General features: G+C 43.0%; 31 protein-coding genes (1 of these 31 running past the window's edge). 20 read left to right on the top strand and 11 right to left on the bottom strand.

The features are described from left to right. The 6 genes from VIM89_RS02905 to VIM89_RS02880 all read right to left on the bottom strand — a co-directional run. Window positions 1-522: the 5' portion of a K(+)-transporting ATPase subunit C gene (locus VIM89_RS02905; RefSeq protein ID WP_488154628.1), read on the bottom strand. The gene continues 42 nt to the left of window position 1, outside the view; the window shows 522 of its 564 coding nt (coding positions 1-522); the start codon lies at window positions 520-522; its stop codon lies beyond the left edge, outside the window. A gap of 6 nt (window positions 523-528) precedes the next feature. Further along, window positions 529-2,562, bottom strand: a complete 2,034-nt coding sequence (gene kdpB, locus VIM89_RS02900; RefSeq protein WP_488154627.1) for a potassium-transporting ATPase subunit KdpB — start codon at window positions 2,560-2,562, stop codon at window positions 529-531. A gap of 6 nt (window positions 2,563-2,568) precedes the next feature. Next, on the bottom strand, window positions 2,569-4,290 hold the full coding sequence (kdpA, locus tag VIM89_RS02895) for a potassium-transporting ATPase subunit KdpA (protein ID WP_488154626.1): 1,722 nt from the start codon (window positions 4,288-4,290) through the stop codon (window positions 2,569-2,571). Window positions 4,291-4,299: 9 nt separating this feature from the next. Continuing rightward, the gene (gene kdpF / locus VIM89_RS02890; protein WP_377145610.1) at window positions 4,300-4,377 is read right to left on the bottom strand and encodes a K(+)-transporting ATPase subunit F; all 78 of its coding nucleotides are present in this window, start codon (window positions 4,375-4,377) and stop codon (window positions 4,300-4,302) included. A 626-nt stretch (window positions 4,378-5,003) separates the two neighbouring features. Next, window positions 5,004-6,335: a Gfo/Idh/MocA family protein gene (locus tag VIM89_RS02885; RefSeq protein WP_488154625.1), complete on the bottom strand. Its 1,332-nt coding sequence runs from the start codon at window positions 6,333-6,335 to the stop codon at window positions 5,004-5,006. Between the two features lie 109 nt (window positions 6,336-6,444). After that, window positions 6,445-7,794, bottom strand: a complete 1,350-nt coding sequence (locus tag VIM89_RS02880; RefSeq protein ID WP_488154624.1) for a sigma-54-dependent transcriptional regulator — start codon at window positions 7,792-7,794, stop codon at window positions 6,445-6,447. Between the two features lie 418 nt (window positions 7,795-8,212). On the opposite strand from VIM89_RS02880, the gene VIM89_RS02875 reads away from it, so the two are divergent. Next, complete coding sequence (locus VIM89_RS02875) at window positions 8,213-8,629, top strand: DUF1003 domain-containing protein (RefSeq protein WP_488154623.1); 417 nt, start codon at window positions 8,213-8,215, stop codon at window positions 8,627-8,629. Here VIM89_RS02875 and VIM89_RS02870 read toward each other — a convergent pair whose 3' ends face one another. Further along, window positions 8,630-9,583, bottom strand: a complete 954-nt coding sequence (locus VIM89_RS02870; protein ID WP_488154622.1) for a glycosyl hydrolase family 18 protein — start codon at window positions 9,581-9,583, stop codon at window positions 8,630-8,632. Between the two features lie 104 nt (window positions 9,584-9,687). On the opposite strand from VIM89_RS02870, the gene VIM89_RS02865 reads away from it, so the two are divergent. From VIM89_RS02865 to VIM89_RS02780, 18 genes are all read left to right on the top strand, one after another. Continuing rightward, window positions 9,688-12,756, top strand: coding sequence for a ligand-binding sensor domain-containing protein (locus VIM89_RS02865; protein WP_488154621.1), 3,069 nt, complete (start codon window positions 9,688-9,690; stop codon window positions 12,754-12,756). A gap of 43 nt (window positions 12,757-12,799) precedes the next feature. Further along, complete coding sequence (locus tag VIM89_RS02860) at window positions 12,800-13,429, top strand: response regulator transcription factor (protein WP_488154620.1); 630 nt, start codon at window positions 12,800-12,802, stop codon at window positions 13,427-13,429. Between the two features lie 157 nt (window positions 13,430-13,586). Next, the gene (locus VIM89_RS02855; RefSeq protein WP_488154619.1) at window positions 13,587-14,840 is read left to right on the top strand and encodes an OmpA family protein; all 1,254 of its coding nucleotides are present in this window, start codon (window positions 13,587-13,589) and stop codon (window positions 14,838-14,840) included. An 11-nt stretch (window positions 14,841-14,851) separates the two neighbouring features. After that, a complete protein-coding gene (locus VIM89_RS02850; RefSeq protein ID WP_488154618.1) occupies window positions 14,852-15,790 on the top strand; it encodes a hypothetical protein in 939 nt (312 codons plus the stop codon). A gap of 334 nt (window positions 15,791-16,124) precedes the next feature. After that, the gene (locus tag VIM89_RS02845; RefSeq protein ID WP_488154617.1) at window positions 16,125-18,569 is read left to right on the top strand and encodes an ABC transporter permease; all 2,445 of its coding nucleotides are present in this window, start codon (window positions 16,125-16,127) and stop codon (window positions 18,567-18,569) included. A gap of 61 nt (window positions 18,570-18,630) precedes the next feature. Further along, window positions 18,631-21,012, top strand: coding sequence for an ABC transporter permease (locus VIM89_RS02840; protein WP_488154616.1), 2,382 nt, complete (start codon window positions 18,631-18,633; stop codon window positions 21,010-21,012). Window positions 21,013-21,077: 65 nt separating this feature from the next. Beyond that, window positions 21,078-23,444 carry an ABC transporter permease gene (locus VIM89_RS02835; RefSeq protein WP_488154615.1) on the top strand — a complete coding sequence of 789 codons (2,367 nt, stop codon included), beginning with the start codon at window positions 21,078-21,080 and terminating at the stop codon, window positions 23,442-23,444. Between the two features lie 68 nt (window positions 23,445-23,512). Further along, window positions 23,513-25,888: an ABC transporter permease gene (locus VIM89_RS02830; RefSeq protein ID WP_488154614.1), complete on the top strand. Its 2,376-nt coding sequence runs from the start codon at window positions 23,513-23,515 to the stop codon at window positions 25,886-25,888. Between the two features lie 67 nt (window positions 25,889-25,955). After that, entirely contained in the window at window positions 25,956-28,361 is a 2,406-nt protein-coding gene (locus VIM89_RS02825) for an ABC transporter permease (protein ID WP_488154613.1), read from the top strand. A 61-nt stretch (window positions 28,362-28,422) separates the two neighbouring features. Continuing rightward, window positions 28,423-30,822, top strand: coding sequence for an ABC transporter permease (locus VIM89_RS02820; protein ID WP_488154612.1), 2,400 nt, complete (start codon window positions 28,423-28,425; stop codon window positions 30,820-30,822). A gap of 62 nt (window positions 30,823-30,884) precedes the next feature. Then, a complete protein-coding gene (locus VIM89_RS02815; protein ID WP_488154611.1) occupies window positions 30,885-33,341 on the top strand; it encodes an ABC transporter permease in 2,457 nt (818 codons plus the stop codon). 84 nt (window positions 33,342-33,425) lie between these two features. Then, complete coding sequence (locus VIM89_RS02810) at window positions 33,426-35,873, top strand: ABC transporter permease (RefSeq protein ID WP_488154610.1); 2,448 nt, start codon at window positions 33,426-33,428, stop codon at window positions 35,871-35,873. Window positions 35,874-35,927: 54 nt separating this feature from the next. Next, window positions 35,928-38,348, top strand: coding sequence for an ABC transporter permease (locus tag VIM89_RS02805; protein ID WP_488154609.1), 2,421 nt, complete (start codon window positions 35,928-35,930; stop codon window positions 38,346-38,348). Window positions 38,349-38,405: 57 nt separating this feature from the next. Next, window positions 38,406-40,778, top strand: a complete 2,373-nt coding sequence (locus tag VIM89_RS02800; protein ID WP_488154608.1) for an ABC transporter permease — start codon at window positions 38,406-38,408, stop codon at window positions 40,776-40,778. 56 nt (window positions 40,779-40,834) lie between these two features. Continuing rightward, a complete protein-coding gene (locus VIM89_RS02795; RefSeq protein ID WP_488154607.1) occupies window positions 40,835-43,234 on the top strand; it encodes an ABC transporter permease in 2,400 nt (799 codons plus the stop codon). A gap of 69 nt (window positions 43,235-43,303) precedes the next feature. Further along, window positions 43,304-45,664, top strand: a complete 2,361-nt coding sequence (locus tag VIM89_RS02790) for an ABC transporter permease (protein ID WP_488154606.1) — start codon at window positions 43,304-43,306, stop codon at window positions 45,662-45,664. A 69-nt stretch (window positions 45,665-45,733) separates the two neighbouring features. Beyond that, the gene (locus tag VIM89_RS02785; protein WP_488154605.1) at window positions 45,734-48,115 is read left to right on the top strand and encodes an ABC transporter permease; all 2,382 of its coding nucleotides are present in this window, start codon (window positions 45,734-45,736) and stop codon (window positions 48,113-48,115) included. 241 nt (window positions 48,116-48,356) lie between these two features. Continuing rightward, window positions 48,357-50,747: an ABC transporter permease gene (locus VIM89_RS02780; protein ID WP_488154604.1), complete on the top strand. Its 2,391-nt coding sequence runs from the start codon at window positions 48,357-48,359 to the stop codon at window positions 50,745-50,747. A gap of 81 nt (window positions 50,748-50,828) precedes the next feature. Here the strand turns inward: VIM89_RS02780 and VIM89_RS02775 are convergent, their stop codons facing one another. From VIM89_RS02775 to VIM89_RS02765, 3 genes are all read right to left on the bottom strand, one after another. Next, window positions 50,829-52,283, bottom strand: coding sequence for a glycoside hydrolase family 30 protein (locus tag VIM89_RS02775; protein ID WP_488154603.1), 1,455 nt, complete (start codon window positions 52,281-52,283; stop codon window positions 50,829-50,831). A 282-nt stretch (window positions 52,284-52,565) separates the two neighbouring features. Beyond that, window positions 52,566-53,261: a c-type cytochrome gene (locus VIM89_RS02770; RefSeq protein WP_488154602.1), complete on the bottom strand. Its 696-nt coding sequence runs from the start codon at window positions 53,259-53,261 to the stop codon at window positions 52,566-52,568. Between the two features lie 23 nt (window positions 53,262-53,284). Beyond that, window positions 53,285-54,748 (bottom strand): flavin monoamine oxidase family protein, encoded by a 1,464-nt coding sequence (locus VIM89_RS02765; protein WP_488154601.1) that lies wholly within the window; start codon window positions 54,746-54,748, stop codon window positions 53,285-53,287. Window positions 54,749-54,820: 72 nt separating this feature from the next. Between VIM89_RS02765 and VIM89_RS02760 the strand changes: the two genes are divergently transcribed. Then, window positions 54,821-56,038 (top strand): ThuA domain-containing protein, encoded by a 1,218-nt coding sequence (locus VIM89_RS02760; RefSeq protein WP_488154600.1) that lies wholly within the window; start codon window positions 54,821-54,823, stop codon window positions 56,036-56,038. A 4-nt stretch (window positions 56,039-56,042) separates the two neighbouring features. Here VIM89_RS02760 and VIM89_RS02755 read toward each other — a convergent pair whose 3' ends face one another. Next, window positions 56,043-57,401, bottom strand: coding sequence for an MFS transporter (locus VIM89_RS02755; RefSeq protein ID WP_488154599.1), 1,359 nt, complete (start codon window positions 57,399-57,401; stop codon window positions 56,043-56,045). Between the last annotated feature and the right edge of the window lie 270 nt (window positions 57,402-57,671).

The following is a 57,671-nucleotide window of genomic DNA, read 5'->3' as shown; positions in this document are numbered from 1 at the left end:
TACTTTTTCAGGGCCAAGCAAACCCAGCAACGGGTGCTCGATGTGATTATTTACCAGGTCGGTTACTTTTTGCTCGTCAAGTTTGCGGAATTGGGCCACACGTTTGATCTGCATTTTGGCCGCCTGCACCGAAATGTCCGGATCGAGGCCGCTGCCCGATGCAGTTACCATATCTGCAGGGATATCACTACGTTTCAGGTATGGGTGATACTTTAACAGGGTATCAATGCGCTTTTGAACATCCTTCAGATAGTCAGGATTGGTTGGACCTTTGTTTGATCCCGCTGAGCCATTGGCAGCATAAGCTACGGCAGACGGACGTCCCCAAAAATATTGGGGTTTGGAAAAATTCTGTCCCACATTGGCATAACCAACCACTTTGCCATTTACTACGATGGTCTCGCCATCGCCTTTGCCTTTAGCCAGTTTACCGACAGCAGCGATAAACAGCGGATATATGACACACAGTACTACAATGAGCACCAGGGTTATTCTTATTGATGGAATAATGTACTTCTTCATGATTTTTTAAACTACTAATGAAACAACCAGATCGATCAGTTTTATGCCTATGAATGGCGCGATAACACCGCCGAAACCATAGATCAACAGATTTCTGCGCAGCAATGCACTTGCGCCAATCGGCTTATACTCAACACCTCTTAAAGCCAAAGGAATAAGCATCGGAATAATGATCGCATTGAAGATTACCGCCGATAATATGGCCGACTGAGGGCTATGCAAAGCCATAATGTTCAGGCTCTGCAATGCTGGTATAGACGTGATGAACAATGCCGGTACTATGGCGAAATATTTAGCCACGTCGTTTGCGATAGAGAAAGTGGTCAGTGTACCGCGGGTGATCAGCAACTGTTTCCCGATCTCAACGATCTCGATCAGTTTGGTCGGATCGTTATCCAGGTCGACCATGTTGCCGGCTTCTTTGGCGGCTTGTGTACCGCTGTTCATGGCTACACCAACGTCTGCCTGAGCCAGTGCCGGGGCATCGTTTGTACCGTCGCCCATCATGGCTACAAGTTTACCACCGTTTTGCTCGTGTTTGATATAGTTCATTTTATCCTCGGGCTTTGCCTCAGCGATAAAATCATCCACACCAGCCTTTTCAGCAATAAACTTGGCAGTTAATGGATTATCACCGGTTACCATCACTGTTTTTACCCCCATCTTGCGTAGACGGTCGAAACGTTCTGAGATACCTGTTTTGATGATATCCTGCAATTCGATCACACCTAAAACCTTCTCATTTTGAGATACTACTAATGGTGTACCGCCATTTGAAGCGATGGTTTTCACTCTGTCCTCAACACCATTAGGCAATGGATTGCCTGCTTTTGTTACCATATTCCTGATGGCGTCAAAAGCCCCTTTGCGTACGCGCAAACCATCAGGGGTATCTAAACCACTTGAGCGAGTTTCAGCGGTAAATTTTATAAATGTTGCACCGTCAGGCACTTTTACAGTAAGGTATCCTGTGCCCTGTTCAGCCAGTTCTACTATTGATTTACCTTCAGGGGTTTCATCTGCCAGTGAGCTCAACACGCAAGCTTTTACAAATTCCCCTTCGGTAACACCGTCAACCGGCCAAAAGTGGGTGGCTTTACGGTTACCTATTGTTATTGTCCCGGTTTTGTCTAACAATAGGGTGTCGATGTCGCCTGCAGTTTCAACCGCCTTACCCGATTTGGTGATCACGTTGGCACGCAATGCACGATCCATACCCGCGATACCGATGGCAGATAATAGTCCACCAATGGTAGTTGGGATAAGACATACAAACAATGAGATCAATGCGGCAATAGTGATAGGGGTATTAGCATATTTTGCAAATGGTTGCAGCGTAACGCATACGATGATAAATATTAGCGTAAAGCTTGCCAGCAAAATAGTCAGTGCAATTTCGTTTGGTGTTTTCTGACGTGATGCGCCTTCTACCAATGCGATCATCTTATCCAGGAAGCTCTCGCCCGGCTGAGTGGTTACCAGTACTTTAATATTATCTGATAATACTTTTGTACCACCGGTAACAGACGACTTATCACCGCCTGCTTCACGGATTACCGGGGCTGATTCACCGGTAATGGCCGATTCGTCGATAGTAGCAATACCTTCTATGATCTCGCCATCTGTTGGAATGGTATCGCCTGTTGTGCAAACGAATGTATCGCCTTTACGTAATTCATTGGATGATTTGGTAATGATTGTGCCATTATCCAGCAATACTTTGGCAGGTGTTTCTTCACGTGTTTTACGGAGGCTGTCAGCCTGTGCCTTGCCACGTGCCTCGGCAATTGCTTCAGCAAAGTTGGCGAACAATACAGTTAACAACAGGATTACGAATATTCCTAAGTTGTAGCCGAATGAGCCCTGATCTGTATGCGAAAAGGAGTAATAATTCACAACCAGCATTACCAGTGTACCGATCTCTACAGTAAACATCACCGGGTTGTGTATCATTACCCGGGGATCGAGTTTTATGAATGATTCTTTGAGGGCTGTCCGTACAAGGGCAGGCTCAAATAATTTATTAGATTGATTTTTCATTTCAAATTAGTGCTTAAGCATTGAAAAATATTCTGCCAGCGGGCCCAATGCCAGTGCAGGGAAGTATGACAAGGCGTTCAATATGAGGATCACAGCGAAAGTCATTACACCGAAAGTCACCGTATCGATGCGTAATGTACCGGCAGATTCAGGTATGAATTTCTTTTGCGCCAGCAGACCAGAGATTGCCACCGGACCAATGATCGGCAGAAACCTCCCAAAGAAGATCACTACACCTGCGCTGACATTCCAGAAGATATTATTGTCTGCCAAACCTTCAAATCCGGACCCGTTGTTCGCATTGGATGATACAAACTGGTACAGCATTTCCGAAAAGCCGTGATAACCCGGGTTATTGAGCCATGCAGATGGCTTTACTGCCCAATCTGCATTAGGGTGTGTGTAGAATATATAACAAGCCAATGCGGTACCGCCTTTGATCAACAATGGACTGAGTAGGGTGATAATTGCGGCGATCTTTATTTCTCTCGCCTCTACTTTATGGCCCAAAAATTCGGGTGTTCGACCAACCATCAATCCTGAAATGAATACAGCGATGATCAGATAAATATAATAATTCAGGAAGCCGACGCCATCACCACCAAAGAAACCATTGATCATCATTGCCAGCAACTCCCAGCAACCGGTTAAAGGCATCATACTATCGTGCATGCCGTTTACCGAACCGGTAGAGGTTACGGTGGTAAGTGTGCTCCAGTAAGCCGTTGCAGCCGGACCAAACCGAACATCCTTGCCTTCCATCGAACCGGTAGCTTGGGTTATACCCATTTTAGCTATTTCGGGGTTACCACCTACCTCGCTTACTATCGATGGGATCATGAGCATCAACGTACCCACCAGCATCACCCCAAATATTATCCAGCTTAATTTTCTTCTGCGGATGAAAAAGCCCAGTGCAATAATCATCCCGACAGGAATAATAAATTGTGAAGTGACCTCCACCATGTTGGTGAAATAATTCGGGTTTTCGAACGGATGAGCTGAGTTTGCGCCAAAGTATCCACCACCATTTGTACCGAGGTGTTTTATGGCGATCATTTGCGCAGCAGGCCCGCGTGATAAGGTAACTGTATCTCCCTGCAGTGAGATAAATTTATCTTTAGCTGCATAGCTGCTTGGTGTACCGTTGAAAGTCAATATCAGGGCGATCACTACTGAAATAGGTAACAATACACGGGTTATTGATTTTACAAAAAAGTCCCAAAAGTTACCCAGGTCAGTTGTGGTTTTGTCCCTGAATGCTTTGAAAACCGCAACGGCAGCAGCCATACCCGTTGCAGCACTGGTAAATTGCAGGAACATGAATATAAAATGCTGGGTAAGATAGGTTGCGCCTGTCTCTCCCGAATAGTCCTGCAGGTTACAGTTTGCCAAAAAACTGATAATGGTATTGAATGACAAGTCAGGCGTCATACCGGGGTTACCATCAGGGTTCAGGGGCAGTTTGTCCTGGTATATCAGCACAAAAAAGCCATATAATACCCATAAGATATTGATGATAAGCATAGCTTTCAGGAACTGCTTCCAGTTCATGTGTTCTTTAGGATTGATACCTCCCAGTTTGAACATCCATTTTTCGAGCGGTTTCAGAAAGTCGGTCCATACCTTCTCGCCGGCATACATTTTTGCCATGTACTTACCAAGCATGATTGCTATGGTGAGCGTGATGATGAATGTTACTATTATTCCAGTTAATTCCGTGTTCATAGTTTCAGATTAAAATTTTTCGGGTTTCAGCAGTACATATACCATGTAGATGAAAACCGCAATTGAGATAATGAATAATGCGATCATGATTTTTAGATTTTTTCGAACCAGTCGATTGATTTGTAGGAAAGCCAGCACATTACGATGATGGCGACGAAGAGATAAAGGGTGTTCATAGTTTTAATTTTTAGTGGGGTTTTGTTGCATAGCGTTTAGTTAATTATTGCAGAAGTTTGATTTTGAGATAGACGATATAACCCAGCGCCAGAGCAAAAAGGCAGTAGAAGATCATTATCAGAAGTTCTTTAGGGGAGTATTTTGCTTGTTCTCTTTTCATTGCTGACTGTGTTACGCTTTGGGTTGATTTTCTTCCCTATTCGCGAAGAGGATGCCAGCAATAGCCGCAAACCATTCAACAAACTATGAATCAGGTGCTTAAAAACAAATCAAGGTAGATTATAGGAGAGAATAAACAGAAAAGCTCTATCAAAATGATAGAGCTTTATTAAAATGAGAGTATAGTTAGAAGTCATGCCGAATTTATTTCGGCACCCCATCATAAAGGTGTGCGATATACATGTCTGCTACCTGCAAATCGCTGACCAAGCAAGCGTGAATGTCCTGTGGGGCGCTGAAATAAATTCAGCATGACGTTTTTTTATATTCTTAAAGAAGATAAATCTAAAATCGTAAGTCTAAAATCTTAAATGAAATCACACTTTCGGCAGTTTATACCCGTTGTGATATTCCTTCATCATGTATTGCTTGTTAATGGCGTTATCAGTAAAGCCACCTTCGCCGTTGTTCCATTCTAACTTCTTGCCACTGCGATAGGCTATATTTCCCATTTGTGCTACGGTAGCTACGTGGGCTCCTGCCTGGATAGGGCAATGCAGGTCTTCCAGCTTACGCGATTTGACCACGCTGACGAAGTTTTCCCAGTGTTTATCCAAACCGTCGTCTGATTTGGCAACATAGGGTTTAGCGACTTTGCTTTTACTCTGGCGCTCTTCTATTACTTCCCAACCGTTCCTGTCCAGTATTAGTGTGCCGTTGTTACCTATGTACGCAATACCATGATCACGGTTATAAGAGCCGTTATCAATACCCATTGCCGAATCCCACACCATGTTAAAGCCGTCGAACTCGTATAGCGTAGTTAAAGTATCTGGCGTTTCTTCGGATAGTTCGGGATAAGCAAATCTTCCGCCCAAAGCTGAAACGGATTTTGGTATAGGGGATTTCATTCCCAGTAAACCATAATCCAAAAGGTGCACGCCCCAATCGGTCATCAAACCACCTGCATAATCCCAAAACCAACGGAAATTGAAATGGAAACGGCTGGCATTGAAAGGTACCGTTTTAGCCGGGCCGAGCCATGATGCATAATTCACTCCTGCAGGCGGCGCACTATCCTGAACTACCGGAGCAGGGCGCATCCACCCCTGGTAGCACCATACTTTTACTGTACGAATATTTCCTAATTGACCGCCCTGCACAAAATCAACCGCATCTTTAAAATGTTGTTGACTGCGTTGCCATTGCCCCGCCTGCACTACCTTGTTATACTTTTGCTGTGCTGCCACCATCGCCCTGCATTCTCCGATGGAGTTGCCCACAGGTTTTTCTACATACACATCCTTTCCGGCTTCGCAGGCATGCATCATGATCATGGCGTGCCAATGGTCGGGCGTACCGATGACCACAGCATCAATATCCTTCTGATCTAACAATGCCTTGTAATCATCATATCGACGAACTTTTGACGCATCATGACCCATTTTTGTGTAATCAGCCATTCGCTTATCCATCACGTTTTTATCTACGTCGCACATAGCAATTAGATTTACACCTGGCACCTTTAATGCCGCAGTAACATCAGCCCAACCCATACCGTTGATGCCAATAGCACCGATATTCAGTTGATCGGATGGTGCAATGCGATTTTTAAAAATGGCGAATGCCTGGTTGTTTAAAGCCGAAGCCATTATGGTGCCGCCTGCCAGCAAAGCAGACTTCTGCAGAAAATCTCTACGGGAATTCATAAGTCAGTAATTGGTTTTGCTAAATATAGGACACGATTGAAGGATTTTAACGATTCATACGATAAAAACTTTCAGAATAAATCGTAATTCGTACATCTAAAATCGTAAATTATTCCAGGCCGTACTCTTTCAGCTTACGGTAGAGGGTCGCTATACCAATATTCAGAAGCCGGGCAGCTTCGGCACGGTTGCCGTGGGTATGATTGAGTACACGCTGAATATGCAATTTTTCGACCGATGACAGGTCGAAGGCCGATAAGGTTTGATTAGATTTTAAAGGCTGTAGATTTTGAATATCGTAAGGCAACAAGGTTTCATCCAGCTCATTACCGTCACAAAGGATCACAGCGCGTTCTATCACATTCTTTAGTTCACGAATATTTCCCGGCCAGTTGTAAGCCTCCAGTTTTTCGACGAAAGTCTTGGATAAACCGGTGATCTGCTTAACAACCTTCGCCGCAAAATACGACATGAAGTATTCCGCTAATAAACTGATATCCTTTTTGCGCTCACGCAAAGCAGGTAAGGTGATCTGAAAAACGGATAAGCGATAGTAAAGATCAGATCTGAAATGACTCTCTTCACTTTCTTTAAACAGATCACGATTAGTTGCCGCCAATATGCGCACATTTACAGTGGTCGGTTTGGTGTCTCCTATTTTGATAAACTGCTGCGATTCCAGAACTCTTAGCAACTTAGCCTGCAGCTCATGATCGAGCTCGCCGATCTCATCTAAAAATATCGTACCGCCATTAGCCTCTTCAAATAGTCCTTTTTTATCTTTTGTAGCCCCAGTAAATGAACCTGCTTTATGGCCAAACAATTCACTTTCTAATAGCTCCTTCGTAAAAGCACTGCAATTAACGGCGACAAATGATTTCGCCCTACGATTGCTTGCCTGATGTATTGATTCGGCAAAAACTTCTTTGCCAGTACCAGTCTCACCTAATAATAAAACGGTTGTATCTGATAAAGCGACTTTTTGGGCAAGCTTAATGACATCAGTTATGGCTGAGGATTTACCAATAATGCGGTCGAACCCAAATTTGTTATTCAGTTTGCTTTCCAGTTCTTCTACACGTTGCTGCAAAAAGGCTTTATCCATCGCCTTACTCACCAGCGGAATGATCTTCTCGTTATCATCACCTTTAGTGATATAATCAAAAGCACCTGATTTGATAGCCTTTACACCGTCATTGATAGTTCCAAAAGCCGTAAGAACGATCACCTCGGTAGCGGGCCAACTTGTTTTGATCTTTTCGGTAAGTTCGATGCCGTTACTATCTGGAAGCTTTACATCACTTAATACTACATGAAATGATTCCTGTTGTAATTTGCGCAAGCCTTCTTTGCCGTTGGCTGCTGTGGTTACTTCATATCCTTCCAACTGAAGAATACGGGCCAGCAGGTTTCGCAACCGCTCTTCATCATCAATGATCAATAACCTGCCTTTTTGCATATCGGGATGCAAAGTTGATAAAAAATTAGCTTAATCAAACGTTATTATATGCCCGCATTAAAAATCCATTAGAATATTGTAACAATAAAGTAGCAATTAATCCTTTTAGAAACTCTTACATCTAAACTATAACGATCTGCAAAAGAGAAGCAGGTCAGTAAAAATTTAAATCGAAATATCATGAAAAGGAAATTTGCAGGATTAGCACTTATCGCCATATTGATCGTATCAGTAACTTCAGGATGTGTTGTTCGTGAAGGTGGTTACCATCATTATCATCACTATTACCGTCCTTACTAAAGATTATTTAATAGGTTAGCAAGTGTGAAAAAGAGTTTGGGCCGATCGCTCAAACTCTTTTTTTATGACTGATACATTCTTTATATTTAAAGACTTAATTCAAACCCCCTTACCCCTTATGTCAACAAGAAAAACCTGGCACGACATCCACCTCGATTCACGCAAATTCGGACAACGCTTAGCAGACTCAGTAGCTAATGGAATGGGCTCCTGGAAATTTATTATATGGCAAACCATTATCGTTGTAGCCTGGATGGCACTGAATGTTGTTCTGATAGCTACTCATCGCTGGGATCCGTATCCTTATATTTTATTAAACCTTGTCTTCTCTACACAAGCTGCTTATGCTGCTCCTATTATCATGATGGCTCAAAACAGGCAGAGCGACCGCGACAGGGCACAGGCCGACGCAGATTATAAAACCAATTGCGAGGCAAAAGAGGAAATCGAGGAATTACAAAAGCGCCTGAATGCCATTGAAGTAGACAAACTTGATCGCATTTTGCACTTACTAAATGAAATGAAAGTAAAATAGTTACTTGGTTGAAGAAGCAATCGTTTCGTTAACAACATTAAGCAGGGAATTGCTGCCGGTGGTATCCTGCATTAATTGCCAGATCATAATGCCGCCTGTTTTTTGCAGAGCCAGCTTAGTTTTATTTTTTATGGTGGGGATACCGTTATAATAAATGGTGCCCCCATCTTTTACGGTTACAGAGTCCGTTTTTTCCGCACCATCGTATGTATTAATGATTTTTCGGTAAGACATATCAGCGGGCACCTTAGCACCAAATCCATAACCGTAAAAAGGTATGCCTAAATTCAGTTTTTCTTTAGTAATTGCTTTTTCTCCGGCCCAGTAATCCACATCCTCAACAGCCATTTCATAAGGCGCATGAGGGCCTGGTTTTTCCGGCCTCCACGGACCAGTTTTATCGTACGACATGATATTGATAAAATCAAACAAGGTAAAAACCTTATCAGTATACCTGGTTTTGTAAACAGTGGCCACTGCCGCCGTAAGCATTTTTCCTTTTGCCTTCAGTGCGGGTAATAATCCATTTATAAATTGTTCATAGTTTGCATCTATACGCTCGCCTTCAAGGTCGACATCTATGCCGTCAAAATTATAATGCTCTGTTAGTTGAACCAGCTTTTTTATCAGGGCAGCACGGTTAACATCATTTAATAAATTTGAATAATAAGCCGGAGCAAGTCCGCCGCCAATGGATGCCAGCACTTTTACATGATAACGGTGCATCTTGTCTGTAAATGCTTTCAGTTTTGGCAACTCCTGGAAATTTCCGGCTGAATCAGGATTAATAAATGCAATATTCACATGGGTGACCTTGCTGAAATCAATTTTATCGGCATCGCCGTTGATGATATTATCTAAACGGAGATAACCGATCACCCTGAATTTATTTGCCTGAGCGCTCACCAAGAGGCAGCACAACATTAACGCGAGTAATAAAAAGTATCTTTTCATTACTACTAATATCAATTTATTGATTGATTGTGGCAACAGGGGCTAATTAATTATATTTAGCTTTTATTGAGTTGTTTACCTTATCCCGATCCTCCAAATAGTCTATGATTGTTCATGCAAAAAAGTTTTTGTGCCTGCTTTTGTTTATTGCAACTGCCTTTGCAAATGCACAAACAACGCCTTTTGCATTCAGTCATTTTACGCTGGACAATAACCTGTATGCGCATGTGCTGATGCGCGATAGCAAAGGGTATTTGTGGATCGGTTCGGATGGCCTTTTTCGTTATGACGGCGTTAATCTGAAACATTTTATTCACGATCCAAAGAATAACAATTCACTCGTAAGTGATATTGTGAAAAGCATTGTCGAGGATAAAAAAGGCCGGATATGGGTGGGTGCAATAAAGGGCATTAGCTGTTATGATCCTGCAACAGATTCGTTTACCAATTACGAATATTCAGGCGATAATCCAGGAAACAGGAACAACCTGTTTGACAATGTACTATTTACTGATGCCGGGGGCACATTATGGTGCGGCAATCAATCGGGCATAAGTCGTTTTGATAATCAGAAAAATCAGTTTTTTCTTTATGATTTGGCAAAATATCAGTCACCAGGTCATAAGAAGGGAATTTTTATCACAGGGATTATTGATGATAAAAAGAATCTGGATTGGCTTTGGCTTTCCAGCTATGACGGGTTAATCCACTTTAATAAAAAGACTGGATTTGCCCGTTACTACTACCCTGATGGTCCGCCAACAACCATCAACAATCTGTTCCAGGATTCACATCACCGTATTTGGTTGGTAACATGGGGGCGCGGGTTGGGCTATTTTAATGAGACTGCGGGTCAATTCTCTTTTTCGCTTTTCGAACCGGATTATCATTTCGGAACGGATAATATTGTATTCAATATCCAGGAAGACATCAAAAGCAAGGACAGTAGTCTATTCTTTGTTAGTACCAATAAAGGGCTTTGTATACCGGACTTTCATAAACCTGAAAAAATCCATTTTAACTATTTCTATAATAATCAACCTAATGACCTCAAAAGCATTGGCGCCACCCCGTCTCAAACTTTGATAGATAAACAGGGCATTATCTGGGTGGCAACCGACAAGGATGTTAGTTATATATTGCCATCAACGCAGGTTTTTAAGGAAATAAACAGTACTAACCACCCTAGCGCATTAATTAATTCTATTACAGAAGAAAAACTCGAAAACAACCATTATCAATACTGGCTAAGTTGCTGGTATACTGACGGCCTCTTACGGTGTGATGAAAACTTTTTATCAAAGGGAAAAGTTCAGTTGCCTGCCGGATATGGAAAAACTGCAAACAGCAGGCAGATCAACCAGGTGGTCATCGATCCTGAAACAAAGGATATTTGGATAGCCACCATGGATGGCCTATATAAATGGAACCGGGCGAAAAATAGTATCAAGGCTTTTTATCCTGATAAATCAAACCCGCTGTCTTTGCCATCAGAGCATGTGATGAGTTTGCTATTAGATCATCAGAAAAAGCTTTGGATTGGTACCTACCAAAAAGGTTTTACTGCGATGAACACGACAAACGATGCGTTCATTAAAGTACCGGATCACGTACAAAATGCAGCAAAAGACAAACGTGTGTTTTGCATGTACGAAGACAGCAAACAGCGAATATGGCTGGGTTGCGCCGGTGCACTTTTCAGGACGAATGAAAAAACAGGACAATGGCAGGTATACGAACATCAAAAGAACAATAATAAAAGCAAAGCCTCTGGCGATGTGAACGGTATAGCCGAAGATAACAACGGCAATATATGGATAGGTAATGATGAGGGATTGAACCGCTATAATGAAAGAACTAATGATTTCGAGCTGTTTACTACCGCCGACGGACTTAGCAACGACCATATTTATAATATCGTTTGCGATAAAGCGGGTATGCTATGGGCAGGGACCACAAGTGGATTAAATTCCATTGATCCGGCTACCAATATTATCAAAAGTTTTTATGAGAAAGATGGCTTATCGCTTAATGACCAGTCGAATGCCATCATAATCAGGAGCGACAATGAGATCGTTGCTGCAGGTGCAAAAGGCACGGTAACTCTGTTTGATCCGGCTAAACTGTACCGGAATTCTACACCGCCGCCGGTTTACATCACTTCGTTAAAGCTTTTTAATAAACAGGATAAACGCCAATCATATTTCCCTTTGCCAAAAGAGATCAGCCTGAGCTATGACGAGAATTATTTTTCGATAGATTTTATCGCGCTTAACCTGATGAATGCGGGCAATAATAAATATGCCTATCAATTAACAGGATTGGATAAAAACTGGATACAAAACGGCAACGAACACAGTGTAACCTATAGCAACCTGAGCGCAGGTCAATATACTTTCAGAGTAAAGGCAGCTAATAATGACGGCATTTGGAATAACCAGGGTGCAAGTTTGACCATCACCATATCGCCGCCATTCTGGAAAACCTGGTGGTTTATTACCTTATGCGTGATAGCCATAATTATTATCGGCTATAGCTTATATAATTACCGTTTAGAGCAACTACTACAGGTAGAGCGCTTGCGTACCAAAATTTCAACAGACCTGCATGATGACATCGGGTCAACGTTAAGCTCTATCTCCATTTTGAGCGAGTTGGTTCTGCATAAAAAGGATAAAGAACAGGCCGATGAAATGCTGAACGAGATAAAGGATAATGCCATTAGTCTGATGGAAAAGATGGACGACATTGTCTGGAGCATTAATCCGAAGAATGATTCGCTGGAAGACTTGCTTTCACGCATTACCCGTTTCGCATCGCAATTATTTGAGGCGAAAAATATAGATCATACCATTACCATTCAGCCTGATATTAAAGACTTGAAATTATCTATGGAGTCGCGCCAGCATTTGTACCTGATGATTAAGGAATCCATCAATAATATTGTAAAACATGCTAACTGTACAAGAGCATCAATAACAGCAACATGTAAGGACCATCTACTTCATGTAGTGATTGATGATAACGGCAAAGGCTTTAAAACCGATAAGAATCATTCAGGAGACGGGTTAATCAATCTGAAAGAAAGAGCAGTTAAAATGAATGCAAATGTTCAGGTTGATTCCATTCCGAGAAAAGGCACAACGGTAGCTATCAGTATAAAAATCAAATGAATATCCTATTGTAAATAAGCCATTTAGCTAACAATTTTATGTTATGATAAAAGTAGGGATCGTAGAAGACAATAACACTTTGCGCAAGAGCCTCACCAGCCTGTTTAATGAGGCCGGTGACATGAAGTGTGTAATGTCGTTGAACAACCTGCTGCATATCGTTAAAGAGATCCAAAAGAATTCACCTGATGTGATACTGATGGATATCGGGCTCCCCAATATTTCAGGGATTGATGGTGTATTAACCGTCAAGTCTTTCTTCCCGGCAATACAGATCATGATGTTTACCGTTTTTGAGGATGCGGATAAGATATTTGACGCCATACGAAATGGCGCATCCGGTTACCTGTTAAAGAAAACACCACCACTGGAAATCGTCGATGCCGTGCGCGACCTGCACAACGGCGGTGCCCCGATGACGGCCAGTATTGCCCGTATGGTGATCCAATCATTTCATGTTCAGCAGGCATCAGCGGTTGAAGAATACAAGCTTACTCCGCGTGAGAAGGAAATACTCCGCTCACTGGTTGATGGTGCCAGCTATAAAAAAATTGCAGATCAGTATATGGTTAGCATCAGCACAATCCGTACACATATTTGCAACATCTACAATAAGCTGCATGTAAACTCTAAAGCTGAAGCTGTAGCTAAGGTATTGAAGCAGAGACCATAAAAATCAGATATTCATCCGATTGCACTCCCCCCGCCTACTGGGTAAATTTGATTGGTAACAAGAAAGTGACACCCCCTGACATTGGTTTACAGCCTCTGCATCACCTGCCGTTACTCATCTGCCTTGAATCTTGTAAAATCAAAAAAATATAAACCTCATGAAAAAGTTATTGATGTTTTTGTTCTGTCTTGTTGCCCTGGGTTCGGTGCATGCACAGGTGAGCAACCCTGGCGATGTGGCTAAAGATGGAGCCACTAATCACGCCAATGGCGATATTAACAGCACCGTTGATAATGGGCTGAATAAAACTGAAAACGCCATAAAAGGACTTTTTAAAAAGAAGAAAAAAACGGATAATAGTCAGCAGACCAACAACAATTCTTCAAAGAATAACAACCAGTCTGCACAAAATAATAATGGCGACAGCGGTCCTGCTGCAGGCATTGGCGTTTATCAAAACTATGATTTTGTTGCCGGCGATAAGATCATTTTCAACGATGATTTTACTGCCGATCAGGATGGCGAATTTCCTGCTCACTGGGAACTTGCAAAAGGACAAGCTATAATGAATACCCAAAAAGGTAAAAAAGCTTTCCTGCTTACGGATGGCAACTATGTTTATGTATCCCCGCGGATGAAAACCAGTTCCTATTTAGGAAACGAGTTCACACTGGAATATGATAACTATTTTGAAAGCGGAGCCTACCCTACCCACGTATTCTTCTTCCTGCCGAATGAAAATGATTTCAGTGCATACGTAGCGGTTTCTGCAAGTGAGGCTTCGTTTACCAATACTATTTCAGGCAGTTCGGTGGATTTAAATGGCAGTCTTCCATCAGCTATATCCGGCAACAACTTTGAAAACAAATGGCATCATATCGCTATCGGGTACAAAAACAAGCAGATAAAAGTGTATGTCGATCAATACCGTGTCTTGACAGTACCTGATTCAAAGATAGCTCCGGGTAGTATAAAATATGGCGGAATAGGCAACATAGATAATCCGCTGATGTTCACCAACGTAAAGCTGGCACAGGGCGGCAGTCAGAACATGATCGGGAATATACTCACCAGCGGGAAATTCATCACCCATGGCATCACATTCGATATTGATAAAGCAACCATCAAGCCTGAAAGTATGGGTGTGCTGAATGAAGTGGCTAAGTTTCTTCAGTCAAACCCTTCCATAAAAATGGAGATTGATGGGCATACCGATAATAGCGGCACTGCACCACATAATCTTACCCTCTCGCAACAACGCGCCGATGCTGTGAAAGCGCAATTGGTAACTATGGGTATCGACGAATCGAGATTTACGACCAAGGGACTAGGCGATACCAAACCAATTGCTGACAATACCACGCCCGAGGGTAAAGCCAACAACCGCCGGGTAGAATTTGTGAAAATATAATCTGCATAACTATGAAGAAGTTTATTTTACTACTCGTCATTTGTGCAGTTGGCAGAGAAGTGTATGCACAACGCTGCCTGGATATTAATATACTTTCGCTCACGGGCCATTTGCAGGCGCCCGGAGATGCTGCTTCATGTTACAATGAGTGTGCAACCACAACCAATGATCACGGGCAAAAGGTTATCAGCAACTATGGCACCCGCGATACCCAGCTTGATGAGTTGATCAAACAAAAAATGCAGGAATTTACAAACGCTTCCGTGTCAGGAATGGGGTCAGGTCCCAGTGCTTCGCAAGTGCAAGATTATAAGGCTATGGCTGCTAAAATGAAGGAGATGACACCTGATCAGCAAAAGGCCTACGCCATGCAAATAGCACAACAAATGCAGAGTAGTCGCTCTACAGCCCAGATGGAGAATCCGGCTGCTGCCAGGATAGTTGGCACTAACCAAACCAATGTAATGCAGCTGAAACAACTCGGCGATGAGTTTGCTGCTAAGTTAAGAGCGCTCAAAGGCCAGGAGAAAACAGAAAGGGATGCTGTAAAAACGCCGGACTACAGTAAATGCCCGGGCGTTGATAAAACAGGCATGCCCGCATGCGGCTGTGTAAATGGATTAGATGGTAAATATTGGCAGCAAATTGTGGCGATAGAAAATAAATACAACAGCCAAAAGACTGCGCTGCTGCAAAGTTACCTACCCCGCTATAAAACGTTGATAGGCACTATTGAAGACAATATCGCCAAAGTACACTACGGCGACGATCTGAAAACCGCCAATTATAAAAAGATACTGTTCAGTCAGCAATCGTCAACATTTGCGGCTGCATTTGATATTCCCTCGGTTGTAATTAATGATATCCGGCGGACAGGTTCCGACGCTTATGTAAACAAAGTAAACTCTGATGCAGGGGTTTATAACTTAAGCTGCAGCCATCAAAAATAAAAGACCTCGCGCCTAACAAACTGGGAATCTTATCAAATCAATATCCGCACTTTGCAGTGCGGATATTTTCATTTTAGCCGGTAATTACTAGTCCGTATCCGAACGAACAGTGTCCGTTTTTGTTACAATCCAATTCTCCACAAATCAATTTAAATTACTGATTATCAAAATATTAAAATATCGGCATGATATTGTTTGAGTTAGAGATTAGTGATTAGTTAATCAGAGATCAGTTGACTCCGATTAACAAGAAACAAGTCCCTCTTCGGGAGGAATTTAGGGTGAAGCAACCCAATGACTAATGACCATTGACTAATGACTAATTAACCAACCCATGTTAAAAAACTATCTCAAGATCGCTATCCGCCAGTTACGCAAGCAAAAAATGTACGCCGCCATCAAGATAGGCGGTTTTGCGCTTGGCATTGCAGCCTGTTTGCTTATCGGCCTTTATATAAGGAACGAGCTTAGTTTTGATAAATCATACCCTGATAACGATCAAATTTATCGCGTTATTGGATACTACAATACCGATGGCAAAACAGAAAAGGGTACCGATTGGCCAGCCCCAATGGGCAAAGCGTTGAAAGCTGATTTCCCGGAAGTGGAAATATCAGGCAGGCTAATGCCCAATTCGCTTTTCGACAAAGCTGGAAGCAATGAAGTAAGGCGCGCCGACCAGGTACAGAACACATACGAGGAAGGTTTTACCTATGCCGACCAGGAAATGCTGGACCTATTGCAGTTGCCTATGGCTTATGGTAAACGCGAGACCGCTTTGAAAGAGCCTCTGACAATGGTGATATCAAAACGTAAAGCGGATAAATATTTCCCGGGTACAAATCCCATCGGACAGGTAATGTACCTCAACAATGACAAAACCAAGCCTTACAGGATTGGTGGAGTAATGGAGAATATTCCCGAAACTTCCCACCTGAATAAATTTGATTTCCTTTTGACTTTAAAAGGTGTTGAATTCTACCAGGGCGAGCAAAACAACTGGGACGCCAGCAATTATCCCGACTATATCAAGTTGCGCCCGGGCACTAACATTGCGCAGTTTGAAAAGAAGATCACTAATGATATCATTAAGAATTATTATCTGCCGGTAATGATAAAGGATGGGATGAAGGATGCAGAAAAACAAGCTGCAAAATTTTCCCTGCACCTGCAGAAAGTCAGTGATATCAATTTATATTCCTATGATATTTACGACGACACCCCTCATGGCGATGTCCGTTTCGTTTGGCTGTTCGGAGCCGTTGCCGGTTTTATTCTCGTTATAGCCTGTATTAATTTCATCAATCTTTCAACGGCCAAATCGGCCAATCGCGCAAAAGAGGTTGGCTTACGAAAGGTAGTAGGTTCATACCGCAGCAGCCTCATCAATCAATTCCTTACAGAATCGTTAATTTATAGTCTTATATCTTTTATCTTGGGTATTTTAATAGCTTGGTTATTATTACCCTACTTCAACATACTTGCTTCCAAATCACTCACTATGCCATTTGGTCAGTGGTGGTTTGTACCGGTTATATTGATAGCGGCTTTGATCGTTGGTACCCTTGCCGGACTTTATCCCGCATTCTATTTGTCAAGTTTCCGTCCTGTGCAGGTGTTAAAAGGCTCCATCAGTACGGGCAGCAAAAGTTCGGGACTCAGGAATAGCCTGGTTGTTTTTCAATTCAGCGCTTCCATCATTCTCATCATCAGCACCGTGGTGATCTACAACCAGATGCATTTTATACTTAACAGAAAAGTGGGCTTTGACAAGGATCAGGTGGTAGTTATACAAGGCACTAATACGTTGGGTGATAAAAATGTCAAAAGCTTTAAAAATGAATTACTTAAGCTGGCTTCAGTAAAAAATGCGTCTATAAGCGACTATCTGCCTGTCAACGGTACCAAGAGAAACGGTAATACTTTTTATATAGAGGGCAGAACCAAACTGGATCCTGGAGTAGGCGGCCAATACTGGCAAATAGACGATACTTATCTGAAAACGATGGGCATGAAACTGGTTGAGGGCCGTAACTTCTCCTACTCAATGGCCCAGGATACCCAAGGGTCTGTTATAATTAATCAAACATTGGCCAAAAAACTTAACCTGAAGAAACCCATTGGTGCACATATCACGAACGGATATGGAAAATATACCGTTATCGGTGTGGTTGAAGATTTCAACTTTGAGTCAATGCGAGACCAGGTTGGGCCTATCGTGCTTAATTTTGGTCTTAGCCCTTCTATCGTTTCAGTAAAAGTCGGTGGAACAGATATGAAGAATACTCTGGCCGATATCACCGCTCTCTGGCAAAAATATTCACCGGACCAACCGATCAGATACACTTTCCTGGATGAGCAATTTGCCAATATGTACCAGGATGTGCAACGTACGGGGCGCATTTTTACCAGCTTCGCCGTGCTGGCCATTATTATAGCTTGTCTTGGATTATTTGCCCTTTCAGCTTTCATGGCCGAGCAACGCAGCAAAGAGATCGGCATCCGCAAGGTGCTGGGTGCAACGGTAAGCAATATAACGACTCTTTTATCCATAGAGTTTATAAAACTGGTGATAATTGCCATTGCAATAGCAATACCTATAGGTTGGTATGGCATGAGTAAATGGTTTTTACAGGATTTTTCCTATAAGACTGAGTTGAGCTGGTGGATATTCGTATTATCAGGATTTGTCGCCATTGCTATTGCACTGTTTACAGTAAGTTTTCAATCGATAAAAGCAGCTTTGATGAACCCGGTGAAGAGCCTCAGATCGGAGTAGCAGTTGCAGTACCAGTTAGATACCAATGAACTATTGAACAAGTGAACTAATGAACTAAACCATGATAAAAAACTATCTCAAAGTTGCGTGGCGTAACCTTATTAAGAATAAGGCTACGTCGTTCATTAATATAGGCGGACTTGCTGTTGGCATGGCCGTGGCCATTCTCATCGGCTTGTGGATATGGGATGAGCTTTCGTTTGATAAGTATCACAAGAATTATGATCGGGTTGCCATGGTGATGCAGAACGAAACCTTCAATGGTACTGTGAATACAGGAGCAGCTGTCTCATTACCTTTTGATGCCGAACTGCGCAAAAGCTATGGAAGCGACTTTAAGCATATTGCATTGTCTTCGTGGACGAACAAGCATATCTTTACGGTAGGCGATAAGAACATCTCTTTTTCAGGAAATTTTATGGGCGATGAAGCTCCCGAGATATTCTCGCTGAATATGCTTAAGGGTAATGGCAATGGACTAAAGGACCGCTCATCCATATTGATATCCCAATCGATAGCTAAAGCACTATTTGGCGATGCAAATCCGGTAAACAAAGTCGTAAAGTTGGATAATGCCGACGTTTTTAAAGTTTCGGGCGTTTATGAAGATTTGCCGGCTAATACCACTTTGCATGATGTTGCCTTTATAGGTCCCTGGGAATATTATATTAATCAGCCCAATAATAGAAGATCACCAACAGACTGGGGCGATAATTCATTATTTGTATATGTACAATTAGCAGATAATGCCGACATGGCTCAAGTATCTGCAAAAATACACGACATCAAGCTTAACAAAATAGATAAGGAAGATCGCAAATTTAATCCGATCGCTTTCCTCCAACCAATGAGTAAGTGGCACCTATATTCCGAATTTAAGAATGGTGTTAACACAGGCGGAGCTATACAATATGTATGGCTGTTCGGCATCATCGGCACATTTGTGCTATTACTTGCTTGTATTAATTTCATGAACCTGAGCACTGCACACAGCGAACGAAGAGCTAAAGAAGTAGGCATACGCAAAGCAATAGGGTCGGTACGAAAACAATTGATTGCACAGTTCTTTTGCGAGTCATTTTTGATCGCGTTCCTGTCTTTTGCTTTCTCGCTGGTATTGGTTGGGGTATCGCTTTCTTGGTTTAATAATGTAGCAGGTAAAGAGATAATCATGCCATGGAATAATCTGATTTTCTGGGGAGCAGGTATAGGCTTCACTTTCCTGACGGGGGTTATTGCTGGCAGTTATCCCGCATTGTATCTGTCTTCATTTAACCCGATCAACGTTTTAAAAGGCAGCTTTAAAGCTGGACGATTTGCTTCAATCCCAAGAAAAGTATTAGTGGTGATCCAATTTACCGTTTCGGTTATCCTTATCATTGGCACCATCGTGGTCTTTAAACAGGTTCAATTCGCTAAGAACCGCCCTGTGGGGTATTCAAGAGCGGGACTGATAAATATCGAGGTGACCAACGACGATCTGCATAAACATTTTGCAGCATTAAGGTCTGATCTCATCAATTCAGGTGCTGTAATTGAAGTAACCGAATCGTCAAGCCTTACAACTGGTATAAATAACAATCGCGGCGATGTGACCTGGAAGCAGAAAGACCCATCTATGAGCTCCTTCTTTGGCCAGATCAATGTTACTACGGAATATGGGAAAACCGTTGGCTGGCAATTTACTGATGGGCGCGACTTTAACAGCAACATTATAGCCGACTCGTCAGCCATTGTGCTGAACCAGGCTGCTGTAAAATATATGAACCTTAAAAATCCGGTAGGTGAAGTTGTCCATGTAGGTAAAAAAGATCTGACCGTGATCGGCGTAGTTAAAGACATGGTGATGGAATCGCCATATGAACCGGTTAAACAGTCTATTTTCCGAATTGGCAAAGGTGCGTTGGACTATTTTATTATCAAAATCAACCCACGTATAAGTGCACACGAGGCTTTAGACAAGATCGCTGCAGTATGCAAAACGTATTCGCCTTCAGTACCATTCTCCTACAAATTTGCGGATGATGATTATGCCCGGAAATTTGCTAGTGAAGAACGTGTAGGCAAACTGGCGAACTCATTTGCCTTGCTCGCCATATTCATCAGTTGCATAGGCATGTTCGGCATGGCATCATACATGGCCGAGCAAAAAGTAAAAGAGATTGGGGTTCGAAAAGTGTTGGGTGCTTCTGTTTTTGGCTTATGGCGACTGATGTCGAAAGAATTTGTGGTGCTGGTGATCGTCGCATTGCTTATAGCTATGCCTGTAGCATACAACTTTATGAATATCTGGCTGCAGCATTACACTTACCGCACCCCATTATCATGGTGGGTATTTGCTGTAACGTGTTTCGGATCACTGGCAATCACCTTATTAACAGTGAGCTATCAAAGTATAAAAGCGGCGCTGGCGAATCCGGTAAAAAGCCTGCGGAGTGAGTAATCAGTAACCGGTTAACCAGTTATCAGGAAAAATGACTAATGACCAAGAACTAATAAACTAAAACCATGATAAGAAACTATCTTAAAATCGGCTGGAGAAACCTTATTAATAACAAGGCTATGTCTTTTATTAATGTTGGCGGCCTTGCTGTAGGTATGGCGGTTGCCATGATTATCGGTTTATGGATCTGGGATGAGCTATCGTTTGATAAATACCATAAAAACTACGAAACGATTGTCAGGGTAATGCAGAACCAGACCGTGAATGGAGAAGTCAGCTCGCTAAAAGCAATGCCCATTCCTGTTGCAACTGAGCTCCGGCACTCTTACGGCAGCGATTTTAAACATGTAGTACTTTCTTCGTGGACAAACCCCCACCTCATTTCTTTCCATGATAAGAACCTATCTGTTAAAGGAAATTACATGGAACAGTCGGCTCCGGAAATGCTTACGTTGGATATGGTCAGGGGTGCAAGAAATGCTTTAAAAGACCCAACTTCTATTTTACTAGCCGAATCAGTATCCAGAGCTGTTTTTGGCAATGCCGACCCTCTTAACAAAACATTAAAATTAGATGGAGTTAATTTAAAAGTAGCCGGTGTTTACCAAGATCTACCCTCAAACACAACTTTTAACAATGTCGCCTTTATCGCACCCTGGGAGTTATATGCCGGTTCAGCAGATGTGCAGGGGGCTAAGACTAATTGGAACGCCAATTCATTTCAAATTTTCGCCCAGGTTGCCAATTCAAAAAATATCGCGCAGTTGTCGGCAAAAATAAAAGACATCAAGATTCGTAACACCGGGAAAGAATCAAATCCCCAAATCTTTTTGTTTCCAATGAGCCACTGGCATTTGTATTCAGAATTTAAGGATGGTAAAAACACAAGTGGCGGTATCAAATATGTTTGGTTGTTTGGCATTATTGGCGTTTTTGTATTAATGCTGGCTGGTATCAATTTCATGAACCTGAGTACAGCCCGATCAGAGAAACGGGCCAAAGAAGTTGGAATAAGAAAGTCGATGGGTTCACTGAGAAGGCAACTCGTATGGCAATTTCTAAGTGAATCTTTATTGGTGGCAACGTTGTCCTTTGCTGTGGCGCTATTTTTAGTACAATTAACACTCCCATATTTTAATGAAATAACAGGTAAGCAAAGCACCATTTTATGGACAAATCCATTCTTCTGGCTAACCTGTATCGGATTCGTAATTATCAGCGGGCTATTCGCAGGCAGCTATCCAGCCTTCTACCTGTCATCGCTTAAACCAGTGAAGGTATTGAAGGGCCTGTTTAAGGCAGGAAAAATGGCAAGTATCCCCCGCAAAGTGTTAATCGTGATCCAATTTACATTTTCGGTAACCATGATAATCGGAACCATAATTATTCTCCGGCAGATTCAATTTGCAAAAAACCGTCCCATTGGATACGGACGTTCAGGGCTAATCATGGTGAGGCCATATTCGGGAGATTTACACAAGAACATTGACGTTATCAGGAACGAGCTGTTGCAAACTAAGTGGATAAGTGAAATTGCGGAATCCGGCAATCAGATTACCAAAGGAAGCGCAACAACAGGAGACATCAGATGGCCTGGTAAAGACCCTAACCATGCCGATGAGTTTGCAACTTTTGCAGTAACGCCCCAATATGGAAAAACGGTAAGCTGGCAGGTTACAGACGGCAGGGACTTTTCCAAATCATTCTCTTCAGATTCAAGCGGATTGGTCTTAAATCAGGCAGCAGTTAAATATATGGGCCTTAAAAATCCAGTGGGCCAGGTTATAAACTGGGGTGATAAAAAATATACGGTTTTAGGGGTAACAAAAGATATGATTGTAGAATCACCTTATGAGACAATAAAGCCAACCATCTTTTATATCATTAATTGGCCGGGTATAGTAAACATCCGGATAAACCCTAAAGTGAGCACAAGCGCGGCATTAAAAAACATTGAAGCTGTTTGCAAAAAATATGCTCCGGCTGATCCATTCGATTACAAATTTGTAGACCAGGAGTATGCACAAAAATTCGGCGACGAAGAACGCGTGGGCACGTTGGCGGGCTTTTTTGCCGGTCTTGCTATTTTCATCAGTTGTCTCGGTTTATTTGGGATGGCCTCATTTATGGCCGAGCAGCGGATAAAAGAGATAGGTGTAAGAAAAGTATTGGGTGCAACAGTATTCAATCTGTGGCAATTGCTATCACGAGATTTTATTGTACTTGTTATAATCTCGTTATTGATAGCCGCACCTGTCGCTTATTATTTCATGCACAACTGGCTGCAAAACTACCCATACCGTACAGAAATAACCTGGTGGATATTTGCAGCTACAGCTTTTGGCGCTTTAATAATCACCTTAATGACAGTAAGCTATCAAAGTATAAAAGCGGCGTTGGCGAACCCGGTGAAGAGCCTGAGATCAGAGTAGCAGTGGCAGTTGCAATAGCAGTTAGACACCAATGAACTAGTGAACAATTGAACTAATAAACCAAACCAATGATAAAAAACTATCTTAAAGTTGCGTGGCGAAACCTTTTTAGGAACAAGGCGCAGTCGTTTATTAATATTGCCGGGCTTTCGGTTGGCTTGGCATGCAGTCTTTTGATCATGCTGTGGGTGCAGAATGAGGAAAGTATCGATGCTTTTCATTCTCCGCAATTGTATTCTGTCCTGGGGATTGTTCATTCCAATCATACCAATATAAGCGGGATGTATGATACACCTGGTGTACTGTCAGGTGAACTGAAAAAGGTTATCCCGGAGGTGGAATATGCCACCGGCATGGGTTTTGGCGAGACAAGCACTTTTCGTGTTGGCGATAAAATCCTCAAGATACAGGGCAATTCTGCAGGTGCAGATTACTTTAAGATGTTTAGCTTTCCGCTGATAGAAGGCACCCCGCAAACCGCGCTGAGCTCTCCGTCAAGCCTCGCTATCTCAAGAAAAATGGCAGAGCAATTTTTTGGAAGCGCTCATAATGCCATCGGCAAGAACATCTTATATCAAAACACTAAAAACTTTACCGTAACGGCTGTATTTGAAAATCTGCCTAAAAACGTTTCAACAACTTTTGATTTTTTAACTAACTGGGAGACTTTCTTAGATAACAATCCATGGGCGCGCAGTATGGGTAATGTTGGCCCGCAAACCTTCGTTACCCTGAGAAAAGATGCAAATGCATCTCTGGTTGATAAAAAGCTCGCCTATTTCTATGATCATTATTACGGCGGCGTTAATAGAAAGACCAGTTCGTTTTATGTAGAGCTTGGCATACAGCCTTATGCGGAATCCTATCTGCACAATAACATCGAAAATGGACGCCCCAATGGTGGCCGTATTGAATATGTGCATATTTTTAGTATTGTAGCCGTTTTCATCCTGCTGATCGCCTGTATCAATTTTATGAACCTCAGTACTGCCCGTTCACTTAAAAGAGCAAGAGAGGTTGGCGTTCGTAAAGCAATCGGCGCTATGCGCTCATCATTGATCGGGCAGTTTATTAGTGAGTCATTATTGACAACAATTCTGGCAGTAGCTATATCGCTTGGCATAGTTGTAATGGCTTTACCAGAGTTCAACCAGATCACCCAAAAAGAAATTGCCCTGCCGTTTCACCAGCTTTCTTTCTGGTTAGAATTAATAGGCATTACTTTGATCACAGGATTAATATCCGGAAGCTATCCTGCGCTATTCCTGTCTTCGTTCAAGCCTGTTAAGGTATTAAAAGGGGCGCTTAAGTTAGACCCAACCACCACAATATTCCGCAAAGGATTGGTTGTATTTCAGTTTGTGTTGTCGGTGATACTGATAACCGGAACGATAATCATCTCGCGGCAAATGAATTATATCCAGTCGAAGAACCTGGGCTATAACCGGGAAAACCTCATCTCGGTAACGATGGAAGGTGAACTGGGTGCCAAATACAATATATTCAAGGATGAACTGCTTAAACAGACAGACATAAAATCGGTAAGCCGCATTGCTAATAACAATGTGACAGACATTTACGGCAGTACAGCCGCCGTAGGATGGACAGGCCAGGACACGACAAAAACTATCATGTTCACTACCCCAGGTGTAGGTTACGACTTTTTCCAAACCATGCAAATGAAATTGGTTGCCGGGCGTGCGTTCTCAAAAGATTATCCGACCGATACAGCCAACTACATATTAAATGAGGCTGCTGTTAAAGAAACAGGCTACAAGGATCCTATCGGACAACCTCTCAGGGTATTTGGCAAGCGGGGTAAGATCATCGGTGTGGTGAAGGATTTTCATTTCCACTCTATGCACACACAGATTGGCCCTATGATTTTCCGTTCAGCAGAACATGAGCAAGGCATGATATTGATCAGGACACAACCCGGCAAATCGCGCGAAGCGGTAGCAAGTATCGAAAGATTATGTAAGGAGCTGAACCCTGCCTTCCCTCCTTCCTGGAGTTTTGTAGACGAGCAGTATCAAAAGCTATATCAAAACGAGCAGATCATCAACAAGCTATCTGACGCGTTTGCTTTTTTGGCGATATTTATTTCATGCCTGGGCTTATTAGGGCTGGCGATGTTTACCGCAGAACAACGCATAAAAGAAATTGGCATCCGCAAAGTGCTGGGTGCCAGCATAGCCTCCCTGTTTACATTATTATCAAAGGAATTTGTAGTACTCGTTACCATCGCATTGCTCATAGCAACGCCCATCACCTGGTACGCAATGGATAAATGGCTGCACAGCTTTCAGTACTACGCACCACTAAGCTGGTGGGTGTTTGCTATAGCAGGAGTATTAACAATACTGATCGCACTTGCAACAGTTAGCTTCCAGGCGATAAAAGCGGCGTTGGTAAATCCGGTGAAGAGCCTGAGGTCAGAGTAGCAGTGGCAGTCGCAGTTGCAGTCTGACACCAATAAACTAATGAACAATTGAACTAATGAACTAAGTAATGATAAAGAACTATTTAAAGATCGCGTGGCGGAATTTGTTTAAGAACAAAGCGCATACGTTTATTAATATAACAGGCTTGTCGGTAGGCATGGCAGTGGCCATGCTGATAGGCCTGTGGATATGGGACGAATTGTCTTACGACAAATACTTTCAAAACTACAACCGGCTGGTGCAGGTAATGCAGCATCAAACCTTTAATGGCGAGCGTGGCACCCAAAGTTCAATACCATTGCCCCTGGGGCCAAAACTACGTGCGGACTATACCGGCCCGACTAAAGACTTTAAATATGTGGTAAACTCAACCTGGACACAGGGCCATATCGTTGCCTATGGAGAAAAGAAACTAAGCCAAAGCGGCAACTGCATGCAGCCGGAAGCGCTGGATATGCTGACTCTAAAAATGCTTAAAGGGAAACGCACTGCCTTAAAAGATCCCTCATCTATCGTCCTGTCAGCAAAGCTTGCCAAAGCGCTTTTTGGCGATGCCGACCCAATGAACCAAGTCGTTAAGATCGACAATAAAACGGTTGTAAAAGTTACCGGCGTATACGAGGACCTGCCACGTAATACTTCCTTCAATGATATGGCATTTATACTTCCGTGGGATCTTTATCTGTCTATGAATCCGTGGACGAAGGGGAATTTAAACGAATGGGGTAATAATTCATGGCAGGTATTCGCTCAGTTGAATGACAATGCAAATATCGACCAGGTTTCTGCACGTATCAGAGATTTGAAGTTAAATGCCCTTACAGCAGTAAATGACAAACTCAGCCTCAGCTTTAAACCAGCCCTCTTTTTACACCCGATGACCAAATGGCACTTGTATTCTGAGTTCAAAAACGGAGTGATCGTAGGCGGGAATATAGAGTTTGTATGGATGTTTGGCATTATAGGCACATTCGTTTTGCTGCTGGCCTGCATTAACTTCATGAACCTAAGCACTGCTCGTTCTGAGAAAAGAGCCAAAGAAGTAGGTATACGCAAAACATTGGGTTCACTACGCCAGCAACTTGTTACTCAATTCTTCAGTGAATCATTGCTGGTATCGGCCTTTGCCTTTGTATTCGCTCTAATGCTGGTACAATTGGGATTATCGCCATTCAACCAGGTAGCTGACAAACAGATAGCTATACCATGGACAAATTTCATTTTCTGGATCATCTGTATAACCTTCAGCTTGTTTACCGGCGTAATTGCCGGCAGCTATCCTGCATTTTACCTGTCATCATTCCAGCCGGTTAAAGTACTTAAGGGAACTTTTCGTGCAGGTCGTTTGGCTTCTTTGCCGCGTAAAATATTGGTTGTGTTGCAGTTCACTGTTTCAGCTACGCTGATCATCGGTACCGTAATTGTCTTCACACAGGTTCAATACACCAAGCAGCGTCCTGTTGGTTACAACCGCGCAGGCATGATACAGGTGTATCATCAAACACCTGATATTCATAATCATTTCGAGGCGGTAAAGTACGATCTGATTAAATCGGGTGCGGTGGCTAATATAGCTGAATCGTCCAGTCCGATAACCGATATCTGGTCTGATCAAAGTGGCTTTTCATGGGAGAGCATGCCTCCGGGATTGCAACCTGATATGGCTGTAGTTGGCGTCTCACCGGATTTTGGTAAAACTTTTGGCTGGCAAATTAAACAGGGGCGCGATTTTTCGAGGGAGTTTTTAAGTGACTCGTCCGCACTTGTTGTCAACGAAACTGCGATAAAGTTTATGAGCCTGAAAAATCCCATTGGCAAGCCTATTAAGTGGAACGGCGGTAACTATCATGTTATCGGTGTAGTAAGTGATCTGGTGATGCAATCACCTTATTCGCCCGTTATGCCAACAGTATTTTATTCAATAAAAAATAATTGGGGTGTTACCAATGTAAGGCTTAATCCACACATGGAAACCACTGAAGCGCTTAAAAAGGTGGAAGCTATTTATAAGCAATACGACCCCGGAAGCCCTTTCAATTTTGAGTTTACTGATGCTGAATACGCTAAAAAATTTGCTGACGAAGAACGTACAGGCAGACTGGCAAGCATATTTACCGTACTGGCAATCTTCATCAGTTGTATGGGTTTATTCGGTATGGCGTCCTTCATGGCCGAGCAACGCACCAAAGAAATTGGCGTGCGCAAAGTGCTGGGCGCTTCTATAGTTAATCTTTGGGGGTTGATGTCAAAAGAATTTGTAGCGCTGGTATCTATTTCAATATTTATCGCCAGCCCGTTAGCCTATTATTTTATGAATAAATGGGTAATGAATTATAAATATCACACAGAGATTTCCTGGTGGATATTCATACTGACAGCTGTTGGTGCAATAGTGATCACTCTTCTTACGGTGAGTTATCAAAGCATAAAAGCAGCGACAGCGAACCCGGTGAAAAGCTTAAGGTCAGAGTAGCAGTGGCAGTTGCAGTTAGACACCAATGAACTAGTGAACAAGTGAACTAATGAACTAAGTGATGATAAGAAATTATTTGAAGATCGCCTGGCGGAACTTGTTTAAAAACAAGGTGCACACCTTCATTAATGTAACCGGCCTTTCGGTAGGTATGGCTGTGACGATGCTTATCGGTTTATGGATATGGGATGAATTATCATACGACAAATATTTTCAAAACTACGATAGCCTGGTGCGCGTAATGCAGCACCAAACCTTCAATGGTGAGCGGGGCACAAAGGGTGCCCTACCGCTGCCCCTGGGGCACAAGTTACGGGATGAATATACGGGCCCGTCAAAAGATTTTAAATATGTGGTGATGTCTACCTGGACAAATGACCATATTCTTGCCTTTAAGGATAAAAAGCTGAACCAAAGCGGCAATTGCATACAACCCGAAGCGCCGGAAATGTTCGCCCTGAAAATGCTGAAAGGCACCCGTGGAGGTTTGAAGGACGAATCTTCCATATTGCTGTCGGCAAAACTGGCTAAAGCACTTTTTGGCAATGCCGACCCGATGAACCAGATGGTTAAGGTTGATAATAAAAGTGTGGTAAAAGTTACGGGCGTATACGAAGACTTCCCGCGCAACACCTCGTTTAACGATATAGCTTTCATGCTTCCATGGGATTTTTACCTGGCTAATCCCTCGACGAAGGGATACCTGAATGATTGGGGCAGCAACTCATGGCAGATACTTGCCCAGCTAAATGCCAACGCCGATGCCGGCAAGGTTTCGGCCCATATTAAAGATCTGGTATTGATAGCGCTTACCGCTGCACACGATAAATTGAACCTTAGCTTCAAACCAACTCTTTTCCTTCACCCGATGAGCAAATGGCACCTGTATTCGGAGTTTAAAAATGGAGTGATCGTAGGGGGGAATATTGAATTCGTGTGGATGTTTGGCATTATCGGCACATTTGTATTGCTGCTGGCCTGTATCAATTTTATGAACCTGAGCACTGCCCGTTCCGAAAAGCGGGCCAAAGAGGTGGGTATACGTAAAACATTGGGCTCATTACGCCATCAACTCATCAGCCAGTTCTTCGGTGAATCGTTACTGATGTCAACCTTTGCCTTTGCATTCTCATTGATCTTGGTTCAACTGGCATTGTCATCATTCAACCTAATTGCTGATAAACAGATGCCTATCCCATGGTCGAGCCCGGTATTCTGGATCCTTGGGTTAGTATTTAGCATACTCACCGGTATAGTTGCAGGCAGTTATCCGGCGTTTTACCTGTCATCATTTCAGCCGGTTAAGGTACTTAAAGGAACATTCCGCGCCGGGCGTTTGGCTTCCCTGCCGCGTAAAATATTAGTCGTACTGCAATTCACGGTTTCAGCTACCCTCATCATCGGTACCGTTGTAGTTTTCAGACAGGTTCAATACACCAAAAACCGGCCCGTTGGTTATAACCGCGCAAACATGATACAGGCGTACTGGCAAACACCGGATATACACAACCATTTTGAAGCGGTAAAATACGACCTGCTTAAATCAGGCGCAGTAACTTCAGCAGCCGAATCCGGCAGCCCGGTAACCGATATCTGGGCCAACCAGCAAGGTTTTTCATGGGAAGGTATGCCGCCCGGCTTCCAACCCGACCTGAACGTAGTTCATGTCAGTCCTGAATTTGGTAAAACTGTCGGCTGGCAGGTCAAGGAAGGACGTGATTTTTCGAAAGAATTTTTAACCGACTCGTCGGCTCTCATTATAAATGAAGCCGCTGTAAAATATATGGGTTTGAAGACCCCGGTAGGTATGCGCATTAAATGGTACAGGGATTTTCACATCATTGGCGTGGTAAAAGATATGGTGATGACCTCACCTTATGAACCTGTGGCGCCAACGGTATTTTCAGGGATGAACGGAGATTATGGCCTCATCAATATGAGGCTGAACCCGCATATGGGAACCAGCGAGGCAATCAGTAAGATAGAAAATGTGTTTAAGCAATACGACCCCGGAAGCCCGTTCACTTACGAGTTTACCGATACCGCTTACGCCAAAAAATTTGCCGATGAAGAACGCACAGGTAAACTGGCGGGCACCTTTACCGCACTGGCCATCTTTATCAGCTGTATGGGCCTGTTTGGCATGGCATCATTTATGGCCGAGCAACGCACCAAAGAGATCGGCGTCCGCAAAGTATTGGGCGCTTCCATAGCCAATCTTTGGGGGTTGATGTCAAAAGAATTTGTGGCACTGGTAGCTATTTCATTGTTTATTGCCAGCCCATTAGCCTATTATTTTATGAATAAATGGGTAATAAATTATAAATATCATACCGAGATTTCCTGGTGGATATTCATATTGACAGCAGTTGGTGCAATAGTTATTACCCTGCTTACTGTGAGCTATCAAAGTATTAAAGCGGCGACGGCTAATCCGGTGAAAAGCTTAAGGTCAGAGTAGCAGTGACAGTAGCAGTTAGACACCAATGAACTAGTGAACAAGTGAACCAATGAACTAACCCCATGATAAAGAACTATTTCAAAGTTGCATTTAGGAATTTCTGGCGGCACAAGCTGTTTACGCTGATTAATGTCATCGGCTTATCGATAGGAATTAGTGCAGCACTTGTTATTTACCTGCTGGTGCATTATGACTTCACCTTTGATAAGTTCCATAAGGATGGCGATCGTATTTATCGCGTGGTAACCAACTTTTCGTTCTCAGGTTCGCCGGGTAATAATCCGGGTATCTGCGGACCGCTGCCATGGGCCGTAAAAAACGAAGCTACAGGTTTACAACAAGCCGCTCCTATTTTCAGGCTATCACAACCGAACGTGACCGTTCCTAATGGAAGCAAAGCATCCTCGCGTTTCAAAATACAGGACAACGTAATAGTAGCCGATAGCGATTACTTCAAGTTATTTGAATATAAATGGCTCGCGGGGTCAGCTAAAACCGCACTAAATGCTCCATACCAGGTGGTTCTTACCTCGGAGCAGGCCGAAAAATATTTCCCCGGTGTAAGCTATGATCACATGCTTGGACGTACCGTGATATACGATACCATGAGGACTACAGTGACTGGCATTGTGCAAACCATTAAACAAAACACCGACCTGGTATTTCATGATTTCATTTCCTTTCCGACAGCTTTTTCAGACCCGTCAATCAAACAACAATTGCGCTTGCTTAATTGGGGAGGTGTCAGTCCTGATTACCAGTTTTTTGTCAAGTTAACGCCGCAAACCACAGTTGCTAATATTGAGAAACAGATAAACGATATTGAGAAAAGGAACTATAAAGGCAGGCCTGGTGTAACAGAAGAATTTATGTTGCAACCGTTAGCCGATATTCACTTCAATCCCATCTACGGGACGTTTAACGGACGCATTGCAGATAAAACCACATTGCTTGAGCTATCAGGTATTGCGCTCTTCTTGTTATTGCTGGGTTGTATCAATTTTATCAACCTTACCACTGCACAGTCGACACAACGGGCTAAAGAGATCGGTATACGTAAAACCATGGGCAGTAGTCGTAAACAATTGATATTTCAGTTTATCAGCGAGACATTTTTGCTTACGCTCAATGCTGTCGTTATTTCGGCTGCGATAGCCCCTGTCATTCTTAAATTTTTTGCGGGATTTATCCCGGCAGGCGTTCAAAACAGCACTATTGTACAACCAAATGTTGTCCTGTTTCTTGTTTTGCTGACTATCATAGTTAGTCTTGCGTCCGGGTTCTATCCAGCTATGGTGCTTTCCGGATATAAACCAATATCGGTATTGAAAAACCAGGCAGGTAAAGGACAGGAAACGCGTAAGGCTCTGTTTCGTAAATCACTTACAGTAGCGCAGTTTGCCATTGCCCAATTCTTCATTATGGCAACTATCCTGGTAAGCAAGCAGATTTATTACGCATTACATAAAGATCTCGGCTTTAAGAAGGACGCCATCCTGATCATCAATTCACCCTGGAAAAACAGGCAGGAACGATTAAACCAGGTGCTGCTTAATAAATTTAAAGCGATCCCCCAGGTAGATATGATAAGCATGGGCCGTGATGCTCCTACTTCTGACGACTCCCATAGCACCGAAGCCACTTACAAAGACGGGAAAAAAGAGATAAAGATGGAAGACCTGGGGCTAAAATTTGGTGATGAAAATTATATTAAGGTTTACAACATCAAATTACTGGCAGGGAGGGATCTGATGCCCGGCGATACCTCAAAAGCATTCCTGATTAACAATACGCTTGCAAAGCGAATCGGATTCAATGATCCGCACGATGCTGTTGGCAAAGTGATCAGCAAATTTAATGGCGACAAGGATATGCAGATCGTGGGTGTCGTGGCTGATTTCAACCAGGAATCGATACACGCTCCTATTGCTTCGCTGGCCATCATGACCAGTACCAATTTCTATTTCAATGGCACCTTCCACATTGCACTGAAACCACAAACAGCCAATGGCGATGAGTGGAAAGCAGCCATTTCATCCATGGAAAAAGCATGGAAGCAAATTTACCCCGAAGACGATTTTGAATACCAGTTTTTTGATGAAAGCATTGCAAGACTATATGCCAACGAACAAAATACGGTGTCACTACTGAACTGGGCAACAGGCTTATCAATACTGATCAGCTGTCTCGGACTGTTTGGCTTGACGATTTACACTACCACTCAACGTACTAAAGAGATTGGGGTACGCAAAGTATTGGGTGCAACGGTAACGCAAATCGTTGTGTTGCTGTCTACGGAGATGGCGTGGCTTATCGTGCTGGCTTTTGTGATCGTAACTCCGGTAGCCTGGTGGGCCATGAACAAGTGGATGCAAAACTTTGCCGATCACACTGCTATAAGCTGGTGGATATTCGCATTAAGCGGAGGTGGTATGCTGCTTACCGCATTATTTACATCGGGTTTCCGGACAATTAAAGCGGCGCTGGAAAATCCGGTGAAGAGCCTAAGATCAGAGTGAGAAAGTGAATGGTGAATAATCAGTGGTGAGTGTGCCTTTTTGAGTGTTTAGTATTTAGAAATTAGTATTTAGAGTTTTAACATCATGATAAAGAACTTTCTCGTCATCAGCCTGCGTAATCTTTTAAAAAGAAAAGGATATACTACATTGAATATCCTCGGGCTTACCATCGGCATCACCTGCTGCCTGCTCATTTTTCAGTATGTGTCGTATGAAAGAAGCTACGATACTTTTCAAAAAAATTCATCACGGATAGTCCGCATCCGGTTGGATGCGTATAAGCAGGGAAAATTGTCGTGGCAGTCGGCTACATCCTATCCTGCATTCGGTCCGCTGATGAAAAAAGATTATCCGGAAGTTGAAAACTACTGCCGGCTGATCGATGACGAGCTCTTGCTGAGCAATGATGCTAAAAACATCAAGTTCTCTGAGAAGAAAGGTTACTTTGCTGACCCATCATCTATTAGCATGCTGGATATGAAACTCGCTGGAGGAAACAGTGCAACTGCATTGGATGCACCCAACAAAATTATCATCTCGCAAAGTATGGCGCGTAAATATTTTGGGACCACGGATGTTGTTAACAAAACCCTACAATCTCACGGTGATGGCAGGGCCAAGCCTGACACGTACCAAATAACAGGAGTGTTTAAAGATTATCCTAAAAACTCACATCTTATTATAGATTACCTGGTTTCATACGAAACGCTCCGCAAAGCTTTGCGCGAACAGGGCGATAAAGACGATTCTGCTAATACAGCCATCGGCTGGTATGATTTCTATGTATACCTGCAAATGAAACCCGGTACCAACCTGCAAAAGTTTGAATCTAAAATGCCTGCCTTCGCCGAAAAGTATATTAACAACAGGAAGGGGAACAAGCTGAACAATGTGCGGAATGAACTGCATATCATTCCGTTAAGTGACATCTATCTCAATTCAAATTACAACCAGGAAGCCGAAGTAAACGGCAGCGGCAGCGCAGTCAATTTCATGTTTCTTATAGGTTTTATTATCATGGGCATTGCCTGGATCAATTATATCAATTTGTCTACCGCACGCTCTGTTGAACGTGCAAAAGAAGTAGGTGTGCGTAAAGTTTTAGGTGCCGCTAAAGGTAATTTGATTCGGCAGTTCATGCTGGAAAATGTTCTGTTAAATATTACAGCTATTCTTCTTGCCGGTTTCGCTGTAGCGGTGTTAACACCATGGTTCAATAACCTGATGGGTAAGGATGTCTCAACCGGCTTTTCCATGTCGGGTGAGTACTGGCTGATATTTTTTGCCATCTTTTGTTCGGGGACATTGCTTTCAGGCTTATATCCAGCTTTTGTTCTGTCGGATTATAAACCTGTGGCTGTTCTGAAAGGTGCCTTCAAAAACACATCTGGCGGCTTGATCTTGAGAAAATCTTTGATCGTTGTGCAATTCGGTATCTCTGTAGTACTTATTGCCGGAACTATAATTGTTTACCAGCAGGTGAACTTTATGCGAAAACAAAAGCTTGGCGTCGATATCAACCAGACACTGGTACTAAGTGGTGTTCAGTCGATTCCTGATTCGGTGTATCAAGACGCACTGCAGCCATTTAAGACGGATTTACTCAAAATTCCAGGGATAAAAGGTATGACTTCGTCAAGCAATGTAATGGGTCAGGAGATCTATTGGACGAATGGCTTTCAAAGCCTCGATCATAAAGAGCTTGGCGGCTCAACCGTATATCGTCTCGGTGTTGATTATGATTTCTTACCCCAATTCGGCATGAAATTGCTGGCCGGGAGAAATTTTTCAAAAGACTTCCCTACTGATAAAAAGGGGGCAATATTGAATGACAGGGCGCTGGCTCAGATGGGCTTCAAAGATCCCCAGGACGCCATCGGTAAAAAAATATCCAACGGCGACACGCTTACCATCATTGGCGTGATACAAAGCTTCCACCACATGGGGCTTCAAAAGCCTATCGACCCGCAATTGATCTCCCTACGGACAAATGCACGCAATGCCTATTCCATAAAATTGCAAACCACAGACCTGCAAGGTACCGTTGCCACTGTAAAAGCTTTATGGACTAAATATTTCCCTAATGACCCTTTCAATTATTTCTTTCTTGATGATGAATTCAATGCCCAATACCAAAGTGATCAGCGGTTTGGCGAGATGTTTACCCTGTTTGCATCCCTTGCCATATTGATAGCCTGCTTTGGATTAGTTGGATTATCAGCTTATAATATTTTACAACGCACCAAAGAAGTAGGCATCCGCAAAGTGCTTGGAGCATCGGTGCAAAACGTGGTGTTCATTCTCTCAAAAGATTTCTTATTGCTGGTTATCCTGTCGTTTATTATAGCCGCTCCAGTTTCGTGGTTTATCATGCACCGTTGGTTGCAGGATTTTGCATACCGGATAACCATCAACTGGTGGGTATTTGGCATTGCTGGCGCATTGGCATTGCTAATTGCATTAAGCACGATAAGCTACCAGGCTATTAAAGCGGCTATTGCGAATCCGGTGAAGAGCCTGAGGTCAGAGTAGCAGCGGCAGTTGCAGTAGCAGTTTAGAAACCAATGAACCAATGAACTTAAAGTCATGATAAAGAATTATCTGAAAGTTGCATGGCGTAATCTTGTTAAGAACAGGGTTACTTCCCTTATTAATATCGGTGGCCTCGCTGTGGGCATGGCTGTAGCTATGCTAATCGGTTTGTGGGTGTGGGATGAGTTGTCGTTCGATACCTATCATAAAAATTATAACACCATCGGGCAAATAAGAGTGCACATGGTCGACCAGAAAAGCAATACGCAGGGGACGAACAGCTCTGTACAGTTTCCATTATATACGGAGTTGAAGGCCAACTATAAAGAAAACTTCAAGCATATTGTGATGGCTTCCTGGAATGTCGATAATATACTATCAGCAGGTGATAAGAAGCTTTCCAGAACGGGTCTGTACATGGATGCCGATGCCCCTGAAATGTTGACATTGAAGATGATCCATGGTTCGTGGGCTGGTTTGAAAGATCCTTACTCAATCATGCTTTCTGAGTCCACAGCTAAAGCATTTTTTGGCAATGCAAACCCTGTGAACCAGGTAATGAAGATAAATAACAAGTATGACGTGAAGGTTACCGGTGTTTATGAAGACCTTCCGCTCAACACTCAATTTAAAGACCTTAAATTCCTTTCGCCTATCGACTTATGGTTTGTTGATAATCCATGGATCAAACAAAGCGCGATGACCGATTGGCAAAATCACTTTTTGAAAATCTATGCCGAGATCGCACCAAATATGAGTTTTGAGCAGGTTTCTCACAACATCAAAGATGCCGAGTTAAAAGACCTAAAGGACGTTAAATTTAAAGATGAGGCCGCTCTAAATCCACAGGTGTTAGTGGCGCCCATGAGCAGCTGGCACCTGCACAGTTTAAAACGCGGTCAATCTGATACAGGGCCACTGCAGATGGTTTGGCTGATTAGCATTATCGGAACTTTTGTTCTCCTGCTAGCCTGTATCAATTTCATGAATTTAAGTACCGCACGATCTGAAAAACGTGCTAAAGAAATCGGAATCAGAAAGGCTGTCGGATCGCTGCGTATGCAATTGATCGGGCAGTTCCTGAGCGAATCATTCCTGATCGTGGTGCTGGCATTCTGCCTGTCATTGGTTATTGTAACGCTTTCGATGCCAGGATTTAATGAACTTGCTGGCAAACAGGTGAGTATGCCTTATCAAAGCGCTTATTTCTGGCTGGTCAGTATCGGTTTTATTTTCATCACAAGTATTATAGCCGGAAGTTATCCTGCGCTTTACCTGTCATCATTCAAACCGGTTAAAGTTTTGAAGGGAACTTTTAAAGCTGGTCGCCTTGCATCTATTCCGCGTAAGGTTCTGGTGGTGACACAGTTTACCGTTTCTGTCGCCTTAATTATCTGCACAATCGTAGTTTATAAACAAATTCAAATCGCCAAGAGCCGTCCTGTGGGCTATACCCGCGAAGGGCTCATCATGATCGAGAAGAAAAACAGCGACTTTGACGGCAAATACGACATCCTGCGATCTGAGCTAAAGAATACCGGTGTAGTTTCCGAAATGTCTGAGTCGTTTGGCAAAGTAACAGAGATCGCCTCAGGAAACGGCGGTTTTAAATGGAGAGGCAAAGACCCTAACTTCAACGATTCGTTTGGTACGCTCCCTGTAAGTTTTGAATTCGGAAAGACTGTCGGCTGGCAATTTGTCCAGGGCCGCGATTTTTCAAGAGCTTTTCCTACGGACTCAAACGGAATGGTCATCAACGAAGCTGCTGCAAAATACATGGGCCTGAAGAACCCGGTAGGCGAAGATGTAAGCTGGAAGTTCCAGGATCAGCCGATGAGATATTACAAGATACTGGGTGTGGTAAAAGACATGATCATGGAATCGCCTTATGATGATATCACCCCTACCATTTTTATGATAAAGGGGCATGTGGGCACCAGCCAGATCAATGTTAAGATCAATCCAAAGGTGAGCGCCAGTGAAGCCTTACCAAAAATAGCAGCTGTATTTAAGAAGATCATCCCATCTGCACCATTTGAATACAAGTTCGCCGATGAGGAATATGCGGCCAAATTTGCTGCCGAAGAACGTATCGGAAGCCTTGCCGGCGTGTTTGCGTCCCTCGCCATTTTCATTTCATGTCTCGGTTTGTTTGGACTTGCATCATTTGTTGCAGAGCAACGCTTTAAAGAAATTGGTGTTCGCAAGGTATTAGGTGCAACGGTTGTAAATCTTTGGGCTCTTTTATCTAAAGACTTTGTGCAGCTGGTTGTTCTGTCGCAATTAATTGCATCACCACTCGCCTGGTATTTTATGCACAAATGGCTGATGAATTATCACTACCGCACGGATATATCCTGGTGGGTATTTGGAGTAACCTGTGGCGGCGCGCTAATCATCACTTTGATTACGGTAAGCTTTCAGAGCATTAAAGCAGCTACTGCGAATCCGGTTAAAAGTTTAAGATCAGAGTAGCAGTTAGAGTTAGGCCACCAATGAACTAATGAACAAGTGAACTAATGAACTAAAACCATGATAAAGAATTATTTAAAGATCGCTTGGCGAAATATTTTAGGTAATAAAATATACAGCGCATTAAATATACTTGGTCTTGCTGCCGGCATGGCAGTTGCCCTCATTATTGGCTTATGGGTACAATTTCAATATTCATATGACCGCTTCTTGCCAAACTATGAACAGCTATACCAGGTAAGACGAAATTTTAACAGTAACGGCGAAACGCTGACATTCAGCTCCACCTCGCTAAAACTGGCTGATGCATTACGTAACAGCATACCCGAAATAGAATATGTTGCCGAATCTGATTGGGGCGACTCGCATGGGCTGATGGTAGGCAATAAAAAGATATACTTGCAAGGCGCTCAAATAGGCAGCGATTTTCTGAAAATGTTTCAGTATCCTTTTGTCGAGGGCAATGCAAATTCCGCAATGAGCGACCCTTATTCCATTGTGCTAACACAAAGCACAGCAAAAGCCTTGTTTGGCGATGAGAATCCCCTTAATAAAACCGTTAGGGTAGATAATCAGCACGATTTGAAAGTAACTGGATTGTTGAAAGACATACCGGCAAATTCATCTTTCCAATTTAAATACCTGATACCATTCAGTTATATGGAACAAACCAGGAGCTATGTAAAACGGGACCGTACAGGCGGTTTTGACGGCAATAGCTATCAGATATTTGTTAAACTAAAACCCAATATCAGCTATGCCCGGGTTGCAGCCAAAATCAGCGATATTGAAAAAAGCGAGCCCAATAGCACCAATGCCCGAAATTCAAGAGTAATCATTCAGCCATTAAAAGACTGGCATTTGTATAATGAATATAAAAACGGTATAGCCGGTGGCGGGTTTATCGACTATGTACATATTTTTAGTTTGATCGGAGTACTAGTACTATTGATTGCTTGTATCAATTTCGTCAATCTTTCTACTGCGCGCTCCGAAAAACGCGCCAAAGAAGTGGGTGTACGCAAAGCGATCGGCTCGCAAAGAAAGGACCTGATCTTCCAATTTCTGACCGAATCGACTTTGATAACTGTCATTTCTTTTGCTTTTTGCCTTTTGTTTGTCCAGTTGGCTTTACCGGCATTTAATTTACTGGCAGATACCTCGGTGAGCATTCCGTTCAGCAATATCATTTTCTGGTTAGCTATGATAGGCTGTGTGCTATTCACCGGACTACTGGCGGGCAGCAAACCAGCATTTTATCTTTCATCGTTCAACCCGGTGAAGGTTTTAAAGGGTACCATCAGTGGTGGAAAATCAAATTCATTATCAAGGAGGGTTTTAGTAGTAGTACAATTCAGTTGCTCTATCGCACTTATCATAAGCACGGTCGTCATTTACAAGCAGATACAATATGCAAAGGACCGGCCTACCGGTTTTAATACCAGCAACCTGATGGCTACGGACATGAACGAAGACCTTGGCAAGAACTATGTCGCTTTAAAAAATGAATTACTGCGAAGCGGGCTGGTGCAATCAGTAACAACAGCTTCTGCTCCGGCTACTGATGTCAACTCGCACGGCGATATTACTTATTGGCCGGGTAAATACCCTGGCGAAACAGTTGAGATGGGATATATCGGTGTATCAGACGATTATTTTAAAACACTCGGCATGAAGATCAAAGAAGGAAGAGACTTCATCCCCAATTATAAACCAGACACTAACTATGTAATCTTCAACGAAGCAGCAATTAAACGTTTACGATTAAAAGATCCATTGAATCAGGTCATTACATTTGGCAAGCAGCATATAAAAGTAATTGGTGTGGTAAAAGATGCGTTAATGATCTCGCCTTTTGCTGCCGCCGATCCCACCACGTTTTATATAGGCAATGGAGGGAATTTGATATATCGCCTGTCTCCCAATGTGAACACACACGATGCCATTACTAAACTTACAACAATATTCAATAAGTATAATCCTGCCTTTCCCTACACCTACCGTTTTGTTGATGACGATTACAACAAGAAATTCAACCTCGAAATGCTTATCGGAAAACTGTCAGGCATATTTGCGGCACTGGCCATTTTTATTTCCTGTCTCGGTTTATTCGGACTTGCTGCATATATAGCCGAACAACGCACAAAAGAGATCGGCATACGCAAAGTACTGGGCGCGACAGTGACACAAGTCTGGCTACTATTATCAAAAGACTTTATAATACTGGTAATACTAAGTTGCATGCTGGCATCGCCGATAGCTTTCTACTTTTTGCAAAACTGGCTGCACAAATATGATTACCACATAAAAATGGGCGCGAATATCTTCTTGCTGTCAGCTGCGTCGGCAATATTGATTACTATAGTTACGATAAGCTTCCAAGCCATAAAAGCGGCCTTAGCTAACCCGGTGAAAAGCCTGAGGTCGGAGTAGCCGTAGCAGTCAAACACCAATGAACTAATGAACAAGTGAACCAATGAACTAACACTATGATAAAGAATTATTTAAAGATCGCCTGGAGAAATCTCCTTAAAAACAAAGCGTCGTCAGTGATCAATATTGGCGGGCTTGCTGTGGGTATGGCTGTAGCTATGCTGATAGGCTTGTGGATGTACAGCGAGCTGTCATTCGATAAAAACATCCCAAACCACGACCGCATTGCCCAGGTGATGCAAAACCAGTGGATAAACAATGAAACTGATACCTGGAGCGCCCAGGCTTATCCGATGGGCCCTATCCTCCGGGCACAATACGGTGGCGATTTTAAACATGTCATCATGTCTTCGTGGACCAATGGGCACATCTTTTCCATCGGTGATAAAAATCTGAAAGTGAGTGGCAATTTTATGGAGCCGGGCATTACGGATATGCTATCGCTTAAGATGGTTAAAGGCAGCCGTAATGGGCTGAAGGAGCCAAATTCGATATTACTTTCCCAAACGGCAGTCAAAGCCATTTTTGGTGATGCCGACCCAATGAATAAAATCATCAAAATAGATCATGATGATGTGCTGACCGTTAAGGTGACCGGAGTTTATGAAGATCTTCCCGAAAACTCATCCTTTGGCGATCTGACCTTTATTTCACCATGGCAATTATTAGTAAAAGATCAGCATTACGATACCCGCTTTAATAACCCGTGGGGAGCAAGCTGGTTCCAGACTTTTGTTCAGTTAGCCGATAATGCTGATATGAACCAGGTTTCGTACAAGATCAGGGACATTAAGATGAAGGACCTTCAACGCACTAAAAACAGTGATGCGCGATTTAGGCCTGTTATCTTCCTTCAACCAATGAACAACTGGCACCTTCGCAGTGATTTCAAAAATGGGGTAAACATTGGTGGCGACATCCAGTATGTGTGGCTGTTTGGCGTGATAGGCGTATTTGTATTGCTCTTGGCCTGTATTAACTTTATGAACCTAAGTACGGCACGGTCCGGAAAACGCGCCAAAGAGGTGGGCATACGCAAGTCAGTAGGTTCTGTCCGTAGCCAATTGATTGCTCAATTTTATTGTGAATCGTTGGTAATAGCTGTCTTTTCGCTTTTGTTCGCTTTGATATTTGTACAGCTATCTCTTCCTTTCTTTAATGAAGTGGCTAATAAGAAAATATCCATGCCTTGGGGTAGTCTGGTATTCTGGCTGGCGAGCATAGGTTTTACCTTATTTACCGGGCTTATTGCCGGCAGTTACCCTGCTTTGTATCTATCATCTTTCAACCCGGTAAAAGTATTGAAGGGCACCTTCCGGGCAGGCCGCCTGGCTTCGATACCGCGCAAAGTTTTGGTGGTGGTGCAGTTTACCGTTTCAATCGTATTGATTATTGGCACCATCGTTGTTTTCAACCAGGTGCAGTATGCCAAAGACCGTCCTATCGGTTATAATGTAAGCGGTCTTATGGTCGTGCCCCTGCAAACCGATTACATTGCAAAAAAATACGATGCTATAAAGAACGAACTGTTGAATAGCGGCGTAGTTGCCTCTGTTTCGCAATCACAGACACGTATAACCGATGGCAACTCTACCAATGGCGGCTTTACATGGCAGGGAAAAGATCCTGCTTTGCAGGAAAACTTTAAGAGCCTGGCTGTTTCTCCTGAATTTGGTAAAACCGTTAAATGGCAAATAAAAGAAGGCCGTGATTTTGATCCAGCGCTCAAAAGCGACTCATCAGGCTTTATTATCAATGAGGCCTGCGTAAAATACCTGGGATTCAAAAATCCCATCGGCCAAACCATTACCTGGATTGGCAATGGTAACTACAAAATCATCGGCGTAGTAAAAGACATGGTCACCGAATCGGCTTATCAACCGGTGGAGCAAACTTTTTTTTATCTGCAGAAGAATCTGAACATCGTCGATATCCGGCTCAGTCCTAATACCAGTGCTCATGATGCTATTGACAAGATCGGTGCTATATTCAAGAAATACGATCCTTCTACCCCGTTCGAGTATCAATTTGCCGATGATGATTATGCCAAAAAGTTTGACAACGAAGTACGCGTAGGCAAGCTGGCAAGCTCATTTGCCAGTCTGGCCATCTTTATCAGTTGCCTCGGGTTATTCGGTATGGCGTCGTTTACCGCTGAGCAACGTGTAAAAGAGATCGGTGTGCGCAAAGTGCTTGGCGCCTCGGTATTCAACCTGTGGCAATTGCTTTCAAAAGATTTTGTAGGATTAGTAATTATCTCCCTGATGATCGCCTCACCGGTAGCTTATTACTTTATGCATAAATGGCTGGCAAATTTCACCTACCGTTCAGCTATGGGTTGGTGGATTTTCGCCGCAACCGCCATCGGTGCATTATTGATAACTGTGCTTACGGTGAGCTACCAGAGCTTAAAGGCAGCTACGGCTAACCCAGTAAAAAGTTTAAGATCAGAGTAGCAGTGGCAGCTAAAGTAGCAGTGAGACACCAATAAACCTAATGAACAAGTGAACTAATGAACTAAAACCATGATAAAGAACTATTTTAAAGTTGCGTGGCGGAATCTTATTAAGAATAAGGCGCATTCATTTATTAATATTACCGGACTGGCTATTGGTATGACCGTTGCCATGCTGATAGGTTTGTGGATTTGGGATGAGCTGTCGTATGATAAATATCATAGTAATTATGAAAGTGTCGGGCAACTCATGACCACCCAAACCGCTAATGGCCAAACGGAAACCTTTCCGTCAACAGTGGTGCCGCTTAGCAACGAACTGCGTACCAAGTATTCGGGCGATTTAAAACGTGTTGCCTTAACATGGGAGAGCACACATATCCTTGCTGTAGGAGATAAAAAAATCTCTCAGAATGGGATGTATGCTGAATCTGATCTGCCTGCGATATTATCGCTCGTGATGATAAAGGGAACATATCAGACCTTTAAAGACCCAACCTCCATGCTATTGTCGGCATCAATTGCCAAATCATTATTTGGAAATGCTGACCCTATCAACCAGGTAGTACGTATCGATAATAATGCGACAATGAAAGTAACCGGCGTTTACCAGGACCTGCCGCATAATACCAGCTTCAATGGGATTTTGTTTTTAATGTCCTGGAGCAATGCTGCAAACTGGTGGAATACACAATCAACAGCCTGGAGCAATCATGGTTGCCACATATTTGTGCAATTGAATAACAACGTCAGCTTTGATAAAATATCAAACAAGATCAGGAACATCACCAAGCCTTATTTTAAAATCAATGATGAAACCATGCAGGTATTTCCCATGTCTAAATGGCATTTATATGGCGAGTTCCAGAATGGTAAATCAGTTGGCGGCCGTATACAAATGGTATGGCTATTTGGCACTATTGGCTTATTTGTATTGCTGCTAGCCTGTATCAATTTTATGAACCTGAGCACGGCCCGCAGCGAGAAAAGGGCGAAAGAAGTGGGTATCCGCAAGGCTATTGGTTCAGCAAGGGGACAGCTCATCCGGCAGTTCATGAGCGAATCAATCCTGGTTGCATTTCTTTCTTTTTTACTGACTATTTTACTCGTATCACTGGCTATACCCTATTTTAATCATATTGCTGATAAGGAAGTGGCAATGCCATGGGCCAGTCCCATGTTCTGGCTGATTACCTTAGTCTTTACTTTTTTTACCGGACTTGTCGCTGGCAGTTATCCGGCATTGTATCTGTCGTCCTTCAAACCTATCAAAGTTTTAAAGGGCACTTTCAGGGTCGGACGTTTAGCGGCTCTTCCGCGCAAGATATTGGTGGTGGTTCAGTTTACAGTATCGATAGTTTTAATTATCGGAACAATTATCGTCTTCAGGCAGATACAGTTTGCCCAAAACCGACCAGTCGGATATACCCGCGAGGGCTTAATTACAGTGGACATGAATACGCCTGATATCTATCATCATTATGATATTTTGAGAAACGACCTTATACAAACTGGCGCTGTTAAAGATATGGCCGAATCTAACAGCGCTGCTACCCAGGTATGGTCTAATAATTCCGGATTTAATTGGATCGGTAAAGCGCCAGGCTTCGACCCGACATTTGGTACCATAGCCGTCACTGCTGATTTTGGCAATACGATAGGATGGAAAATTATTGCCGGCCGAGATTTTTCAAGGAATAACCCTGCTGATACCGGCGCGTTTATTTTGAATGAATCTGCAGTAAAGCTTAGCGGAATAAAAGACCCTGTTGGCAAAACCATGACATGGTTAGGCAAAACCCATGTAATTACAGGAGTAGTGAAAAATATGATAATGGAGTCGCCTTATAAGCAAATGGTAGCCACCGTGTTCCATATGCAGCCAGATTGGGTAAACAAGATCACCATCCGGATAAATCCTGCTATACCAATGCAGGATGCGTTAAAGAAGATCGAGCCCGTATTTAAACAGCATAATCCGGGCAGCCCTTTCAGTTATAAATTTGTTGATGAGGAATACGCCAAAAAGTTCTCAGACGAGCAACGCGTAGGCGAACTGGCTACCATATTCTCCGTGCTGGCTATTTTTATCAGCTGTCTGGGCCTGTTCGGTATGGCATCATTCATGGCCGAGCAACGTGTGAAGGAGATAGGCGTACGGAAAGTACTAGGTGCTTCGGTATTCAACCTTTGGCGATTGCTATCAAAAGATTTTGTGGGCCTGGTAGGAATTTCCCTGATAATTGCTTCGCCTGTAGCTTATTATTTTATGCATAAATGGCTGCAGAACTATACCTACCGGGCGTCTATCAGTTGGTGGACTTTTGTCATAACAGCTGCAGGAGCATTGCTTATAACCATACTTACTGTAAGTTATCAAAGCCTGAAAGCAGCGATGGTAAATCCGGTTAAAAGTTTAAGATCAGAGTAGCACTGGCAGTTGCAGTAGCAGTGAGAGACACCAATAAACTAATGAACAAGTGAACTAATGAACTAAACCATGATAAAGAACTATTTTAAAGTTGCCTGGCGGAACCTTGTTAAGAATAAGGCTTCCTCTTTTATTAACATCGGCGGTCTTGCCGTGGGCATGGCCGTTGTAATGCTGATCGGGTTATGGATATACGATGAAGTATCTTTCGACCGATATCATAAGAATTATAATCGCATAGCGCAGGTAATTCAAAATGTAACCAACAACGGCGAGGTGCAAACCTGGTTTTCGGAACCTTATCCATTAGCTGCCGAGCTGCGCAAAAACTATGGCAGCGACTTTAAATCGGTTGTTATGTCTACCGGTATCAATGGGCATATCATTGCACTAGGAGATAAAAAACTGACTAAAAATGGCGCCTATATGGAAGCCGGCGGTCCTGATTTGTTCTCGCTAAAAATGTTAAAAGGGGATAAGGATGCTTTGAAAGATCCATCATCCATGTTGCTTTCGGCATCAATGGCAAAAGCCTACTTTGGCGATGCTGATCCGATTGGTAAAATGCTAAAGGTAGATAACGGGGCGAGTTTAAAAGTTGCCGGTGTTTATGAGGATCTCCCTAAAAATACTACGCTTACTGATATGGCTTTCGTCGGTTCATGGGCTCGCTTTGCTGCTGACGCCCAGCTTAATCAGATGAAAGAGCCCTGGAGGCCAAACTTTGTAAATATTTATGTGCAGTTGACCGACGCGGCTGATTTTCAGAAAGTATCCTTAAAGATAAAGGATGAAAAAATGCGCCATCTAACCGGGCAGATAGCTAAAAAGAAGCCCGTACTGTTCCTGCATCCCATGAGTAAATGGCACCTGTATGATGAGTTCAAAAATGGCCTTAATACTGGCGGGCGCATACAATACGTATGGCTGTTTGGCATCATCGGTTTGTTCGTTCTATTGTTGGCTTGCATCAATTTTATGAATCTGAGCACCGCACGATCTGAAAAGCGTGCACGTGAGGTAGGTATCCGCAAAGCAATCGGTTCACTGCGCGGGCAATTGATCTACCAGTTTTTCAGCGAATCCATACTTTGTGTGATACTGGCTTTTGTGCTGTCTTTGTTGCTGGTGCAACTAAGCATGTCGTTCTTTAATGAGATCGCTGATAAACAGATGTCTGTGCCATGGTCAAGCTCGGCTTTTTGGCTGGCGGCTGTTGCTTTTTGCCTGTTTACCGGTGTGATCACTGGTAGCTACCCTGCATTTTACCTGTCATCTTTCAAACCTATCAAAGTATTAAAAGGCACTTTCCGTGTCGGTCGCCTGGCTGCGCTGCCGCGTAAAGTACTGGTAGTTGTGCAGTTCACGGTTTCAGTGGTGCTCATTATCGGTACTATCGTAGTATACCGCCAGATACAATTTGCCAAAAATCGCCCGGTCGGGTATGATCGGAATGGATTGATATTTATTACGATGTATTCGGACCAAATCCACAAGCATTTTGATGCCATTAAATTGAGTTTATTTAATACCGGTGCGATCACCGAAATGGCCGAATCAGGTGCACCGCCAACAGACTATTCGGGAAGCACCAGCGCTGTTGAGTGGGAAGGCAAAGACCCCAATCTGAGCATTGATTTCAAGCAAAACAATGTTTCCTATGATTACGGTAAAACCATAGGCTGGCAATTTGCCGGAGGGCGTGATTTTTCAAGATCATTCCTGTCTGATTCGGCTGCAGTAGTAGTCAATGAAGCCGCTGTGCGTTTTATGGGATTGAAAAATCCGCTGAATTCGAGTCTTCGATATTATGGCAATAACTTCAAAATTATTGGTGTAGCCAAGGATATGATTGTCGAATCGCCGTACACACGTCCCAATCCAACGGTTTATTTCTTATCAAAAGATCCAAGCAGTTTTGCGCTGGTTAAGATCAATCCAAAAATGAATGTACACGATGCTATCGATAAAATTAGGAATGTATTCAAGAGCTATACGCCTGAACTGCCATTTGATTATCAGTTTGTAGACCAGGATTACGCCAAAAAATTTGGTAACGAAGAACGTATTGGCACACTGGCAAGTTCGTTCGCATCTCTGGCTATTTTTATCAGTTGCCTGGGCCTGTTTGGTATGGCATCATTTATGGCTGAGCAGCGCATTAAAGAGATCGGCGTTCGCAAGGTATTGGGCGCTTCGGTGTTCAATTTATGGCAACTGCTTTCAAAAGATTTTGTGATGCTGGTACTTATCGCATTAGTAATTGCCTCGCCGGTAGCCTGGTACTTTATGCACGGTTGGTTACAGAACTATGATTACCATGCCGATGTTGCCTGGTGGATATTCATCATCACCAGTGCCGGAGCAATGATCATTACTTTACTGACGGTAAGCTTCCAGAGTATAAAAGCGGCTTTGGCGAACCCGGTGAAGAGCCTTCGGTCTGAGTAGTCTTAAGTCGAAAAATCCAAAGTCTTGAGTCGAATCCTGGAGTGAAGACTTTTGACTCAGAACTTTCGACTAAAGACTTATTCATAACCGAACATCAATTGTATCAAAAGCAGACGGCTAAACAGCTAGCCTATCTGCTATTTTATTGATATCCAACATTATTTTACAATGGCATATACTTTGGGCGATTTCAGATCTCAATAAAAGTGACTATCTTAAAAGCTCAAATAACAAATGCCTTATGATCCGGAATTACTTTAGAATAGCCTGGCGTAACCTGAACAAACACAAACTTTTTTCGCTGGTAAATATCTGCGGACTGGCTATCGGCGTAGCCGCATTCTGGATCATTGCATTGTATGTTACCGATGAGCTGAGTTATGACCGCTATAACGAAAAAGCCGATCGTATTTTCCGTGTTGTTCAGCATGGCAAATGGAACACCGGCAGCTTCGACCTGGCTATTACCTCAGCACCTTATGGCCCGACATTAAAAGCCGATTACCCGGAAGTAGAGGATGCCACCAGGATAGACCCTGAAGGCGGCGGCAAGATCATCTATAACGAAAAGCAGATCATGGCGCCCGATGTATCATTTGCTGATAATGGCATATTCAACATATTCACTTACCATTTTCTGGATGGCGATCCGCAGTCTGCTTTATCAAAACCGCATTCCATCGTGCTAACCAAAACACTCGCTCTTAAAATTTTTGGCGATGTATCTTCAGCCGTTGGTAAAATCGTCTATTTTGATAAAAATGATCCGATAACAGTTACCGGGGTTATTAATGATGCGCCTGCCAATTCCCACTTTACATTTAGTGCGTTGCGCTCATTTAATACAAATTATACAGACAGATGGGGCAGCGCGCACCTGTTTACATACGTCCTGCTGAAAAACCATGACGATTACAAAAAGATCGAAGCCGCGTCGCCTGCGTTCTATAATAAATACTTAAAAGCCGATCTGGCTAACATTAATTATCGCATGGAGTTGCAGCCGCTTACTTCTATTCACCTGCACTCTAACCTGCAGTTCGAGATGGGGAGCAACGGTAATATCACCTATGTGTATGTTTTCAGCATCGTGGCTTTGCTAATCCTGAGCATTGCGGTAATCAACTATGTTAACCTCACCACTGCCCGTTCTGTTGTAAGGATCAAAGAGATCGGTATCCGCAAAGTGATCGGCTCTGGTCGTAAACAATTGATGCTGATGTTCTTTTCGGAGTCGGTCCTGTTTACAGCACTGGCTACTACAATTGGGATGGTACTTATTCAGTTCGTATTGCCTTATTTTAACCATCTTTCTGGCAAATCGCTCGATATATGGCAACTAGGTATTGCAAAATCTTTATTTCTGTTTGCAGGCTTTGCCATCATTTCCGGTTTGATCAGCGGTATTTATCCTGCCCTGTTTTTGTCCGGATTTCGTACCATACCTGCAATGAAAGGACAATTGGGTAACCAATCATCTACCATTCTTTTCAGGAAATCACTGGTGACTTTTCAATTTGTCATCACTATCGTGATGATCGTTGGCTCCTGCGTTATTTATCAGCAACTACAATATGTAATGAATAAAGACCTGGGCTTTAACAAATCGCAGATGCTTACTTTTCATATTCATAGCAGGGATGCCCGTAAAAAAATTGATGCAATAAAGACACAGTTATTACAAAGTCCTTTGATCCAAAGTGTTAGTGCAGCAGGCAATCCCATTGGCAATAATGACATCGGTGAAACTGATTTCAATATCGGCCCGGACGGTAATACTGCGCCTGACACCAAGCTAGTTGAACAATTGATAGTTGATGAAGATTTTATTCCGGCGATGCAGATCAAACTATTGCAAGGTCGTAATTTTCAAAAGGGCGTAACAGATTCTGCTCAGAATGCCATTATTGTTAATGAAACCCTGGTGAACGAACTAGGATGGAAAAACCCCGTGGGCATGCGTGTGCGGGCCGGTGTGGACAAAGGTGTTATACAATGGTCAACCATTGTGGGTGTGATAAAGGATTTTAACACCTACTCATTACAACACAAGATTACGCCAATGGAGTTGGTTTTACCTCAAACTGCTAATGACAAGGACAATCTGTACGTCAGGCTGAGCGGTAAAAATATACCCGCTGCATTGTATTACTTAAAAACCGTTTATAGCAAATTCGACCCCGAAAATAAAGTAGATTACCATTTCCTCGACCAAAACTTTGCCAATCAATATCAAACCGAACAAAAGCAAGGCAATTTATTACTCATTTTTACCATACTGGCAATCAGCATCGCTTGTTTGGGTTTATTCGGACTGGTTACTTTTACGGCACAACAACGCGTAAAGGAGATCGGTATCAGAAAGGTTCTCGGGGCGAGCGTCAGCAGCATTGTAACCTTATTAAGTAAAGAGCTGGTTTACCTGGTATTATTAGCTACCGTAATTGCCACACCTATCGCCTGGTTTGCCATGAACAAATGGCTGCAAAGTTTTGCCTACCGTATTGATATGCACTGGTGGGTATTTATCGCCGCCGGATTCGTGGCCATACTGATCGCATTTTTAACCATAAGCATTCGTTCTGTAAAAGCAGCATTGGCTAATCCTGTAAGAAGTTTGCGCTCGGAATAAGTATTAGTTAACCGGTGATCAGTTAATCAGTGATCGGAGGGTATAAAAGCCCCTCTCCTTTGGAGAGGGGTTGGGGTGAGGCTATTGAACTATCAAAGTTTCAATGGAGTGCGGGTTACTGCTCACTTTGGCAGCTTTACCTTTTATCCATAAAAAGTAATCGATCTTTTCGTCGGTCTTGTTCATTACTACAACAGCCAGTTTGCCATCGGGGTTCATATAAGCTGTGGTCAGCAGTTTATCGCGGCTGGCAGCGCTGGCGATGCGTCTCGCACCCGGTTTGATAAATTTTGAGAAATGACCAATGTAATAGTAAGAATTGGTATAGATCAGGTTACCGGATTTGGTATCGGCATGTACCGGCGCAAAGCAGAAATTACCCACATGATTGGGGCCGCCCTGCTCATCCAATAAAACATTCCAGTCACACCAGGCTACCGTACCGTCATTAAAATCATTGATCATCGATGTTCCGTATTTTTCACCTAACGACCAATCGTTCAGCTTGGTGGCGTCGTATCTTTCAGCACAGCCTTCGGTAAATATCAGGTTCTTATCCGGGAATGCCTGGTGAACGAGGGCCACGTTTGCGAAGTTCATACCGGCGCCTGTCCAGGTTTCATACCAGTGGAAGCCTACACCCCAAACATATTTTGCAGCTGCAGGGTCTTCCAGAATAGTACTTGCGCGTTGGTAAAGCAGATCGCGGTTATGATCCCAGACAATTAGTTTTTTGCTTGATAATCCTTGCTTTTGCAGTGTTGGGCCCAGGAAGTTCTTCACAAAATCACGCTCTTCTTCGGCAGTATATAAGCATGATTCCCATGTTTGGGTAGCCATCGGTTCATTTTGTACACTCAGACCCCAGATAGGAATACCTTCTTTCTCATAAGCCCGGATAAATTTACCGTAGAAATTGGCCCAGCTTTGATCATACTTCTTTTCCAGTTTGCCACCATGCAAAACATCATGATTGGTTTTCATAAATCCCGGCGGGCTCCACGGACTAACGAAGATATTCAGCTTGCCACCAGCCGCACCGATTACTTCTTTAATAAAAGGGATGCGATACTTTTTATCATGACTGATATCAAATGTTTTCAGCGCTGCGTCGCCATCTTTAATATAACTATAGCTGTCGCTCGAAAAATCGCAACTTTGGATGTTGGTACGGCCAAAAGTATAGCCAATGCCTTTGGTCTTATCATAATAGGCTGTCAAAAATTCCTTTTGCTTATCCTTTGGCAGCTTGTAAAAAGTTTCTGCTGATGCATCAGTCAACGCACCGCCTATGCCGAGCATAGTCTGAAATTTTTTAGCAGGATCGACAAACACTGCCACTTCGGTTTCAACCGGCTGTGGCTTGTCCTCAAAATACAATGTTTCGGTATTGGTGATACGGTTATCTGAACCCTTTTCGGTCACATAAACTTTAACCGACTTATTTTTTGCAGAGTATTGTTGCGCCTGTTGCGCATTGACTGCCAATACTCCTGTTGCTGTAAAAGCAAGCAGAGCAATAAATTTTCTTTTCATATCAGGGATTTATAGCGGGATTGGTTTAATTATCAAATCTATCAATTTGAAATAATAAACCAATATGGAATATTATTTAATCAGGATATCGCTTTTAAAACTACACTGGAGAAGGGAGGCTCCAAATGGAGCCCAAATATCCTTATTGATACATGCTATAAACAGGCGACTCCCATGGAGTCAATGATTTTGGCGGGAGTTAGCTCCATGGGAGCTTCCCGTTTATAGACAAAAACATGAGTTGGTCAGGCTCCGTAGGTGCCTCCTCTTTTAAAAGCGATTTCATTTAATAATTATGGTAACTGCATCCTGCCCTCTCAATTTCTTGCCAGGCACATCCTTTAACCCATGATCGGTATAGCTCGCTGTAAGCTGATAAGTGCCTTTTTGTGCATCCGGTTTAAAACGGAAATAGCCGTCGGTTCCAACATAATAGTTTACGTTAGGATCAGCTGCATTTTTGGTGATCCATTGAACGATGCTTTTAATATCATTGATAGACAGCTCCGGATGCGGAGGCATTTTTTCCTTACCCCAAATTCCGGTCGAGCCAAATTGAATACGTTTTACCAGGCTATCTATATTAGCCTTAGTAGCCGGATAACGCTTATTGATATCCGCAAATGACGGCCCCATGGCTTTGGTATTAAAACCGTGGCAGGTAACGCAATTAGATGTCATGATGATATTCATGCCATTATTTTGAGGATTCGCCGGCACAGCTTTCCCGTTTTTCAGGTAGCGCACCTCCAGCAATACTTCTTTTGTGTTGATCTCATCAAACTTAGATTCACCATCCTCTTTGTCTGATACGCTGATCTTGTAGGTTACCGATGCATCTTTATCAAAAGAGCTATTATTTTGAGGCGATACGAGCTTTACTACCGGCGGATGATTCTCTTGAAAGTTAATAAAAGAGAAGAAAATCAAACTAAGCAAAACGGAAAAACAGATTATTCTTGGTCTGGTAAATTTCATTGTATTATATTAAAAATCCGAAATCAAGCTTTACTTATTTCCCCGGCCACCCGCTGAGCCGACCGCAGGCATGATTCCATTCCCCTACTCATATTATCAGCATAAGTACCCGCGAAATATATCCGTCCTTCGGGCTGTAATATCTGCGGCCAGAATTTGTGCATCTCTCCTATCGGGAATGGCTCCATTTCGCATACCGGGGCAAATTTATCGCGCGTCCAGTCTACCGTTAAAGCCTGCTCAATAGTATCGTGCTTGCCGGGGTAAACTTGTCTGAATGCCGCCAGCACGCGTTGCGGCGAAAGTCCACCGGGACCAAAGGCCTTCAGGATAACACGCTTTGTATCCACCTGGTTTGTTTCGAGCCAGATGGAGGATATATCCGGGTGCTCAAATTCCATATTGATGCTTTTGATACCATCATCCAGCCAGAATTTGGTGCTGGCTTCAAACACATAAAAAGGGTGCGACGAATAAGCCAGATTATCTACCACATATTGTTTTTCAGCCGAAAGCGGTGGTGTAACCGGAATACTTTTGAATATGGGCAGCGTAATGCAGTTCACCACATAATCGGCATTCAGATCGGTCTCCTTTTCTGCACCGTATGGACGATAGGAAACCGTCACCCCGGTTTTGTTTTGTTTGATTGCGGTTACCGGACTGTTCAGTTTCACCCGTTCGCCTAAACGCTTGGCAAAGGCGATGGGCAATTGCTCATTGCCGTCTTTCAGGTGAAAGGTTTCGCCTTCGGAATAAGGTATCTTCCTGAAATCCATGATCGCAGTTCGCCACAGATAATACAGGGCCGAAGTGTTGTGCCCGCCTAAATGCTTAAGCGCTGCAGGCGAAGCGCCTTCTTTTTTGAATACTTCGGAGATGGAAACTTTATCCAGGTCATCATATCCTACACCGAATGGTTGGTAAACATCGGTAAACTTGCTTAGGTAAGGTTTAACATAATAAGGCCCCAACTCATACATCGGATGTTCAGACAGGAATTTTACTTCTTTTTCGTTATATCCAAATTTGGTGAGCACCGCAGGATCTTTCAACTGTTCAGCAGTATAAAATTTACCGCCGATCATTTTAAGAGCATCCTTATCATAATTGTATTCTGAACCTTCTGCATTGGGGTACGGAATTGCAGTCAGCTTAAATTCTTCTATGTATTCAAAAAATCGTTCGTAGCCTGGTTTGGTGATATGGTCGGCGCCATAATCAGCATAAAGGCCATCGGATAGGCCATCCCGGCCGGTGAAAACATGCCCGCCATATCTTCCTGAGGCTTCCAGTACTGTCACTTCATGACCCGCTTTCATCAATTCATAAGCACAGCAAAGCCCGGTAATGCCCGCGCCCGCGACGATCACTTTTTTAGCAGCGGGCCGCAATGTTTCTGCTGATAATAGCTTAGGTGCCACAACTACCCCGGCACCGGCGATCAGGGTATCTTTTATAAATTTCCTTCTTTTGATTTTTCTCATAGGTATTGTTAAAACTGATTAATAGGCTTAATATCGTAATAATCTTTTATACCCGTCAATCAACCTAAAATTATGCTGAAAAAACTACTCTTCGCCGTCCTTATTTCTATGCCTTTTATCGTTTCGGCTCAAGAAAATACACTGCCTCCAATTCCTATGAGGGAACATATTGTGTATTATGAAAAGTTCTACCATATAAAAAGTGCGTTGAGCAAACAGCAGGTGATTAGCAACGCAATCCAATGGTTTAAAGAAGCTTTCCCCGGTCAGCCGGCGGCAACCTATAATAAAAATGAACAACCTGCAGCAGTAAACGGGACAGGACTTTTTAAAGTGAATACAACCGCTGGAAATTATTATTGGTTAAGATTTAAAGTAAGTATGATTCCTGGCGATGGTATACTGACCTTCAGGGTATATAATGTTTACGAAAAGCCGATTGAAAAAGGCATCACAAATGAGTTTTCAAAGATTGAATATCGTTGGTGGGATTATAGAAACGGGCATCCATGGTCGGCAGACGATAAGCCTTTGTTTAATGGTTTGGATTCAGGTGTAAATGCCTTATCCGTTTCGTTGGAAAAGAAGATAGGTAAATTGCAGGCGCCGCGCTTCCGTGCTCTGGCATTGTATTCTACCAATGTTGAGGCTGACCATGTGGACTTTGCTTACGATGCGATCAAATTCTACAACAAACTCGCAGCTGAAAAAGGTTTTGTGATGGACACGACTTCCAACTGGGAAAAGCTGAATGATGATAATCTGAAGAATTATCAATTGGTGATCTGGCTGAACGAATTTCCGCATAACGAAGCCGAAAGACGTTCGTTTGAAAAGTTCATGAGCAACGGTGGTGCATGGCTTGGCTTCCACGTGTCGGGCTATAATGATAAGGATACGCATTGGCCATGGTTTGTTGATTTCATGGGTGGCGCTGTTTTTTACAACAACAACTGGCCTCCGCTTCCTGCCAAAATGATCGTTGATGATAACAAGCATCCGGTAACCAAGAATCTGCCTAAAACCTATACTGCACCAATCAACGAATGGTATGGCTGGAAACCTAATCCACGGGACAATAAAGATGTAAAGGTGCTGGTAACCCTTGCAACATCCAACTATCCGTTAGGCAAAAAGGATGTAATCCGCGAGGGCGATATCCCCGTAGTGTGGACCAACACCAAATACAAAATGTTGTATATGAACATGGGGCACGGAGATATGAACATGACGTCGGCTTTGCAGAATAAAATGTTTGAGGACGCCATTTTATGGCTGGATAAGAAATAAAATCTTAAGCCGTCTTCAGATATTTATAGATCAACGCCCCATAAATCAACAAACCACCTGCCGAGATAATAGCGCTTATCGTGATAGCATGAACAATTGCTGTTGCTCCGCCGTTAGTCATTGCACCAAATATAGCTACACCGACTGCACCCGCAGCTTGACGTGTGGTATTCAACACTGCCGATGCAATGCCTGATCTTGTTTTATCGACGGTAGATAATATGCCCGTTGTCATTGCAGGAACTGCCAAACCCATGCCTAAGGGGATAGTAAAAAAAGGGATAAACAACTGCCAATACGGTGTATTATCCTTTGCGATCAATAGCATAACAAAACCTGCCACAAAAATGGCGATACCAATCAATATCGGGATACGTGTTCCATACCTGGGCATCATTTTACTGCTTACTAAGTTGGATACGGTAAATCCTGCTGTTAGCGGCAAGAAGGCTAATCCGGCATTAAGTGAAGAATAATGCAGTACTTGTTGAAGGTATAAACTCAAAATGAAGATAGTCCCATAATAGGCACCGTTAAACAGCATGCCCAATCCAACCAAAAAGTTAAAGTTGGATATCTTGAAAAGATCGAGCGGCAATATCGGAGCCTTTGCATTTTTCTCAATCCGGAGGAATATAAACAAGGCAATAATACTGAAAATAATTCCGCCGTAAATCAACGGATGCTCAGGGCCCAAATGATGCCATTCGATAATAGAAGCGATCAGCGCAGTAAGCGCCAGCATCCAGGTGAATTGACCTGGTATATCGAAACCCTTATTGGGTTGGCGACCATTTGTTAATAGCTTGAAACTGCACAGTATACCAACCAAACAAATAGGCAGGTTCACAAAAAAGATCATCCGCCAGCTACTGATATGCATCAGCAGTCCGCCAAGTATTGGCCCGGCTGCCATCGCAACGCCTCCCGCAGCGGTCCACAACGCTACCGCACGTGCACGGTCATTTGGCTGGTGCGAAAAGTTATGGTTTAAAATAGACAAGGAGCTCGGTATCATAATAGCCGAGCCAATACCTTGCAATACTCTAAAGCCTATCAAACTGATCGCACTCCATGATATTCCGCATCCCAAAGATGCGATACCGAATATGAGTAACCCCAATTGAAATATCCGTTTTGAACCCAACAGATCACTCATCCCTCCTGCTGAAAGCATAAATACAGCAAAGGCAATGGTATAAGCATCTACGATCCACTGTAGTGCACTTACCCCGGCTGAAAAAGATTTCGATATCTGCGGTAAAGCAACATTTACGATAGAAACATCAAGCTGAGATACTACAAAAGCCAGACTGGCCGTACCCACAATAAATCCAAATGAAAGTGATTTATTAGTCGTCATGCGGGCAAAGGTAAGTTTCTCCCCTATCCGATCTATCACGGAAAGCTGATGAATGAAAAACTTACACTGAAAAGAAATAAGAATTTGGAAGCGGCATATAAATAGAAAAAGGCGGGTAGGGTGATTAGACCCCCAAAAAGTTAGACACTATTTGGGGGCATTTTATGAGAAAGAACAAGAAGCATAATCCGGCATTTAAGCTGGATGTTATTAAAGAGTATCAATCCGGGGAGTCACTCAGCTCACTGGCAAAAAAATGGGGTTTGTCGC

The organism is Mucilaginibacter sp., assembly GCF_036568825.1.
Classification (GTDB): domain Bacteria; phylum Bacteroidota; class Bacteroidia; order Sphingobacteriales; family Sphingobacteriaceae; genus Mucilaginibacter.
The sequence above is the reverse complement of the archived record's forward strand: the minus strand, read 5'-3'. Positions and strand labels throughout refer to the sequence as shown.

Excerpts from the sequence above, each read along its gene's own strand:
- VIM89_RS02845 (WP_488154617.1), top strand. The coding sequence starts at position 16,125 with ATGTTAAAAAACTATCTCAAGATCGCTATCCGCCAGTTACGCAAGCAA.
- VIM89_RS02840 (WP_488154616.1), top strand. The coding sequence starts at position 18,631 with ATGATAAAAAACTATCTCAAAGTTGCGTGGCGTAACCTTATTAAGAAT.
- VIM89_RS02885 (WP_488154625.1), bottom strand. The coding sequence starts at position 6,335 with ATGAATTCCCGTAGAGATTTTCTGCAGAAGTCTGCTTTGCTGGCAGGC.
- VIM89_RS02875 (WP_488154623.1), top strand. The coding sequence starts at position 8,213 with ATGTCAACAAGAAAAACCTGGCACGACATCCACCTCGATTCACGCAAA.
- VIM89_RS02775 (WP_488154603.1), bottom strand. The coding sequence starts at position 52,283 with ATGAAAAGAAAATTTATTGCTCTGCTTGCTTTTACAGCAACAGGAGTA.
- VIM89_RS02815 (WP_488154611.1), top strand. The coding sequence starts at position 30,885 with ATGATAAAGAACTATTTCAAAGTTGCATTTAGGAATTTCTGGCGGCAC.
- VIM89_RS02835 (WP_488154615.1), top strand. The coding sequence starts at position 21,078 with ATGATAAGAAACTATCTTAAAATCGGCTGGAGAAACCTTATTAATAAC.
- VIM89_RS02780 (WP_488154604.1), top strand. The coding sequence starts at position 48,357 with ATGATCCGGAATTACTTTAGAATAGCCTGGCGTAACCTGAACAAACAC.
- VIM89_RS02855 (WP_488154619.1), top strand. The coding sequence starts at position 13,587 with ATGAAAAAGTTATTGATGTTTTTGTTCTGTCTTGTTGCCCTGGGTTCG.
- VIM89_RS02785 (WP_488154605.1), top strand. The coding sequence starts at position 45,734 with ATGATAAAGAACTATTTTAAAGTTGCCTGGCGGAACCTTGTTAAGAAT.
- VIM89_RS02795 (WP_488154607.1), top strand. The coding sequence starts at position 40,835 with ATGATAAAGAATTATTTAAAGATCGCCTGGAGAAATCTCCTTAAAAAC.
- VIM89_RS02770 (WP_488154602.1), bottom strand. The coding sequence starts at position 53,261 with ATGAAATTTACCAGACCAAGAATAATCTGTTTTTCCGTTTTGCTTAGT.
- VIM89_RS02820 (WP_488154612.1), top strand. The coding sequence starts at position 28,423 with ATGATAAGAAATTATTTGAAGATCGCCTGGCGGAACTTGTTTAAAAAC.
- kdpB (WP_488154627.1), bottom strand. The coding sequence starts at position 2,562 with ATGAAAAATCAATCTAATAAATTATTTGAGCCTGCCCTTGTACGGACA.
- VIM89_RS02870 (WP_488154622.1), bottom strand. The coding sequence starts at position 9,583 with ATGAAAAGATACTTTTTATTACTCGCGTTAATGTTGTGCTGCCTCTTG.
- VIM89_RS02825 (WP_488154613.1), top strand. The coding sequence starts at position 25,956 with ATGATAAAGAACTATTTAAAGATCGCGTGGCGGAATTTGTTTAAGAAC.
- VIM89_RS02755 (WP_488154599.1), bottom strand. The coding sequence starts at position 57,401 with ATGACGACTAATAAATCACTTTCATTTGGATTTATTGTGGGTACGGCC.
- VIM89_RS02880 (WP_488154624.1), bottom strand. The coding sequence starts at position 7,794 with ATGCAAAAAGGCAGGTTATTGATCATTGATGATGAAGAGCGGTTGCGA.
- VIM89_RS02790 (WP_488154606.1), top strand. The coding sequence starts at position 43,304 with ATGATAAAGAACTATTTTAAAGTTGCGTGGCGGAATCTTATTAAGAAT.
- VIM89_RS02765 (WP_488154601.1), bottom strand. The coding sequence starts at position 54,748 with ATGAGAAAAATCAAAAGAAGGAAATTTATAAAAGATACCCTGATCGCC.
- VIM89_RS02865 (WP_488154621.1), top strand. The coding sequence starts at position 9,688 with ATGATTGTTCATGCAAAAAAGTTTTTGTGCCTGCTTTTGTTTATTGCA.
- VIM89_RS02810 (WP_488154610.1), top strand. The coding sequence starts at position 33,426 with ATGATAAAGAACTTTCTCGTCATCAGCCTGCGTAATCTTTTAAAAAGA.
- VIM89_RS02760 (WP_488154600.1), top strand. The coding sequence starts at position 54,821 with ATGCTGAAAAAACTACTCTTCGCCGTCCTTATTTCTATGCCTTTTATC.
- VIM89_RS02860 (WP_488154620.1), top strand. The coding sequence starts at position 12,800 with ATGATAAAAGTAGGGATCGTAGAAGACAATAACACTTTGCGCAAGAGC.
- VIM89_RS02800 (WP_488154608.1), top strand. The coding sequence starts at position 38,406 with ATGATAAAGAATTATTTAAAGATCGCTTGGCGAAATATTTTAGGTAAT.
- VIM89_RS02850 (WP_488154618.1), top strand. The coding sequence starts at position 14,852 with ATGAAGAAGTTTATTTTACTACTCGTCATTTGTGCAGTTGGCAGAGAA.
- kdpA (WP_488154626.1), bottom strand. The coding sequence starts at position 4,290 with ATGAACACGGAATTAACTGGAATAATAGTAACATTCATCATCACGCTC.
- VIM89_RS02805 (WP_488154609.1), top strand. The coding sequence starts at position 35,928 with ATGATAAAGAATTATCTGAAAGTTGCATGGCGTAATCTTGTTAAGAAC.
- kdpF (WP_377145610.1), bottom strand. The coding sequence starts at position 4,377 with ATGATCGCATTATTCATTATCTCAATTGCGGTTTTCATCTACATGGTA.
- VIM89_RS02830 (WP_488154614.1), top strand. The coding sequence starts at position 23,513 with ATGATAAAAAACTATCTTAAAGTTGCGTGGCGAAACCTTTTTAGGAAC.